Below are 49,829 nucleotides of genomic sequence, written 5' to 3'. Positions count from 1 at the left end.
CGGATATGGTTCGAGACGGCGTTGAGCGTGAGGTACACGATCTTGCGCGGATAGGGTGTGATGTTGCCGGCGGAGCCGTGCACAAGATTGCCGTGGAACATCAGCATGCCACCCGGCTTTCCGGTTGGCGCGACGATGCCGCCTTCCGCGACCAGCCGCGTCACCGTCGCCTCGTCCAAGGTCCACAATGGATAGGACGTGGTCGCGAGATCGTGCGACGCCTCGAGGTCGCCGGCATGCTGGCTGCGTGGCACCAGCATCAAGGGGCCGTTGATCGGCATGACCTCGTCGAGGAAGATCGCGATGTTCATCGCGCGCGGTTCCGGCATGCCGTCGTCGCGCTTCCAGGTGCCGTAGTCCTGGTGCCATTGCCAGACATCGCCGGTGAAGGCCGATTTGGCGTTGATCTTGAACTGATGCATGTAGACCTTCTCGCCGAAGATCTGCTCGATCGGCTCGATCATGCGCGGATGCGCCGCGAGCACGCGGAAGGCGTCGTTGTAGAGATGGGCGGCAAACGCCGTGCGCGGCGCGCCGCTCCTTTCGCGCCAGACCTCGGGCCTGTTGGCGGCGTAGATCGCCTCCGCCTCGTGGGCGAGGAACGCGGTCTCCTCCGGGCTAAACAGCTCGGGCAGGAACAGCCAGCCCTCGCGGTTGAAGAATGCAATCTGCTCCGGGGTCAGCTTCATGTCCTTCTCCCTCGCCTTGGCTTCCTCGGACGGGGCTCCCGCTCTTTGCACCGGGCTGCCTCTGCGTCGTGCTCCCATCCTCTCGCCTGCCGATGGGCGTCACGGTGCTTCCGCTGTCGACATTGACAGAATCCGGGTGGATCGCAACATTCTCCAAGCCTATTTTGACTGGCAGATGATACGGGGCAGATCGACGATGGAGCCCGCCATGTCTGACCACTTCTACGCACTTTTCGAGACCGCGATCGGCACTTGCGCGATCGCCTGGGGACCGCGCGGAATCAACGCGGTGCAACTGCCGATGGGCGGCGTCGCGCAGACCCGGACCCGGATGCAGCAGCGCCACCCGGGCATCGCCGAGGATGAGCCGCCGGCGCATGTGCAGCGCGTCATCACCCGCGTCAAGGCGCTACTGGCCGGAGAGCCGGATGATCTCACCGACGTGGCTCTCGATCTCGACGGCGTCAGCGCATTCCAGCGCGGCGTCTACGACATCGCGCGCCGGATCCCGCCGGGCCGGACCCTGACCTATGGCGACATCGCCAAACAGCTCGGCGGCGTCGAGTTGTCGCGCGAGGTCGGTCAGGCGCTGGGCCGCAACCCGTGTCCCATCGTGGTGCCATGCCATCGCGTGCTCGCGGCCGGCAACAAGCCGGGCGGCTTCTCCGCCAATGGTGGCGTCGACACCAAGCTGAGGATGCTGGCGATCGAGGGCGCCGCGGTGAACCATACGCCCAGCCTGTTCGATTGACGGCAGGACGCTACTGGAAGGCGGGTTTGATCTCCGGCGCGGTTCGCTCTATGCGGTGGCGCGGTCTCGACCCCGCCAACCCATCTCCGAGCAGAGCGCGCCGATGAAAATTCCGACCCTTCCCTTCACCGTGATCGACTGGTCGGCCGTTCCCGTGACCGAGCATCCGGGAGAGCAGGGCACGGCCTATTGGCGGACGCTGATGATCGGCGACATCCGGGTGCGGCAGGTCGAGTACACGCCGGGCTATCTCGCCGATCATTGGTGTGATCGCGGCCACATCCTGCTGGTGACGGAAGGCGAACTCGAGAGCGAGCTCAAGGATGGTCGCAGGTTCACTCTGTCGGCGGGCATGAGCTACCAGGTCTCCGACTTCGGCGACGCTGCCCATCGGTCCTTTACGCCGAAAGGCGCCAAGCTGTTCATCGTCGACTGAGATCTGCGAGCGTTACACGGTCTCGCAGGCGAAGCCGTTGCCCTTGCGCCTGATACGCCCGACCGAGGGCGAGGGAAAATGGGCCGTGCAGCACAGCGTCGCCGTGTCGCAATAGCGATCGAGAAAGGTGCGCCGCGTCGCTGCGGCCTGCGCCGGATCGACGTCGAATTTCGGTGACAGCTCGGGAAGCCCAAGCTGCAGCGGCGAGTGCATCAGGTCGCCGGAGAACACCGCGTCGTCCTTGCCCTTGCCGACGGCGACCGCGACATGGCCGGGCGTGTGCCCCGGCGTCGGCAGCAGGCGGACGTGATCGCCGATCGCGAATCCATCCTTCACGATGTCGGCGCGCTTGGCCTCGACCACCGGCAGCACGCTGTCGGCGAATGGAGGCACCTCGGTCTTGGCGTTCTGCGCCACCCAGTAATCATATTCACGCTGCGCGAATACGTAGCGCGCATTCGGAAAGGTCGGCACCCAGCGGCCGTTGTCGAGCCGCGTGTTCCAGCCGACATGATCGGTGTGCAGATGCGTGCACATCACGACGTCGATGCCGTCGACCGACACGCCCGCAGTCGCAAGCGCCCGCATGTAGGTGTCGTCGGTCTTCATGTTCCAGACCGGCCGCGCGCGCGGCTTGTCGTTGCCGATGCAGCTGTCGATCAGGATGGTGTGGTGAGGCGTCCTCACCACGTAGGACTGAAAGCACAGGATCAGCGTGTCCTGCGCATCGAGGGCACCGGCCGCCTGCAGCGCGCTGCGTTCCGCTGCCAGCATCTCCGACGTCAGCTCCGGAAACATCTCGCGCGCCGGCAGGAACGTGGTTTCCTGCTCGATGATGCGATGAATGGTCGTGTCTGCAACCGAGAATGTCAGCGTCACGTCAGCTCCTGTTCGGCGATCAAGCCGCCGGCGGCACCGAGACCTTCACCGATTCCCGCTCCAGCATCTTGTTGTGGAACGCGTCGAGCGTTGGAAACGCCTTGCGCCAGCCGCAATCCGCAAACCGGAAATCGGCATAGCCGAGCACGCAGACGAGTCCGATCGAGACGATGTCGAACGGGCGCGTCATCAAGTCGGGCTGCGCATTGAAGCGCGCCATGCCCATCCAGGCTCTGTTCCAGTGGTCGTCGGACCACGCCTGCCAGCGCAGGCCCTCCGGGCGCACCATCGCCTCGTAGCGGCACAACAGCATCGAATCGAGCATGCCCTGCAGCATCGAATGCTCGCTCTTCACCTTCCAGCGCGAGGGACCCGATGCCGGAATGAGCTTGTTGCCGCCGGCGAGCTCGTCGAGATATTCGACGATCACGTAGGAATCCAGGATCACGTCGCCGTTGTCGAGGATCAGCACCGGCAGCTTCTTCAGCGGCGTGATCTTCGAATACTCCTCATTGGCCTGGCCCGGCGTCACCGCTGCGGCCATGAATTCGATCTTGTCGATCAGCCCGAGTTCGATGGCGGCGATGCGCACCTTGCGGGCGAACGGCGAGGCGGGCGAGAAGGTGAGTTTCATCGACGTATTCCTGTTGGCTCGCGACAGATGGTTCTCCGTCATTGCGAGGAGCGAAGCGACGAAGCAATCCAGAGTCGCGCGTGGCATTCTGGATTGCTTCGCTTCGCTCGCAATGACGGTGGATGGTGTTACGCCTCGATGATCTCCTGGCGCTGCTCGCCGAGGCGCTCGATGCCGAGCGTGACGACGTCGCCGACGTTGAGGAAGGTCGGCGGCTTCATGCCCATGCCGACACCCGGAGGCGTGCCCGTGGTGACGATGTCGCCGGGCAGCAGCGTCATGAACTGCGAGACGTAGGAGATGCACTTCGCCATCGAGAAGATCATCGTCGCGGTGGTGCCGGTCTGGCGGCGCTGGCCGTTGACGTCGAGCCACATCGACAGGTTCTGCACGTCTGGAATCTCGTCCTTGGTGACGAGCCACGGGCCGACCGGGCCGAACGTGTCGTGCGACTTGCCCTTGGTCCACTGGCCAAGCCGCTCGATCTGGAAGTTGCGCTCGGACACGTCGTTGCAGATCGTGTAGCCGGCGATGTGGTTCAGCGCCTCCGCCTCGGAGACGTATTTGGCGCGGGTGCCGATGATGGCGGCGATCTCGACCTCCCAGTCGAGCTTGGTCGAGCCGCGCGGCTTCTCGACCTGATCATAGGGACCGCACAGCGCGGTGTTGGCCTTGAGGAAGAAGATCGGCTCGGCCGGGATCGGGTTGCCGGTCTCCTTGGCATGGTCGGAGTAGTTGAGGCCGATCGCCACGAATTTCGAGATGCCGGCGACGGGGGCGCCGAGCCGCGGCTTGCCGGCGACGGCGGGCAGGGAGGCCGGATCGAGCGCGGCGAGCTTCTTCAGGGACTCCGGCGCATAGGCGGCGCCGTCGAGGTCCTTCACATGCGCCGACAGGTCGCGCAACTGGCCGGATGCATCGATCAGGCCCGGCTTCTCCGCGCCCTTCTCGCCGTAGCGAACAAGCTTCATTGGTTTCTCTCCCTCAAATCCCTGGTATTCCAGAGCCCTGTCATGGAGCATGGCGGGAGGAAATTCAACCTGGCGGGCTATGCGTCGCCGCTGCCCTGTAATGCCTCGAAGCGGAAGGCGGCGCCGTCCCGCCGGATATGGCCGGCATGGAAATGGCCGCCGATCACCAGCGTCTCAGTGTCGGCAAAACGCGAGAACAGCGCCCGCCGGGTCGCGATCGCCTGCGCCGGATCGGAATCGACCGTCGAGCTCCAATCGAGATGCGCCATCTGGCAGGGATGATGGGCGACGTCCCCGGTGAGCAGGGCCTGCGCGCCATCCGAGCGGATGTGCAGGCTGACATGACCGGGGCTGTGGCCCGGCGTCGGGATCAGTGTGATCTCGTCGGTGATCACAGCCTCGCTTCCGACCAGCTCCGCACGTCCGGCCGCAACGATCGGCTGCACGGAATCGGCGAAGGTCGCGGTCTCGTCGGCGGCCTCGCTGTGATCGCGCCAATGCTCATATTCGCTGCGGCCGAAGACGTAGCGCGCATTGGCAAAGGTCGGGACCCAGCGGCCGTCGACCAGCCGCGTATTCCATCCGACATGGTCGACATGGAGGTGGGTGCAGATCACCATGTCGATGCTCTCAGGCGGGAGGCCAGCAGCGCTCATCGTCTCCAGGAACGGTGTCGCGCGGTTGTTCCACATTGGCACGCTGCGGCCCTGCTTGTCGTTGCCGAGCCCGGTGTCGACCACGATCCGCATCGTCGGTGTTTCCAGCACCAGGGTGTGGATCGACATCTTCAGCCGGCCTTCATCGGTCGCAAAATCGGGCGCGAGCCAGGACAGCTCGCGGATCGCCTCGGGCGTTGCCTGCGGCAGGATGAAGCGGGTGCCGCCGACAGTCTCCAGCTCGACGAATTTGGTGATCCTGACCCGGCCGATCGTCCAAGACATGCGCGCTTCCTCGTCGTATTCTTGATGCCGGTCACGATGCCGCGTGGCTTATTCCGGCGCAATGGATCAACTGCCCGGAACAAGCGTTGCTGCATTCCGTCCATGAGGAGAACGCCATGCCAGAGCTGACGATATCGCCCGAGAAGGTCGCCTTCCTGATCGAAAAGGCGCGCGAGTTCGACGTCAAGGAGCAGGCGACCGATGAGGAATCCGGCTCGAATGCCGTCGATGACGACATGGTCGACGTGCTCCAGGATAGCGGCGATGATCCTGTGGTGCGCGAGATCACCGGTTTCATCAACGCGATGACCGAGGACGAGCAGACCGATCTCGTCGCCTTGATGCGGCTCGGCCGCGGCGACGGCGATATCGACGAGTGGGACGATCTGCGCCGCGAGGCCGCCGGCCAGCGCGACCGCCACACCGCGCGCTATCTGCTGGGCGAGCCGATGCTGGGCGATCTGCTTGCGGAAGGTCTCGACGCCTTCGGCATCGACTGGACGGAAGGCCGCACCACGGCGGATTCGTCGAGCCCGAGCCAGCGCGACGAGGACGAGACCACGAAGCGGTAGGTCGTTCGGAAAGGTAGAGTCGCTGTATTCATAGCGCGGATGGCAAACAGAACTCACAGCTTTATTAGTTGGATTCGAATTCCTATTGCGCCGGCACTGCGCTCCCTCGCCCCGCTTGCGCGGGAGAGGGTTGGGTGAGGAGGACTCTCCACAGACATCCGCGTTCGCGGGAGAGCCCCCCTCACCCGGATTGCATCTTGCCATGCAATCCGACCTCTCCCCGCAAGCGGGGCGAGGTGAAAGCCCGGGATTGGCGTAGCAGGTTTCCGCGCCAGACCGCCCAAGGAAGTCTGTCTTACAGCGTGCCTGGGAAGGCGCCGCCGTCGAGCAGGATGTTCTGGCCGGTGATGTAGCCGGCCTTGGCGCCGCACAGGAAGGCGCAGGCGAGTCCGAATTCCTCGGGATCGCCGAAGCGACCTGCAGGGTTCGTCTTGGCGCGGTCGGCTAGTATCTGCTCCGGCGTGACACCGCGCTTCTCGGCTTCGCCCTTTGCCGTCGAGAGCAGGCGGTCGGTCTCGAACGGCCCCGGCAGCAGCGCGTTGATGGTGACGTTGTTGATCACGGTCTTGCGCGACAGGCCGGCGACGAAGCCGGTGAGGCCGGCGCGGGCGCCGTTGGAGAGGCCGAGGATGTCGATCGGCGCCTTCACCGCGGCCGAGGTGATGTTGACGATGCGGCCGAATTTGCGCGCCATCATGCCGTCGACGGTCGCCTTGATCAGCTCGATCGGCGTCAGCATGTTGGCGTCGAGCGCCTTGATCCAGTCGTCGCGGGTCCAGTTGCGAAAATCGCCGGGCGGCGGGCCGCCGGCATTGTTGATCAGGATGTCCGGATCCGGGCAGGCCTTCAGCACGGCGGCGCGGCCCTCAGGCGTGGTGATGTCGCCCGCCACTTCCGTCACGGTGACGCCAGGATTGGCAGCGCGGATCTCGGCCGCGGTCTTTGCCAGCACCTCGGCGCCGCGCGCCGTGATCGTGACATGCACGCCCTCATTGGCGAGCGCGATGGCGCAGGCGCGGCCCAAACCCTTGCTGGAGGCGCAGACGATGGCGCGGCGGCCCTTGATCCCGAGATCCACGATTGATCACTCCGATATGTCAGTGAGGCTGGAAGGAAGATGCGCGCATTCTAGCCAACCGCATTGCCGCTGATAAGAGCAGCCGGCCTGTGCCGAATTGCATGGCTCGCTATGACGGGAGAGGCGGCGCCGCCGTGTCCGTCAGATGCGCCGTTCCTGCTTCAGCCGGTCGATCAGGCTTGCGACCTCCGGAGGCAGCGAGCGGAAGCCTTTTGCGCCTGCGAGCGAGAGCATCGGCCGCAGGCGTGATCCCTCGAGGAAGCGCGGCTGACGCTCGGGGGGAACGATCCTGTCGAACACCAGCACCAGCGTGGTCGCGACCATGCCGGTGCGGATCGCGCCCAGCAGAGCGCCGCCGAGCCGGTCGCCGAAGCCGGCCTCGGAACCGATCGCTTCGTCGAGCAGGATGCGGCCGATCTTGCCCAGCGCCATGCCGATGACGACGAAAGCGGCGAAGAACTGCAGCCAGTTCTGTGCCAGCGGAGTCCCGTGCATGTCGCGCAGTTGCGGGCTCATCGCCGCGACAGCGCCCATCGCCAGCGGCATCGCGAGCAGGTAGGCCAGAATCGTGATGGCGCTGCGCAACAGCCCGGTCGAGAAGCCGCTGTAGACGGCAACCATCAGTGCTGCACAAGCGGCGAGGTCGAAAGCGTTCATGGTTGCTCCGCCGCGGTTGTAGGCCGGACCGGTAAACGATTCCGGTTTGCGCTGTTTCAAATCGTCTGTATCAATGCGCTGCAACAAATGAGGAAACCGTGGGAGGGACCATGTCCGACCTGTTCAATGTCAGCCGCGAGGTGATCCTGATCACTGGCGCGAGCCAGGGACTCGGCCGGCAGTTCGCGCGGGTTCTATCGGCGCATGGCGCCGCCGTTGCGCTCGCGGCGCGCCAGACCGGCAAGCTCAAGGCGCTGGAGGAGGAGATCAGGGCGAGGGGTGGTCGCGCCGCCGCGGTCGAGATGGACGTGACCAGCACGACGTCGATCGCCAGGGGCATGGATGTCGCCGAAGCCGCGCTCGGGCCCATCACGGTGCTGATCAACAACGCCGGCATCGCCGTGGAGAAGCTCGCGGTCGAGCAGAGCGAGGCGGATTGGGACGCCGTGATCGGCGCCAATCTGAAGGGCGCCTATTTCGCCGCAACCGAAGCGGCGCGGCGCATGACGGCGCGCAAGGCCGGCGGCAACATCATCAACATCGCCTCGGTGCTCGGCTTCAGCGTCGTCAAGTTCATCTCGCCTTATGCGATCTCCAAGGCCGGCGTGGTGCAGGCGACCAAGGCGCTGGCGCTGGAGTTTGCGGCGAGCGGCATCCGCGTCAACGCACTGGCGCCCGGCTATATCGACACCGACATCAATCACGACGTCTGGGAGACGCCTGCGGGCGAGAAGCTGATCAAGCGCATCCCGCAGCGGCGCGTCGGCCATGAGAGTGATCTCGACGGCGCAATCCTGCTGCTGGCGTCCAACGCCTCGCGCTACATGACCGGCAGCGTCGTCACGGTGGACGGCGGCTTCCTGCTGACGTGAGGCCCTGCTGATCCGCAGGTTGATATGCCTCGATGGCAAGCGGACTCAGCCTTTCAGCTCGCTCCTGATCATGTCGGCGGCCTTCTCGCCGATCATGATGGTTGGCGCATTGGTGTTGCCGCCGATCAGGGTCGGCATGATCGAGGCATCGACCACGCGCAGGCCGGAGAGACCGTGCACCTTCAACTTGGGATCGACGACGGCGAGTGGATCGTCGACGCCCATCTTGCAGGTGCCGACAGGATGGTAGACCGTATCGACGCGGGCGCGCAGGATGGCGCGAATGTCGTCGTCGGTCCTGACATCCGACGTGAACAGGTCGCGCTTGCCGAGGCTGCGCATCGCCGGCGTCTGCATCAGCCGCAGCGTGGTCTTGTAGCCGGCCACCATGGTTTCGAGATCGTCGGCCTCGCCCAGGAAGTTGGGATCGATCAGCGGCGCGGCGAGCGGATCGGCATTCTTCAAGCCGACCATGCCGCGGCTCTTCGGCCGGAGCAGACAGAAATGGCAGGAGAAGCCGTTGCCGTGGCGCTTGCGGCCGTGATCGTCGGTGACGGCCATGCCGAAATGCAGCTGGATGTCGGGGATGTCGAGATCGGGCCGCGTCTTCAGGAAGCCGCCGCATTCGGCGAAGTTCGAGGTCAGGACGCCGCGGCGCTCGCGGCGATATTGGCCGATGCCCACCAGCAGCCGACGCAGGCCTTTCGGCGACAGGGAAGAGAAGTTGGGGTTGTCGGAGGTGTGGGCGAAGATGAAATCCGGATGGTCCTGCAGGTTCTGTCCGACACCCGGCAGATGGTGGACGCTGGCGATGCCGAGCCGCGCCAGTGCAGTTGCGTCGCCGACGCCTGAAAGCATCAGCAATTGCGGGGTCTGGAACGCGCCGGAGGCGAGGATCACTTCGCGCCGGCAGCGGATCTCCTTGACCTCCTTGCCCTGGCGATACTTCACGCCGACCGCGCGCTTGCCCTCGAACAGGATCATCGAGGCATGCGCCGAGGTCTCGACTCGCAGGTTGCTGCGGTTGTCGAGATGCGGCTGGATGTAGGCCCGTGCCGCGCTCCAGCGCTCGCCATTGGCTTGCGTGACTTGATAGAGCCCGAGCCCTTCCTGCGTCTCGGCATTGAAGTCGTCGCGGATCGGAAACTGCGCTTCGCGCGCGGCCTGGAGGAAAATCTCGTGCACAGGATTGTCGGTCCGCAGCCGGTTGACGGGCAGCGGTCCCGATCGGCCATGATACTCGCCGTCGAACTCGGCATTGTTCTCGGAGCGCTTGAAGTAGGGCAGTACGTCGTCATACGACCATCCGGCATTGCCGAGTGCAGCCCAATGATCGTAGTCGGCGCGGTGGCCGCGGATGTAGACCATGGCGTTGATCGCCGAGGAGCCGCCGAGCCCGCGGCCGCGCGGCTGATAGCCGATGCGCCCGTCCAGGCCCTTCTGCGGCACCGTGGTGAAGGACCAGTTGTTCACGGGCCCCGCGACCATCAGGAACAGCATGTAGGGCGTGGTCACGATCCAGTTGTCGTTGCGTCCCCCGGCGTCGAGCAGCGCCACGGATGTCGCCGGATCTTCCGACAAGCGGCCAGCAACCGTTGCGCCGCCGCTGCCGCCGCCCACGACGATGAAATCGACCTCGTCCGTCACGCATCTCTCCCTGATGTTGTCTTGCTTGTTGTTTGAATGTCATTCCCAAGGGCGGCGCCGCGCACAGCTGGCGAAACCATTGGATTAGGCTTGCACCCCATCATCTCGGGGTTCCGGGTTCGCACTTTGCGCGCCCCGGAATGACGATTGGTGTGGCTAGGACAGGAATCGCAGCAGCTTTTCGATTCGTGCGATGCTGGCGCCGTAGGGAGGATAGAGATCCTTCATGCGGTTGAAGGGCGAGCGGTAGAATACCGGCTTCAGCTTGCTGAAGCTGTTGAAGCCCCATTCGCCGTGATAGTGGCCGATGCCGGAGGCGCCGACGCCGCCCATCGGCTGGTTCATCTGCGCAAAATGCAGCAGGCAGTCGTTGATGGTGACGCCGCCGGAGACGGTGCGCGCAAGCACCGTATCACGGGCCGCAGCGTCAGTGCCGAACCAGTACAGCGCGAGCGGCCGGTCGTGGGCGTTGATGTGGCGGATCACCTCGTCGGACTGGCGATAGGTCATGATGGGCAGCAGGGGACCGAAGATCTCCTCCTGCATGATCGCCATGTCCGGGGTTGCACCGACCACGACGGTCGGTGGAAATTTCCGCAGCTTCTTCCAGGCCGGATCTTCCGGACTGGTCGTGCTCAGTGTCTTGGCGCCGCGCGCGATCGCGTCGCGCAGCAATCCTTCCAGCCGGGCATAGTGCCGCTCGGAGATGATCGACGTGTAATCGTCATTGGCCGGGTTAGTGCCGAACATCTGCAGCATCTGCCGGTGCAGCTTGCCCGCGAATGCGTCCGCGTGCTGTTCGGGCACGAACACGTAGTCCGGCGCGATGCAGGTCTGGCCGGCGTTGAGCAGCTTGGCATAGGCGATCCGCTCCGCGGCTTCGTCGATGTTGGCGGAGACGTCGACGATGGTCGGTGACTTGCCGCCGAGCTCGAGCGTCACCGGGGTCAAGTTGCGTCCGGCGGCCTCAGCGACGATGCGGCCGACGCGGGTCGAGCCGGTGAAGACGAGATGATCGAAGGGCAGCGCCGCAAAGGTCTCCGCGACGCCGTCGTCGATGCCGGTGACGATGAGCTGGGTCGGGTCGAAATTCGCCGCGATGAGCTCCTTGAGCAGCGCGGAGAAGTGCGGCGTCAGCTCGCTCGGCTTGATCATGACCCGGTTGCCGGCGGCGAGCGCGCCGATTGCCGGCGCCAGCGTCAGCTGCAACGGGTAATTCCACGGCGCGATGATGCCGACCACGCCGAGCGGCTGCGGAATCAGGCGGTTACGCGCCGGCCAGAACTGCAGCGCGGTGGCGATGCGCCGCGGCGCCATCCAGCGCGGCAGCACCTTGAGCGTGTGCCTGATCTCGGCCTGCAGGAACAGCGTTTCGGCAATCGTGGTCTCGACGGCGCAGCGGTGGCCGAAATCGGCCGAGATCGCCTGCTCCAGGCGCTTCTCGTTGTCCGACAGCATCGCTCGCAGCCGCTTCAGGCCGTCCAGCCGCGCCGCGAGGGCGGGTGGAGGCGCATTGCGGGAGGCCTCGACCTGCGCCTGGAACGCGTCGTCGAGCGCCGAGAGGGCTGGGCTCTTCAGGGACTGGTCCATGGACGTCTCCTCGCGTGTACCGCGGCCGCGTGCAGGGCCGTCATTCTGGTTGGCTTAAAGCTGCCGCGTTGCGGAACCCTTGGCAAGTACGGCATCGGTTTTGCGCCGCCTGGCGATAGCGTAGAGCCAAGCCGTTTGGCGGGTGTGCGGTTCGTCGATCCCTGCCGCCGCCCTTCGTGGAACTTTGTCGTTGTTCCCAGCCTGGGCCGTGCGCCTCATGCTGGCGGGCAAACAGGCCGATCTCATAAGAGATTGGATTATCGATGTAATTCGAGCAACGAGGCTCGTAGCGGGCGGTGTCACAATCCGGCAAAAAAACTTGCGGAAAGCCCTTTCCAAACCGGCCTCGCATTGGTACATACCGCCCGCACCCGATGGCCGACCCGGCCGGCGGGCTCAAGCCTTCTCAGGAAGCCTTTGGGATGGATCGGCAGCGCCTCAGGCGTCTGCCAGGACTGCCCGTGCTTCTCTGAAGGTGACGCACAAGTTAACGCGGGGTGGAGCAGCCCGGTAGCTCGTCAGGCTCATAACCTGAAGGTCATAGGTTCAAATCCTATCCCCGCAACCATTGAGACCGAAACTCCCGTAGCCGATGAGGCTGCGGGAGTTTTGGTTTGTGCTGCTTCCTCCCTGTGAGCTGCTGTGCAGCTGAGGACAGTACCGTCTCCCCATGAAGCGTGGCATCGGAAGATCCGGGAATGATCACCAGGACGGCGGGCACACGACCATGTGAGCCGGCAGACAATCTGCGAAGCTCGCGTTGAACTGAAGTATTGAGGCAACGGCGAAATCCACAATCCGTCTGCCTGCGGTACAACGCCATTGCCCTGGCGTGGGGGCAAGCTTGCGCATTGCGACAGCGCAGCCACCGTCACGATGTCAGACGCAACAGATTGCGCACGGCGGGGCGCCATTCTCCGGTCATGGTGTATTCGAGGCCGAGCCGTGCGCCGCAGGTGATCGCCAGCATCGTCAACGGCGCCGAGACCGCCAGCGTCGAGAATGCCGACAGGCCCTGTCCGATCGTGCAGCCCATCGACATGATGCCGCCGGTGCCCATCAGCAGCGCGCCGGTCATGTGACGCTTCAGCTCGCGCGCGTCATCGCAGGCTTCCCAGCGGAAGACGCGCGAAAACATTGCCGCGACGAACGAGCCCAGGATCACGCCGGCGACGGAGCCGATCGCAAAATCGGCCCGGCTGCCCGAAAGCGTGGCGATGTAGAGCACGGTATTGCCGAGCGGGGCAACGAAGGTCAGGGATGCCACGCGCGCCGGATCGAAATCGTCATTGCCGAGCCAGCTGGTGGCGAACCAGCCGAACGCCACCGCACAGCCTACGGCGAGGCCGGAGAGCAGCAGGCGCGGCGATCTCACGAGGCGCCCGTCGGCCAATGCCCAGGCCGCGAGCGCGACCGCTGCGACGGAAACGGTTGCCGGCCGCGCATATGAGCCAAGTGCGGGCGACAGCAGCACATCCATGCCCTGGGTCATCGTTTCGGGCAGGCGTATGGAGAGCGGCTCGATCAGCGAGATGCGCAGGAATCCCGTGAGCCCGCGCATCGCGGCCAGGGCTGACACGCCCAGCACCAGAAACACGACGATGGCGCGCAGATCACCGCCGCCGATACGGACCAGCGTTCCGAAGCCGCAGGTGCCGACCAGGGCCATCCCGATGCCGAACGACAGGCCGCCGAGGATGGCGCCGCCGAGCGGAATGGACGACGTCAAGTAGATCGAGCGCGACAGGTCGATCAGGCCGAAGCTGGCGAGCAACTGGGTTGCGACCAGCGCGACCGCGGCCGCCAGCGCGAAGGATTTGAGTCGTCGGGTATCGGCGCCGAAGAACGCGTCCTCCAGCATCGCGAGCGTACAGAAGCGGCCGGCGCGACCGGCGACGCCGAGAACGGCGCCCGCGAGCAGCCCACACATGAACGTCAGTGCTGATGGGCTGAGCATTCCTCTCCGACATCCTCGTTGGTTACCCGGCATTGTGCGCCAGGAACGGCGGGGACGCCAGACCTCTCGCGCCGCTACAGGGCGCGCCGATGCGAAGCCCGAGACCGCGAGGCCAACCTCTCAGCGGCGGCGCTTGCGGACCGGCTCGCAATAGACGTCGTAGATCGCCGTCAGGATCTTGCGGACATCTTCGCTCGCAAGGCTGTAGTAGATCGTCTTGCCGTCGCGCCGCGTCGTGACCAGCCGGTCGAGCCTGAGACGGGCGAGCTGCTGCGAGACGGTCGACTGCCGCTCGCCCAGGAACTGCTCGAGCTCGGTGACGGATTTTTCGCCTTCGGCGAGGATGCAGAGCAGCAAAAGCCGGGACTCGTGGGACAGCGCCTTCAGCATCTCGCTGGCTTCCCGCGCCTTCTCGATCATCTGCTCGAGCTCGGCAGAGGTTTCGATGTCCTTCAACTTCGGCAGCGGCATGAATTCTGAATCCCTCGGTTGGCGTCAGGAGCGGGCCGGAGCCCCGCTTGTAGCATTCATTATGCGGCCGAGCAGCCCAAAGAAGAACGCACCGCCGGGATAACCGCGGATGCGTCCGATCTCGCGGCCCTGCTCGACCACCACGAAGGTCGGGGTGAACGCTCCCGGATCGATGCCGGAAAGATCCGTCGGCAGCGGCTTGGCAAGGTCGACCCGTCGCAGCGGCAGCGCGCGCCCTTCGTCGGTCTTGGCATAGATCGGACCGATTTCTGCGTTGAAGCGGGCGCACCAGCCGCAGCCCGGACGTTCGAACATCACGAGCTCGGAGGCGAACGCCGGCGACGAGAGGCAAATGCCGGTCACCACCGCTCCTGCGAGCGTTGCGAATCCGCGCGATGCACTTCTGCTGGTCATGCCGAGATCCTCTCTGGACTTGTTGGCCAATCTATCATTAAATTCGAATATGTACTAGTGCGCGATTTCCGAATCCTGCCCGGCAGGCCGGGCACGTAGCGCTGGCCGACCGGGAGGAAAGATGGATCTCGACGTCACGCTGGGGGCCGCGCTGGCCGCGGGTCTGTTGTCGTTTCTGTCACCGTGCATTCTGCCGCTGGTCCCGCCGTTCCTGTGCTACATGGCCGGCGTCTCGGCGGCCGACGCGATCGGCGAAACCAGCATGGCCCAGCGGCGGCGGACGGTGCTGACGGCGCTGTGCTTCGTCGGCGGCTTTTCGCTGGTGTTCGTCGGTCTTGGCGCCACCGCCTCGGTGTTCGGGCGATTCATCGCCGGCCATCTCAGCCAGCTCGGCATCCTCGCCGGCCTCGTCATCATCACGATGGGGCTGCATTTCCTCGGGGTGCTCCGGATTCCGCTGCTGTACCGGAGCGCGACGATCGACGTCGGAAGCAAGCCGGCCGGTCTGCTCGGTGCGTTCGTGATGGGACTTGCCTTCGCCTTCGGCTGGACGCCGTGTGCGGGGCCGGTCCTTGCCGCCGTGCTGATGATGGCCGGCGCGGAGGCGACGGTCGGCAAGGGCGCGCTGCTGCTCGCCGCCTACTCGGTCGGGACCGGCATCCCGTTCCTGATCGCCGCGGCCTTCACGGGGCAGTTCATGACCATGCTCAAGAGCATCAAGCCGCATCTCCCCCTGGTCGAGAAGACGATGGGCGGCTTTCTCGTCCTGACCGGCGCGGCCTTTCTCGCCGGCGTGATCCCGCGGATGTCGGAATGGATCTTCGAGCGCTTTCCGTCGCTCGCCACCATCGGCTGATCAGCCGAAGCGGAAGTCCAATAGATTGACGAAGGACTGCAGTTCGATCTCATAGCGATGCACCAGGCCGGCGTCGCTCTCGCGCGCGGCGCGGCCGATTTCGCCGGCGCTCGTCGTGGCGCCGTCGATCAGGCGGCGGAATTCGGCCTGGCGCGCCACGTCGGGCGCGGCGAGGCCGTTGCAGCGTTGCAGCCGCTCGCGCAGCGCTGTGCCGGCCTGGACGACCTCGTCGGGCTCGGCCTTGCCCGCTGCGAACCGTATCGCGGCGTTGCGCAGCTCGTCCATGACGGGCGACAGCTCGAACACGCAATCGCTGAGCTCGACCACGCCGGCGTCCTGCCTCAGGGCGTGAAGCGACCGGCGCAATGCGGCAATGGCCGCCGCAGCGCGCGCGCCGTCACCTGCGGTCAGCGCTTCGTCCGCCTGCTTCAGGCGATCGTTTCCGGTGGCGATCAGCTCTGCAAAGGATTTGGCCGAATAGGGCGCATTGGAGCGCTCGGCGAGCCGGCTGAGCCTGGCCCAGGCGATCCGGGCGTCGTCGAGCTCGATCTGCGCCAGGCCCACATTGCCGGTGCGGCCATAGCTCGCGGCTGTGCGCAGGCTGGCCATCGCCGAGCGCATGAAGGCAGCAACGTCCGCGTTCTCTTCGGCGTGCCCACGGACGCCATGCGTGAGGCATGACAGCACGAGCGACAGCATGATGACGCGGCGCAGCATCGAATGTCCTTTTCACATTCTGTTATTCGAATATCATGTATCGAAATTCCGTGGACTTGGCAAAGTGGACTTGGCAAAGCGCGCGAGCAGGCTGATGACGACGAACCGGACGATGACACGGCGCGATCTGGTTGCGCTGCTCTCTGCTGCGGCGGCCGTCGGCCTGGCGTCAGCGCCGGCGCAGGCCGACGCGGCGCTCGGCGACGACGGGCTCTATCACCAGTCCTGGTTTCTCAACAGCTTCCTGGACCTGCGCGAGGATCTCGAAAGTGCGGCGTCGGAAGGCAAGCGGCTTGCGATCATGTGGGAGCTGCGCGGCTGCCCGTATTGCCGCGAGACTCATCTGGTGAACTTTGCCGATCAAGGGATCACGGACTACATCCGTGCCAATTTCGAAGTGCTGCAGCTCAACCTGCTCGGCGCGCGCAAGGTGATCGACTTCGATGGCAAGGAGCTTGCCGAGAAGGAGCTCGCCGAGCGTTACGCGATCCGCTTCACGCCGACGTTCCAGTTCTTTCCGCCATCGGCCGAGGGGGTCTCTGCGAAGGAGCCGCTCGCGCGCGAGGTGGCGCGCGCGCCGGGCTATCTCAAGCCGCCGCATTTCCTCGCAATGTTCCGCTTCGTGCGCGAGAGGGCCTATGAGCGCGGCACATTTCGCGACTATCTCGCTTCGACCAAGGGTTGAGTGCACTGCGGCATCGAAATACGCTTGACACCAATCACATTATCAAATCATAATTCTTGAATATGATGGATCGTAAGTCCGTCGTGTCATCGTAAGGCGAGGCGACGCCTCGTCGGTCAGGGTGGAAACATGCGCCGTTTGATTCCGGCCGCCTTGCTCTGCGTGTTGCTGTCGGCAGCCGCGCGAGGTGACGAGCCGATCAGGCTCGATGTCGTCGACTATGCCATTCCGAAATCGCTGACGGGCGCGCCCGGCAATGCCGATGCCGGCAAGAAGGTGTTTTTGACGCGGACGCTGGGCAATTGTCTCGCCTGTCATCAGGTGTCGTCGCTGAAGTCCGAAGAGTTTCACGGCGAGTTCGGTCCGTCGCTCGACGGCGTCGCGACCCGCTACAACACGGCGCAATTGCGCCTGATCGTCGCCGATCCCAAGCGTATCTTTACCGATACGGTGATGCCCGCCTTCTACAAGAACGACGGACTCAATCGCGTCAGGCCGGAGTTCGTCGGCAAACCCGTCCTCACCGCCGCGCAGGTCGAGGACGTCGTCGCCTTTCTCGAAACATTGAAATAACCGCCTCTGGAGGATGATGCATGGGCGCAATCAACAGACGACAGGCGTTCCTTCTCGGCGGCGGTTTCGTCGCCCTGACGGTGCTGCCGATGGCCGCCAACGCCGAGCCGAGCAACGACGCGGCCGAGATGATCAAGAAGTTCACCGGCGGCAAGGAAGCGGCCAAGGGCAAGATTACGCTCGATCTGCCTGAGATCGCCGAGAACGGCAACACCGTGCCGCTCGCGCTCACGGTCGAAAGCCCGATGACACCAGACAACTACGTCAAGGAAGTGCTGTTCGTGGCCGACGGCAATCCGAACGCCGGCGTCGCCACGCTGATGTTCACGCCGATGTCCGGCAAGGCCGAGGCGTCGATCCGTATCCGTCTGGCGCAGACCCAGAACGTGATCGCAATCGCGAAGATGAGCGACGGCTCGCTCTTCACGGAGCGCAAGACCGTCAAGGTCACCATCGGCGGCTGCGGCGGCTGAGACAGGGGAGAGACGAACATGGCAGACAAGCCGCGCATCAAGCTTCCGAAGGAAGCCAGGAAGGGCGAGATCATCCAGATCAAGACGCTGGTCTCGCATCTGATGGAATCGGGTCAGCGCAAGGATGCGCAGGGCAAGCCGATCCCACGCAAGATCATCAACAAGTTCACCTGCGAGTTCAACGGCAAGCCGGTGTTCTCCTGCGCGCTGGAGCCGGCGATCTCGGCCAACCCGTACATCCAGTTCGACGCAAGGATCGACGAGGAAGGCACGTTCAAGTTCGCCTGGACGGATGATGATGGCTCAGTCGTGACGGCCGAAGAGAAGATCGCGTTGAAGGCCTGATCGGCCGCGTGTGATCGCTAGGAGGAGTGACGGATGTCCATTCGCTACGGTTCTCTCGCCGTCCTGGCTTCGGCCGCGCTCGCCCTGTCGGCAGCCGCGACGTTCGGCCAGGAGGCCGAACGGAAGGGCATTCCGGCGCCTCCCGGTCACGTCTTCAAGACCATCATCTCGGGCTATCAGTTCCGCACCAAGGAAACGCGCGCGCTCCAGGATGACGACCTGGAGAATCCCGGCTTCCTCGCGGTGGAGCGGGCCGCCGACGTCTGGAAGACGGTCGACGGCAGCGAAGGCAAGTCGTGCATGAGCTGCCATGGCGAGGCGGAAAAGACCATGAAGGGCGTCGGCGCCGCCATGCCCAAATGGAGCGATAAGCTCAACAAGCCGGTCAATCTCGAGCAGCAGATCAACATCTGCCGCACCGAGCACATGAAGGCGCAGCCCTGGGCCTTCAAGTCGAAGGAACTGACGGACATGACGGCGTTCGTCCGCTACCAGTCGCGCGGTATGCCGGTGGCGGTGAAGACCGACGGTCCGATGTCGCCATGGTTCGAGAAGGGCAAGGAGATCTACTATACGCGGGTCGGGCAGCTCGATCTCGCCTGCGCGTCCTGCCACGAGAAGAACAACGGCAAGTTCATGCGCGCCGATTTTCTGAGCCAAGGCCAGACCAACGGCTTTCCGACCTACCGGCTGCGCGATCAGCGCCTGATCCCGCTGCACGAACGCTTCGAGGGCTGCATGTTCGACGTTCGCGGCGTGCCCTACAAGCCGCTGTCGGACGAGTTCCTCGCCCTCGAAGTCTACGTCGCCTGGCGCGGCATCGGGCTGCCCGTCGAGACACCGTCGGTCCGCAACTAGCCGCGGACACAAGGAAGATACATCATGATATCGCGTCGCGAATTCGTTCAGGTCGCATTGGCGGCGGCTGCCTTGACGGGTGGCTCCGGTCTTGCGGGTGCGACCCGCGCCTTTGCTCAGCAGAAGCTGACCGAGAAGGAGCTGCTGGCGTTCGATCCGGTCGGCAACGTCACCTTGGTGCATGTCACCGACATCCACGGCCAGCTGATGCCGCTGTATTTCCGGGAGCCGTCGACCAATCTCGGCGTCGGTGACGCCAAGGGCCAGCCGCCGCATGTCACCGGCAAGGATTTCCTCACCCGCTTCGGCATCGCGCCGGGCTCGTCGTCGGCCTATGCGCTGACCTCGGAGGATTTCGAGGCGCTCGCCAAGACCTACGGGCGGATCGGCGGGCTCGACCGCGCCGCCACCGTCATCAAGGCCATCCGCGCCGAGCGCGGCGACAAGGTCGTGCTGCTCGATGGCGGTGACACCTGGCAGGGATCATGGTCGTCGCTGAAGACCCGCGGCCAGGACATGATCGACTGCATGGCGCTGCTGAAGCCGGATGCGATGACGGGGCATTGGGAGTTCACCTACGGTACCGAGCGCGTCAAGCAGGCGGTCGATGGTCTCGGCTTTCCGTTCCTCGGCCTCAACATCCGCGACACCGAATGGAACGAGCCGGCGTTCGAAGCCTCGACGATGATCGAGCGCGGCGGCGTCAAGATCGCGGTGCTCGGCCAAGCCTTCCCGTATACGCCGGTCGCCAATCCCCGCTGGATGATTCCGAACTGGTCGTTTGGCGTGCGCGAGGAGGATGTTCAGACCCAGGTCGACAAGGCGCGCAAGGACGGCGCCGGCCTCGTGGTGCTGCTGTCGCACAACGGCTTCGACGTCGACCGCAAGCTGGCCAGCCGCGTCAAGGGTCTCGACGTCATTCTCACGGGTCACACCCATGATGCGCTGCCCGAGGCCGTGAAGGTCGGCAAGACGCTGCTGATCGCGTCGGGCTCCTCCGGCAAGTTCGTCTCGCGGCTCGATCTCGACGTCAAGGACGGCGAGGTGAAGGGCTATCGTTACAAACTGATCCCGCTGTTTTCCGACGTGATCACGCCGGATCCGGCGATGGCGGCCAAGATCGCCGAGGTGCGCAAGCCGTTTGCCGCCGATCTCGCCCGCCCGCTGGGACGGACCGAGACGCTGCTGTATCGCCGCGGCAATTTCAACGGCACGTTCGATGACCTCATCTGCCAAGCGCTGCTGCAGGAGCGCGATGCGGAGATCGCGCTGTCGCCGGGCTTCCGCTGGGGCACCAGCGTGATGCCGGGCCAGGACATCACCTTCGAGGACGTCACCAACGCCACCGCGATCACCTATCCGGCCGTCTATCGCATGGGTATGACCGGCACTCGGCTGAAGGAGATCATCGAGGACGTCGCCGACAACCTGTTCAACGTCGACCCCTACTACCAGCAGGGCGGCGACATGGTCCGCATCGGCGGCATGTCCTACGCCATCGACGTCAACAAGCCGCAGGGGCAGCGCATCTCCGACATGCGCCTGATCAAGACCGGGGCCGCGATCGATCCGACGCGCGAGTATCAGGTCGCGGGCTGGGCCAGCGTCAACGAAGGCACGCAGGGGCCGCCGATCTGGGAGGTCGTGTCGAGCTATCTGCAGCGCCAGAAAACCGTTCGTCTCGAGCCCAACCGGGCCGTCAAAGTCTCCGGAGTGTGACGACGATGTCCAAGGACAAACTACTTCCCTCAGCCCCACGCGCGTCGCGCCGTGGTTTCCTGACGGCAGCCGGCGGTCTTGCCGCCACGGCGCTGGCCTCGCAGGCGCGTGCCGGCGCCGGCAATCCCGCCAACCAGCCGCCGAACGTGCCGGAATGGACGCGCACCCTCGGCGAGGGCGTCGCTGTGCGCCCCTACGGCAAGCCGTCGAAGTTCGAGAAGGACGTCGTCCGCCGCGACGTCGAATGGCTGACGGCTTCGCGCGAATCCTCGGTCAGCTTCACGCCGCTGCATGAGCTCGAAGGCATCATCACGCCGAACGGGCTGTGCTTCGAACGCCATCACGGCGGCGTGGCCGACGTCGATCCGGCCGATCACCGGCTGATGATCCACGGCCTGGTCGAGCGACCGCTGCTGCTGACGCTCGACGAGCTCAAGCGCTACCCGCGCGTCAACCGCATCCACTTCATGGAATGCGCGGCCAACTCCGGCATGGAGTGGCGCGGCGCCCAGCTCAATGGCTGCCAGTTCACGCATGGCATGATCCACTGCGTGCAATATACCGGCGTCTCGCTGCGCACCCTGCTCGAAGAGGCCGGCGTCAAGACCAACGGCAAATGGCTGCTGGTGGAGGGCGCCGACGCCGCGTCGATGGATCGCAGCCTGCCGATCGAGAAGGCGCTCGACGACTGCATCATCGCCTACAAGATGAACGGCGAGGCGCTGTATCCCGAGCAGGGCTATCCGATGCGCCTGGTCGTGCCGGGATGGCAGGGCAATCTCTGGGTCAAATGGCTGCGCCGCATCAAGGTCGGCGACCAGCCCTGGCACACCCGCGAGGAAACCTCGAAATACACGGACCTTTTGCCGAACGGAAAGGCGCGGCGCTTCACCTGGGCGATGGATGCCAAGTCGGTGATCACCAGCCCGAGCCCGCAGGCGCCGATCAAGCATGGCAAGGGCTTCACGATCGTCTCGGGACTGGCGTGGTCGGGCAACGGCAAGGTCAGGCGCGTCGACGTGTCGCTCGATGGTGGCCGCAACTGGTGGCCGGCGCGGATCGACGGCCCGGTGCTCGACAAGGCGCTGACCCGCTTCTACTACGAGTTCGATTGGAACGGCGAGCCGCTGCTGCTGCAGTCGCGGGTGCAGGACGAGACCGGCTACGTCCAGCCGTCCAAGGCCGAGCTGCGCAAGGTCCGCGGCTACAACTCCATCTATCACAACAATGGCATCCAGACCTGGCATGTGCAGGCAAACGGTGAGGTCGAGAATGTCGAGGTCGCCTAAGCTCCTCATTGCCGCCGCAGCGCTGGCAACGCTTGCGGGCTCGGTGGCATTCGCCGGCGGTCCGAGCGAGAAGATCGAGGCCAAAACCGAGGCCAAGCCGCCGCAGCACTTCAACATCGGCCGCGCGCCGAGCGCCGAGGAGATCCGCGGCTGGGACATCGACGTGCGTCCGGACGGGCAGGGGCTGCCAGTCGGCAAGGGCACCGTCGCCCAGGGCGAGAAGCTGTTCATGGACAATTGCGCCAGCTGCCATGGTGAATTCGGCGAGGGTGCCGGCCGCTGGCCGGTGCTCGCCGGCGGCAAGGGATCGCTGACATCAGACAATCCGGTCAAGACGGTCGGCTCCTACTGGCCCTACGCCTCGACGCTGTTCGACTACGTCCGCCACGCGATGCCGTTCGGCAGTCCGCAGTCGCTGAAGGTCGACGAGTACTACGCGCTGGTCGCCTATGTGCTCTATCTGAACGACGTGATCACCGATCAGAACTTCGAGTTGAGCAACAGCAATCTCGCCACGATCAAGATGCCGAACGAGGGCGGGTTCATCATGGATGACCGGAGCACGAGCGAGAAGGCGTTCTGGCAGAAGGATCCGTGCATGAAGAACTGCATCGCGCCGGTCAAGATCACCGGACGCGCGACAGCGGTCGACGTCACGCCGGAAGACAAGGACGGCAAGCCGCGAGGCGTCGAGTGAGGATTGCCGGATGCAGCCGCCGCCAGATGCTGTTGGCGGCCGCATCCGTCGCCGTGGCCGGAAGCGGGGTTGCGTCCATCGCCACTGCAGCCGAGCCACATAGGCTCGCGTTGCAGATCAGCGACGAGGATCCGGCCAAGATGCGCGCAGTGCTCGACGTCGCCGCGAATGTCTCCCGCCACTATTCGGGCGAGGGCGCGGAGGTCGAGATCGTGATCGTCGCCTTCAATGGTGGCCTCGACATGCTGCTGGCCGACCGCTCGCCGGTGAAGGAGCGGGTGCTCGGCTTCGCCAAGTCGATGCCCAATGTGAGCTTCATCGCCTGCGGCAACACCTTGGAGACGCTCGCGAGCAAGGAGGGACGGCAGCCGCCTCTGCTCGACGGTGTTACGGTCGTCAAGACCGGGGTCGCGACCCTGCTGGAGCTGTCCGAGAAAAACTGGACGATCGTTCGTCCCTGAGGAATTTGCGATGCGGTGGTGGCTCGCTCTCGTCGTCTCGTTCATTGCGTCGATCGCCTTCGCGGCCGAGGAGCCGCGCGAGCTCACGATCGGCGGGCGTACGGCGCTCGGCACGCTCCGACTGCCGGCGCAGTCTGGACCGGATGTGCCGCTGGTGCTGATGACGCACGGCACGCTCGCGCACAAGGACATGGAGACCATCCAGGGCCTGTCCAAGGCGTTGGCCGAGCGGGGGATCGCCTCGCTCGCGCACAATCTCGTGCTCGGTCTCGATCGCCGCACTGGCATGTACGATTGTGCCAAACCCCATGACTATGTGACGGACGATGCTGTCGTGGAGATCGCCGCCTGGCTGAGTGAAGCGCGCAAGACGTCGTCGCACGTCTTCGTGCTCGGACATTCGCGCGGCGCCAATCAGCTCGCGCGCTATCTGGCCGCCAATCCCAAAGCGGCGGTCGACGGTGCGATCCTGCTGGCGCCGGCGACGGCGAGCATCGAGGCCGGTTTGAGAGACGCCTATGCGGAGAGCTACGGTCAGCGATTGGCGCCGCTGCTCGACAAGGCTGAGGCTGCGATCGCCGCCGGGCGCGGCGGTGATTGGATGTCGGTGCCGGGCTTCATCTATTGCCGCGATGCCAAGGTGACGGCGCGCGCATTCGCAGCATTCTATCGCGCCGACCGGCGCCAGGATACGGCGGCGCTGATCGCCGACGTGAGCCTGCCGGTTCTGGTGCTTGCGGCAGCGCAAGACAAGACGGTACCGGACGTGGCAGCGTCGTTCGCGCCGCTGGCGTCGCGCGCCGGCAGCCGTGTCCGATTGGAGACGATTGACGACGCAGATCACTTCTTTCGCGATCTCGCCGCCGAGGATGCCGCTGATCGCATCGCAGGATTCATTGCAGCCACGCGTTAGGAGTCACCATGGAACGTCGATCTTTGATGCAAGCCGGTCTTGCCAGTGTGGTTGGAATCTTCGGTGTCAGCCGCGCACGCGCGGCGACGGAGTCTCCGCGCCAGCGCGTCGCCTATCATCTCGCCGATCAGGACCGCGCCCTGTTCGTTCTCGGCAACCTCCAGAATCACGTCGATGGCACCGGAGGACCTGGACGCGCAGACATTCGCTTGGTGATCCACGGTCCGGGGTTGCGGGCCTTTCATGCGATTTCAGCCGACCAGACCATCTCGGCTCTGGCCGAGCGCCTCATGAAGGCCGGCGTCGGCTTCGAGGCCTGTGCCAATACCATGAAGGCGCAGGGTGTGAAGCTCGACGATCTCTTGCCAGGCTTCGCGGTGGCGGAGAAGGGTGGCGTCGTGCGCCTCACCGAGCTGCAGCAGAGTGGATACGCCTATCTGCGACCGTGACGGGCGCATGCGTCCTTACCGATGCCGCCCGGCATGTTGAGCGGCAGGCCTGAACGACGGGAGCGCCCGTGCTCACCGCATTGATCGACCTTCTGGGTGAGGAGCTGGTGTCGCTGCTGTGCGGGCTCGCGGCCGGCGGCGCGTTCGGCTTCTTCGCCCAGCGCAGCCGCTTCTGCCTGCGGGCGGCCACGGTCGAGTTCGCGCGCGGGCAGGGCGGTCCGCGGCTGGCGGTGTGGCTCCTCACCTTCGCCTCGGCGCTGCTGGGCACCCAGGCGCTGGTGGCGATGGGCCTGCTCGACGTCTCTGAAGCGCGCCAACTGGCGCAGCAGGGCAGCATTTCGGGCGCGATGATCGGCGGCACACTGTTCGGCTGCGGCATGATCCTGGCGCGCGGCTGTGCCAGCCGTCTGCTGGTGCTCTCGGCCAACGGCAATTTGCGGGCGCTGCTGTCCGGCCTGATCTTCGCGGTGACGGCGCAGTCCGCCTATCGCGGACTGCTCGCGCCGGCGCGCGAGTGGCTCACCAATCTTTGGCTGGTCGACGGCGGACCGTCGCGCGACATCATGAGCCTGTTCGGCGGCGGCACGCCCGAGAAGCTCGGTTTCGGCATGCTGTGGTTCCTGGCCGGGCTCGCCGCCGTGTCGAAGTTTCAGGTCGGCCCGAAGATCCTGCGCGCGGCGGTCGCCGCGGGCGCGGCGGTCGCCGGGGGCTGGCTCCTCACCTATCAGCTCGGCCAGGCCTCGTTCTCGCCGGTGCCGCTGAAGAGCCTCACATTCAGCGGTCCTTCGGCGGAACTGCTGATGCAGGTGCTCGCCAGCACGCAGCTGAAGCCGGGCTTCGATCTCGGCATCATTCCGGGCGTGTTCATCGGCTCGTTCGTTGCGGCCGCGCTGGCGCGCGAACTCAATCTCGAAGGCTTCTCGGATGGGCGCGGCATGCGCCGTTACATGATCGGCGCCGTCCTGATGGGATTCGGCGCCATGCTGGCGGGCGGCTGCGCCGTCGGCGCCGGCGTGACGGGGGCATCGGTGTTTGCGCTCACAGCGTGGATCGTGCTCGGTGGCATGTGGTTGGGTGCGGCCGTCACCGATTTTGTCGTCGACCGCTGGCTGTTCGCCGCCAAGCCGGCGCAGAGCCCGGTTCAGTCGCCCTCCGTCATGCCTTCATGAGACATCTTGCGGAAGCGAGCCTGCTTCTGCTGAGCGGCATTGAAAATGCAGCGTCAAAGAGCAGCATCCATGAATCTCCGGGACCTGTCTGTCACAGGCTCGTCGACGCCTGGCGTGTCGGCGCACTCCAGGCCTCTGACAAAAACATTGTCTGATCAGATCGGATCGAACCCGAAGACACGTGTCTTTGCGTCGTTCACGCCGGAGCGCGGATCGCGTGGTCCGCGGGTCGACCACAGGAGATGCGCGCCGAACAGGGCGTTCGGACTATCACGCCCGAACATGACGTTGGTAGATCCCAGTCTCGAGATCCCGCTCGTTAACCAATTTGCGAAGGTCGAGTGTTACCGTCGCGAGGGGTACGGCGCAATCATGCGGCGGACCGATACGAATCGCCGGGACTACGAAAGGCACGCGAGATGACGCAACTCTCCATTCGAGCAAAAATGGCGGCCGTCATTGCGCTGCTGCTGCTGGCGATGACCATCGTCGGATTGCTGGCCGTCCGCGGCATGCAGACAATCAACACGCATACCGAACAGATCGCCAAGAACTGGCTGCCGAGCGTGCGCGTGCTCGGCGAGTTGCGTTCGGCGATCAATCTCAATCGGGCGCAGCTCCGAGCCTACATGACGGCTGATACGACTGAGGAGAAGGACAATCTCGACCGCAACATGAAGGCAACGCTCGCCGTCATTGCGACGGCGCGCCGCTCCTATGAGGCGATGATCTCGTCTTCCGAGGAGCGCAGCCTGTTCGAGAGCTGGTCGCGGGGCTGGGAGCAATATGTCAAGGCTGCCGATGGTGTGCTCGAGGTGCTGCGCGTAGGGAACGGCAATGCGACCAAGCAGGCAAGCGATCTGTTCAACAAGACGGTCCGGGGCGTCGCCAATCAGTCGGACGAATATCTTCGAAAGCTGATTGACCTCAACAATCGTGGCGCCGACGCCGAGACGAAGATCGCCGCGGATGGCTATGCCGAGGCATTTGCATTGATGTCGACGGTCATCGTCCTTGCCGTTCTCGCCGGCATCGGCGTCGGAAGCTGGTTCGTTCGCGACATTTCCCGGTGCATCGCTTCCATCATCAGGCCGATGCAGGCGCTCGGTGAGGGCAACCTGGCGACGGAGATCCCCTATCGCGGCCAGAAGACCGAAGTAGGCATGATGGCCGACGCCCTGGAGGTCTTCAAGACCGCCTTGATCGCGAAGAAGCAGGCCGACGATATCGCTTCGAAAGAGGCAGAGGTGAAACTGGAACGCAGCCGGCGGCTTGACGAGATCACTGGCCGCTTCGAGGCCGTGGTCGGCGAGATCGTCGACACCGTGTCCACGGCATCGAGCACATTGGAGGGGCACGCCGGCGGGCTCAGCAACACGGCGAGCCGCGCACAGAATCTGGCCACGTCCGTCACCGCGGCTTCCGAGGAAGCCTGCGCAAATGTGCAGTCGGTGGCATCTGCGACCGAGGAGCTCTCCGCGTCCGTCAACGAGATCAGCAGGCAAGTCCAGGATTCGGCCCAGATGGCCAATGAGGCGGTGGCGCAGGCCCGCAAGACCAATGAACAGGTCAGCGAGCTTTCGAAGTCCGCTGCCCGCATCGGCGACGTCGTCGAGCTGATCAATACGATTGCCGGACAGACCAACCTGCTCGCGCTGAATGCAACGATCGAGGCCGCGCGCGCCGGCGAAGCCGGCCGCGGATTTGCCGTGGTCGCATCCGAGGTCAAGGCGCTTGCCGAGCAGACGGCGAGGGCCACCGGCGAGATCGGCCAGCAGATCTCCGGCATCCAGTCCGCCACCCAGCAATCGGTCGGTGCCATCCGCGACATCAGCATCACCATCGAGAAATTGCAGGAGATTTCGTCGACGATCGCATCGGCCGTGGAGCAGCAGGGCGCCGCCACGCAGGAGATCTCGCGCAACGTCCAGCACGCGGCGGTGGGAACGCAGCAGGTCTCAGCCAACGTTGCGGATGTGCAGCGCGGCGCCGTCGATACCGGAACCGCGGCTTCCCAGGTTCTGTCCGCCGCGAAATCGCTGGCCGACGACAGTGCCAGACTGAGCATGGAAGTGAAGAAGTTCATCGCCGGCGTGAGAGCCGCCTAGGGTTCGTAGCGACTGAGAGCCGCGCAGATCCGATCTCGCCGCCATTTCGGCCGGCCCGCGTCGGGTGTGCTGACAGGTGCGCCGGCCACGCTGCCATCGCTTCTGCGGTGGCTTGCGAGCCTCATCTCGAGGATCTTTCGCGCGGCCGCGGCAAGCTGCGTGACCGAGTCGCGTGGTGACGATGGGCTTGCGAGGCCCGCGCCGACATGAACAGAGCGTGGGGTCGCGGCGGATCATGCTCCGCCGCGGCTTGCCCGGGGCTGCCGTCCCCGAGTTCGTCAGTGCCGCTGTTTCCTCGCAGTCAGGCTGCCGCAGAGCCCCGCCTTTTCACCTCACCCGTCGGCAGCGGCTGAATTATAATTGCAGAAATTCGAATATATGCATATAGTAACGTAAGTCGGTCGCGGCGCTGGGCCGCGTCAGCAGGGAGGACCCGTCGTGGCAATGATGAACGACGTCATGGTCAAGGATCTGGGCAAGTCCAGGCGCATCGACTGGTCGCCCTATCTGGTCGGCGCCGGCATCGGCGTCCTCAGCTGGGTGGCCTTTGCCGGGTTCGGCGACCCCCTCGGCGTCACGACGGCGTTTTCGCGCATCGCATCGCTGTTTGCCGCGCCGGTGATCGGATCCGACGCCGTCGCCGCCAACAGCTATTGGAAGTCCATGCCGTTGAAATGGGACTATGGCGTCTGGTTCCTGGTCGGCATTCCGTTCGGCGCATTCCTGTCGGCGATCATCTCCGGCACGTGGCGCCTCGAACTGGTACCGGAGGTCTGGAAGGAGCGCTTTGGCCCGTCTGTGGTCAAGCGCTTCGTGGCCGCGTTTCTCGGCGGCATCGTCATCATGTATGGCGCGCGTCTGGCCGGCGGTTGCACCAGCGGACACGGCATCTCCGGCGGTCTGCAATTGGCGCTGTCGAGCTGGCTGTTCCTCGCCGTGATGTTCGCGACCGGCCTTCTGGCGTCGCGCGTCATGTTCCGCAAAGCATAGGAGAATGGCCATGACGTCATTGATGAGCATCGCCGGCCCGCTGCTGATGGGCGCCGTGTTCGGCTATCTGCTGCAGCAGGGCAAGGTCACGAGCTGCAACGTGATCGAGAACCAGTTCCGGCTGCGCGACTTCACCGTGCTGAAGGTGATGGGCACGGCGATCTTGGTCGGCGGCATCGGCGTGCTGCTGCTGGTTGATACCGGCAACACCAAATATTACGTCAAGGACGCCAACATGCTCGCGGTCGCGCTCGGCGCGGCGCTGTTCGGCGTCGGCATGGTGGTCTACGGCTACTGCCCGGGCACCGCGCTCGGCGCCATCGCCAGCGGCAGCGTGCATGCCGCAGTCGGCGCTTTCGGCATGATTGTCGGCGCGATCCTCTATGCGCTGAGCTTCGACTGGGTGAAGGCTCACGTCCTGAATGTTTGGGCGCTCGGCAAGGTGCGGCTGCCCGACATCACCGGCGTGCCGGATGGCGCCTGGTTCGCCGCGCTCGCGATCGGCGCAGGTGCGTTCTTCTTCTGGGTCGAAGCATCCGAGGCCAAGGCGAAGCGGACACAGGGGTAGGCGGAGTCGCCTGAGTGCCCCCTATGTCAATCAGTGAGAGGTTCCTCCTATGCTATCAGGACTGTTCAGCAAGCTGACCGGATCGACGAGTGTGCCGGCGATCGAGCATGACGAGCTGGTGCGGGCGCATCAGCAGCGGAGCTGCATCATCGTCGACGTGCGCGAGCCGCATGAGTTCAAGGGCGGACACATTCCCGGCGCCGTCAATCACCCGCTGTCGCGTTTCGACCCGGGCGACCTCGTGCACGACAAGCCGGTGGTTCTGATCTGTCAGGCTGGCGGCCGCTCGGCCACCGCGCTGCGGCGGGCGCTGTCGGCGGGGCGGCAGGATATCCGCCACTATGCCGGCGGCATGAGCCGCTGGCGGGCGCGCGGCGGTCCTGTCGCCTGAACGCGCCCTGTCCGACAGATCCGACCTTCTGCTCTGTCAGGACGTTCCGAACGGATCTGTTCTGGTTGAGATGAAATGACCTGCAACCAGCGTGGGTTGCGGCAGGTTAAGAGTAAAGTGTGCGGCGGAAAGCTTCGATAGCCGTTCTCGCCCGCAGCAGCTAATTTGTTGTTGGTCCACTCCATTGGTTGACTCGTTCAGGAATAATTAGTTGCAACGCTGCAATACTCGAACACCGGTCGACGTTCGAGGATTGCATGTTGAAGCTTGTTGGCTTGAGAACCCGGATCACCCTTTCTCTGGTGATCGGCGCGGCCGCGACGGCCCTCTTCGTGCTGCTGGTCGCCATGTGGATCATCGGCGGCATCATCGACCGCGCCAATGAGCGCGAGCTCCACGCCCAATATGACGCCTTCAATTCGCGCCTGCAGCTGGAGTCGACCCGCGCGGAAGCCATGAGCGCGGTGGTCGCCAAGATCCCCGCCGTCCAGGACGCCATGGCGCAGAACGACCGCGACGCCTTGATGCGGCTGTTCGGCGCGGGCATGGCCAGCATGAAGTCCGATTACGGTGTCGACCAGTTTCAGTTTCACACGCCGCCGGCGATGTCCTTCCTGCGCGTGCACCAGCCGGCCAAGTTCGGCGACGATCTGTCGGGCTTCCGCAAGACGGTGGTGGCCGCCAACACCGACCGCAAGCCGATCGTCGGGCTGGAGGGCGGCGTTGCCGGCCTCGGCCTCCGCGGCGTCGTACCGATCGTTTCCGACGGCAAACATCTGGGCTCGGTCGAGTTCGGCCTGACCTTTGGCCAAAACTTCTTCGACGAGTTCAAGCGCAGCCGGAATGTCGACGTCGCGTTCCGCCTGGCTGGCGACAACGGCTTCAAGCTGTTCGCGACAACGATCGGGGAGACCTCCTTCTTCGCAAGCGGCGAGTATCGGGAGGCATCGGCCGGCAGCTTCCTGTCGCGCCAAGGACAGCTCAAAGGCGTTCCGGTGGTCGCGCTGCTGGGCCCGATCAAGGATTTCTCCGGCAAGCCGATCGGCGCCGTCGAGATCGTCATGGACAACAGCGAGTTCATCCAGGCTCGCAATCGCGCCGGGGCGCTGGCGATCGGGATGACGCTGGCCGGCCTCGTGCTGATCGCGCTCGCCGGGCTGTTGATCGCGCGCAGCATCTCCCGCCCGATCGTCCAGATGACGAGCGCCATGCGCGAGCTCGCCGATGGCAACCTGGACGTCAGCGTCCCGGCCGACTGGCGCAAGGACGAGGTTGGACAGATGGCGCGCGCCGTTTCGGTCTTCAGGGACAACGCCATCCGGATGAGGGATCTGCAGGCGGAGCAGGAGAAGGCCCAGGCTCGTGCCGAGGAGGACCGGCGCCGCATGCTGATGGAGGTGGCCGATGGCTTTGAGGCCAGCGTCCGCGGCGTTGTCGACGCAGTGTCGGCTGCGGCCATTGAAATGGAGGCGACCGCTCGTTCGATGTCGGTGACGATCGATCAATCGAAGCAGCAGGCCCTGACGGTGTCGCAGGCGTGCGGCTCCGCATCGGATAATGTCAACACCGTTGCCTCGGCGGCCGAAGAGCTGTCATCCTCGATGAACGAGATCAGCAAGACGCTCGAGCGTGCATCGTCCGTGGTTCGCAAGGCCGCGGACGAAGGGCAGCAATCCAACGACAAGGTGCAGCGGCTCAACGTTGCCGCCAGCAAGATCAGCGAGGTCGTCGCACTCATCAACCAGATCGCCAGCCAGACCAATCTGCTGGCGCTGAATGCGACGATCGAGGCCGCGCGCGCCGGCGAGTCGGGCAGGGGATTCGCCGTCGTCGCCAGCGAGGTCAAGACACTGGCGACCCAGACGGCCAAGGCGACCGAAGAGATTGGTGCTCAGATCGCCGCGGTTCAGGCCGAAACCGCCGCCGCGGTCCAGAGCATCGGCATGATCTGCACCACGATCCAGGAGGTCGACGAGATCTCGACCATCATCGCCTCATCGATCGCGCAGCAGGACGCCGCGACCCGCGAGATCGCCGGCAATGTGATCGTCGTCGCCGGCAAGACCCAGGACGTCACGCGCAACATCGCGGGCGTCACGTCCGGCGTCGTGCAGACCGGCCACGCCGCCAACGAGGTGCTGTCGGCGGCCGGCGAGCTCGCTCAGCAGTCGACCCGGCTGCGCAGCGAGGTCAACCAGTTCCTGGCCCATATCAGAGCGGCCTGACCGGTCGTTGGGTGGCTGAAGTATCAAGCTCGCCGACACGCCCATCGCTCCGGCCGTAACCGCCACGGGGGTGATTCCCGTGTCCGACCGGCATGAGCTGTGTCCTGGTGCCGTGGTCTCGAGAGCGCGAGGCGGGGCGGCGCCTCCTGTCCCGTGGCTCACGCCTGCTTCGCGGCCGCCTTCTCGAGCCGCTTCGCCATCACGCGCCAATAGGTGCCCGGCATGAACCGCTGCAGGAGATCCATGAAGCGCGCATCGCCGCCGATCAGGATGCGGGGCTCATTGCGCTCGATGCCCTCGATGATCCGCAACGCGGCGTCGCGCGGGCTGGTCCTGGCGAGCCGCTCGAACCGTTCGATGGCCTGCACGCGGCGCGCATTGTCGGTCATGCCGTGGCCGGCGCGGGCGTTGCGCGCAATCGCCGTGGCGATGCCGCCGGGATGCACGACGGACAGCCGCACGGGACTGCCGGCGGCTGTGAGCTCGTGACGCAGGCTCTCGGAAAATCCCCGCACCGCGAACTTTGCCGCGGCGTAGGCCGATTGGCCGGGCGGAGCGATGATGCCGAAGATCGAGGACAGGTTGACGACATGCGCTTCGCGCTGGCGCGAAAGATGCGGCAGGAACGCGCGCGTGCCGTGCACGACGCCCCAGAAATTGATGTTGAACAGCCACTCCATCTCCGCCTGATCGATCTCGGCGAAGCTGCCGAACAGTGCCACGCCGGCATTGTTGACGACGATGTTGAGGTCGGGATGCGCGCGGGTCGCGTCCTCGGCGAACTGGGTGACTGCAGCGACATCGCTGACGTCCAGCCGGTGCGTGGTCACCTTGCGGCCGCTCGCGGCGAGCTCGGCGGCGAGGCTTGCGAGGCCCGCCTCGTCGCGGTCGGCGAGCGCCAGATCGCAACCGCGCGCCGCCAGCTCCTGCGCCAGCGCACGGCCAATGCCGCTGGCTGCGCCTGTCACGGCGGCAGATGCGCCTCGAATGATCGTCATTGTCGCTTCACTCCCCTGATCGACCGGATCTACGTGCCTGTTCCAATTGCAGCTGGGTTTTCTGCCACTTTTTCTGATTGGAACCGAACCATCCGGCCGTTCAGCTTTTAACTCACATTACTTTACGAGCACACATTCGTGGAGGACCTGCATGGGACAGTCGCAACCCTTTCGCGCCACCGCACTGATCGTGGAAGACGATCTGGCGCAGCGCGAGATGATCACGCTGCTGCTCGAAGAGAGCGAGTACGACGTGATCGCGTGTGAGAGCGCGGAGGCCGCCGAACTGGTCCTGAACAAGCCGGGTCATCGCATCGTGCTGCTGATGACCGACGTCAATCTGGCGGGCCGCATGAACGGGGTTGAGCTTGCCCATCTCGCCAAGGCGCGTCACCCCCACATCAATGTGGTCGTCACTTCTGGCCGGCCGTTGTCGCAGCCGCTGCCGGGCGGCACGAAGTTCTGGAGCAAGCCGTGGGCGCCGCTCGATGTGCTGCGCGAGGCTGAGGTGACGCTCGAGCGCGCGCCCGATATCGGGTGAGGCCAAGGTCTTGCTCCGCCAGCGTCGCTCAAAGGGTGATGCGTGGCAAATGCCGACCGGTGGAGACGTGGGATTGGCTAGTGGCCGAGCCGACTGAGAGCCGGGTGGAAGCCGCGCTCCCACCCGGAAGTGCAACTACTTCTTCTTGGCAGCCTTCTTGGTCTTCTTCGCAGCTTTCTTGGTGGCCTTCGCGGCCTTCTTCGCCTTCTTCGCCATGGCATCCTCGTCAGGAGTTGATGGATTGCAACGCGACTTCGAGGCTTCGCTGGCGCACGCCAGCCATGCATCAGCCTCGGGTGTCGATCCCAGCAGATTCGCGAAGCTCTGCCTCACGCTGTCACCAGCGCGGTTGCGCTTATCCACAGCTCGATGCATTCGCCGGCCAGTTGCGCCGCTGGCACGCAGGTCGTGACAAGGTTAGCGGATCGTAAAAGGTGTCTTCATTGATTCAAAACCAAGGCGCAACCTTGGTTGCGACCTTGAGGAACCGTTAACTGCGCCGCGCCCATGTTGCCGCGAGCAACAGGGTAGCTCATGAGCGCGGCGCTATTGAACATCGAGGACAGGACCTGCGGCGTCCTGCTGTCGGGATGCTGAACGTTCCGACGCTGTGGACCGCCTTCGTGGTCAATTTCCTCGCGCTGGGCCTGATCTGGGCCTACGTGATGCGCAGCTATCCCAATCTGGATTCGGCGCGGTACTGGACTGCGTCTGCGTTCATGTGCGCGCCGGCGGCGACGTTCGCGCTGACGCGGTTCTATTTCGGCTCGTTCGTTCCGCTGCTGGCCGGCGGCTCGCTGATGACCTTCGCGATCTGCCTCGCGGCGATGGGCGTCGAGCGCTTCTATGGCTACAGGGCGTCGTGGCGGCTGAGCTTGACCGTCGTTGCGATGACCTGCGCGTCGATCGCATTTTTCCAATACGTATACGACCACGGCCCGCTGAGGATCCTGTGCTACTCGATCGGGCAGGCGGTCCCCATGGCGATCATCGCGCGGCTGGTGCTGGATGCGAGGCGCGGGCCCGTCAATCCGGGAGCGCGGCTGGCCGGCCTGCTGTCCGTTCTGATCATCGCGGTGTTTGCCGCGCGGTCGATCGGGGCGTTCGTCGGCGCCGATTTCAATTTCAGCCACTCCACCAGCGGCCAGGCCGCCGCGGTGCTGCTGCTGATCTTCCTGTCGATGTCGCTCAACTTCGGCTTCCTGCTGATGGCGGTGGACCGGCTGCGCAACGAGGTCGCCGATCTCGCGCTGCTCGACGATCTCACCGGCGTCGCCAACCGCCGTCACCTGATGCAGCGCCTGAGCGAGGAATGCGCGCGCGCCGAGCGCTCGCGGCGGCCGTTCGCGCTGCTGGTGATCGACCTCGACGGCTTCAAGATCATCAACGACACCCATGGCCATGCCGCCGGCGATGCCTGCCTGCAGCACTTCACGCTGATGGCCCAGACCCGGCTGCGCCCCGGCGACATGCTGGCGCGCACCGGCGGCGACGAATTCTGCATCGTGCTGCCGGCGTCCGCCTTGCGCGAAGGCGCGATGATCGCGCGGCGCATCCTGCAGGTCTGCCGCGACGATGCGGAGGCCTGTGCCGGCGCCGAGGTGCCGATCGAGGTCTCGATCGGCATCGCCGAATGGACCGAGGATGTCGGCGCATTCCCCGACCGGCTGATGGCGCGGGCGGACCAGGCGCTCTATGCCGCCAAGAAGGAGGGCAAGAACCGCTATGCCGTCTTCGCCGGTGACCATGAGACGCCGGCATTGGCGCCGGACCAGATCGAGCCGATGATGGCACCGCCGCGCCGGCAGGATGCCACCGCCGGGTAGCCGGTGCTATCGTTGCCGGCCATGAGGCCGGTTCTGTTCTTCCTCCGCGCAGCGCTCGCGCTGCTTCTTCTTCCTGCGCCGGTCTCGGCCGAGGATCTCACGTCGCTCGCCCGCTCGTCCGGCACGCCGGACATCCCCGGTCTGAAGATGGTCTGGCTGGCGCCGTGGGGCGATCCCGCCCAGGCCCATCCCTGGACCAACATCATCGTCCACCAGACCGAAGGGCCGGCGGGATCGGCGCGATCAGGGGCGCTGGCGCAAGCCAAGAACCCGAAACGGCGCGGCGTCACCCTGTGGGTGGAAACCGACGGCACGGTGTATTGGGCGGTGCCGGAAACCCTGGTGACGCTGCATGGCGACGGCGCCAACCGCAACGACAACCGCTATATCGACAACGGCCCGACCTATCGCAAGGTCGTCCGCGATAATTCCATCGGCGTGGAGTTCGCCGGCAACTATCCCGACGTCACCCGGCCCGCCACCGAAGCCCAGGTCGCCGCGTGGCGCATTCTCTCGAAGCTGCTCCGGCTGCGCTATCAGATCCCGCGGGAGCGGATCTATGCGCACAACTGGATCGACTACAAGGATGCCCGCTATTGCGAGGGCTGTGCGCTCGCCGGGCTCGCCCGCGCTGCGCCGGACTGATCACATAACAAGAAGCCGGCGTCTCCGCCGGCTCCGATCGCATCCAAAGACCACCTTCAAGCCGCAAGCCGCGCCGCTAATGCGCGGCCTCGAGGGCCGCCGCCTCCTGCTTGGCGATGGCGCCCTTGACGGCGGACTGCACCTTCTCGAACGCGCGCACCTCGATCTGGCGCACGCGCTCCCGCGACACGCCGAACTCGGCGGCGAGGTCCTCGAGCGTCATCGGCTCGTCGGCCAGGCGCCGCGCCTCGAAGATGCGGCGCTCGCGCGCGTTGAGCACGCCGATCGCGCCGTTCAGCGCCTGCCTGCGGTGGTCATACTCCTCGTGCTCGGCCATGATGGCTTCCTGGTTGGGCGAGGTATCGACCAGCCAGTCCTGCCATTCGCCCGCTTCGCCGTCGTCGCGGATCGGCGCGTTCAGCGAGGCGTCGCCGCCGAGGCGGCGGTTCATGTCGACCACGTCCTGATCGGTCACGCCGAGGCGCTTCGCGATCAGCTTGACCTGATCCGGATGCAGATCGCCTTCATCCAGCGCCGAGATCTTGCTCTTGGCCTTGCGCAGGTTGAAGAACAGCTTCTTCTGGTTCGCGGTCGTGCCCATCTTCACGAGCGACCACGATCTCAGAATGTACTCTTGTATCGACGCCTTGATCCACCACATGGCGTAGGTGGCGAGGCGAAAGCCCTTCTCGGGCTCGAACCTCTTCACCGCCTGCATCAGGCCGACATTGCCTTCCGAAACGACTTCGGATATCGGCAGGCCGTAGCCGCGATAGCCCATGGCGATCTTGGCCACGAGCCTGAGGTGGCTGGTCACGAGTTTATGCGCTGCGTCGCTGTCGTCATGCTCGCGCCAACGCTTGGCGAGCATGTACTCCTCCTGCGGTTCCAGCATCGGGAACTTGCGGATCTCGGCGAGGTAGCGTGAAAGTCCGGATTCTCCATTGAGAACCGGGAGTGTAGCTGTACGGGCCATCGAGCGCCCTCCAGTTGGTTCAGGCCCCCGATAGCGGCGGGCCAGGCAAAGCGGTCGCTTGGTTAAAGCCGGCCGGTTTGCGACGTTCCATGCGTCGACCATTCGACGCAGGCGCAACATACACCATTTTCGCCCCCCGGTGGAAGGATTCCGGGGGTCACGTCCCCGTGTGGCTGCCATAACCTGCTGGCATGCTTGCGTTTTTCTGAAGGCGCTGCGTCATAGCGCCGCTCGCAGGGCGCTCCTCAACAGCATGAGATCCTCCGGCAGCTCCGATTCCCAGTGCATTATTTCTCCCGTCCGCGGGTGCTCGATGACCAGCAGATAGGCGTGCAGCGCCTGCCGTCCGAGCGCCTCGAGCGCGTCCCGCGCGGCCGACGCGAGCTGGTTCGCCTTGGTCTTGAAATGCGGGCCATAGACGGCATCGCCGAGCAGCGGATGGCCGAGGTGAGCCAGATGCACCCGGATCTGGTGGGTGCGCCCGGTCTCGAGATGGCACGCGATCAGCGACGCCACCGGCTTGCCGTCGCGGCCAAGAAAGCTCTCCTGCACCTCGTAATGGGTGATGGCCTCGCGGCCTTTGGGCCGCACCGCCATCTTGTCGCGGGCATGCGGATGCCGGTCGATGGCTGCGTTGATGGTGCCATGCGGCCGGTGCGGCACGCCCCAGGCGAACGCCAGATAGCCGCGCTCCATCGCGCCGGTGCGGCCGTGATCGGCGAACTGCGCGCTGAGCGAGGCGTGCGCCCGATCGTTCTTCGCCACCACCATCAGCCCGGTGGTGTCCTTGTCCAGCCGGTGCACGATGCCGGGCCGCTTGACGCCGCTGATTCCGGAAAGACTGGCGCCGCAATGCGCGATCAGCGCGTTCACCAGCGTTCCCGTCTCGTGCCCGGCCGCGGGGTGCACGACGAGGCCGGCCGGCTTGTCGATGACGACGATGTCGTCGTCCTCGTAGATGATTTTAAGCGGGATCGCCTCGGCCGCGGGCTCGGCCGGCACCGCTTCCGGCACGTCGATTGTGATCGTGTCGCCGGCGGCGACGTGATAAGCGGGGTCCCGCACCGCCTCCGCGCGGAGGCTGACCTGACCGGCCAGGATCAGCGCCTTCAGCCGCGACCGCGACAGCTCCGGCAGCCGGACCGCGAGCACGCGATCGAGCCGCGGCGAGCCTTCGTCGCCGGCGACCGTCACCGTCATCACGCCGCTAGGATTTGAAGTCGAGATGTCCATGAATTCCACCGTTGCGCCCGAGCCGTCCTCGCCCGAGCAGGCCCAGCTGATGGCGCGGCTGCGGCGCATGATGATGATCGCGGGCGTGACCACCTCGATCGCGATCGCAGTGCTTCTGGTCGCCATCGGCTACCGCCTTTTCCGCGGCGATGGAAGCACAGCTTCGGGCCCCGACCTCACCGCCATGCTGCCCAAGGGCGCCCGCATCGTCGCCACCGGCACCGCCGGCGACCGCCTGGCGGTGACACTGGATGTCGGCGGCACCACCGAGATCCGCACCTTCGACGCCAAGTCCCTGAAACCCACCGGCCGCCTCCGCTTCGCCGTGGAGCCGTAAGGGCAGGGCGGTTTCGCCCGGACGCCAGCCATTATTGCGTTGCTGCCCCATCTCTGCCGACTCGGGCGGTCAGCGCCTCCCCCGCCTGCGGGGGAGGTCGCATCGCATCGAAGATGCGATGCGGGTGGGGGAACTCTCTCCATTGGCACCGGCGCCGGCAGCGCCCCCACCCCAACCCTCCCCCGCAAGCGGGAGAGGGAGCCCACCGCCGCCTTGGCCGGCTGTTTCCATCCTATGATGGCCGATCCCTTCGCCACCCGGGCAGCCCACTCCCCTCCCCCTTGCGGGGAGGGGTCGGGGGTGGGGGTCCCCACGGGGAAAGACCCTCGAGGCACTCACCCCACAAAATTCCCATCCCCGTCTTGCGGCGCGGCGATTTCGAGGCTATGCGGTTCACCTCACGCTCCCTTCGTCTAGCGGTTAGGACGCGGCCCTCTCAAGGCTGAAACAGGGGTTCGATTCCCCTAGGGAGCGCCAATAAAATCAATAGCTTAGCTGGGCGCGATCGAAATCATCGAATATCCGTTGAATAAGCGCCCACGGACGGCGGCGGAATGTGCAAGTCGGGGGGGCGCTCCTGACTATGATTCGCACTCATTCGGCTCCCGGATGAGCTGGTGTGCTCCAGCCCTCAAGATTACGAGTCTGAGGGGCGGGCGTTCGAATTGTTCCCGGCGCCCGCGATATCCAATTCAAAGATCATCGGTTTCTGCCTCGGGCGTAAGGGATCCAGACTAGAATTTCAGTTTAGTCTGGGAGGTTCTTAGATCGAGACCAACCTCGCCCGCGGAGCCGAGGTGGATAGCGACCGCCCACCGGCCCGTGTTACCTGCAATGCGCGTCATTTGACCGTCTTCCCTTCACTGAAGCTTCTAAGTCGCCGGCAAGGCCCGCCTCGAGCGTCGCGCGTTCGGTAAACTGCACGGGCGCAGAGCCGCGGGAAGGCGGGAATGCACGGCCAAGAATTGCTGGTCAAAGAGAGATTTCAACAGGCCGCCCTGCTCATTTCTTCGAATTTCGAATCGGTGTTGCAACAGCCTGTCAAAACAGAACCTGGGGGCCCGAATGTCCGGTGCGGACGAGCAGGAACGTACTTCTGTGCAAGGAGAAGCATCGAGGCAGGATGAGCATCTTGTCGAGTTGGCCAACCACACCCTGACGTTTTTCGAGGACGTTTCCAACGCAGCGCGCGAGAGGCTTGGCGCGCAAGGTGGACGCCCGCTTGGCGATGCAGGCGTGTTCGCGGCGGTCAATACATTGACGGCCGATCGTGCTTTGCAAAACCTCACCGGCATCAATAAAGAGCTCCTTCGGGAGCTGAGCCAGCTGGTGACGGAACCTGCGATCGCGCGCATCGTCCTTCGCGACGAAGATGGGGGCGAACGCGTCTACTTCATTGCGCGCGCTGGCACTCTGCCAACCAGCAAGGGACTGATGGCCAGCTACCGATCGCCGATCGGACGGCTTGCTGCTTTGCGAGTGGGGCACGATGAGGACGTGCGCACTCCGCAGGGAATTCGAAACTACGAACTACGCGAACGCGCGACGCTCCGCCCTGCGTTCAAGGCTGACGGATGGGATTCAATCAATACGGTTCTGCATGCCGTTAGGTCCAAGCCGCTCACCCTCAAATCACTTCGGCAATTGCTAATTGAAGCGCACCAGGATGAGATCGACTATCTCGAAAGCTTGCTTGCAGAAGGCCGGGCTGCGGAAAATGTTCTGGAGGGAATTCGCCGGGATGTTCGTAAGAAAATGGGGCTGAGGGATCAGCCGCTTCTGAATGAAATCCAGGACAGTATTTTCCGCATGCCAATTAACTCGCGATTGGCTGTCCTTGGACCTCCAGGTACGGGAAAAACAACAACACTCATTAAGCGCCTTGGCCAGAAGTTGGACACCCAATACCTGGAAGATGAAGAACGAAGGATCATAGCGGGTACGACGGCCGGATCAGATAGGCACAGCCAGAGCTGGATGATGTTTACACCGACCGAGCTTTTGAAGCAGTACGTTAAGGAAGCTTTCGCTCTGGAAGAGATTGCCGCTTCTGATGATCGGATCAAGACATGGTCAGACTATAGCCGCGACGTAGCACGTAACAAGCTTGGCGTGCTGCGCACAGAGGCGAACAACGGTCTCTTTAAACTTCGTCCCGCGTTAGAAAGCCTTCAGCTCACAACTCTCGTTCGTCAGATTGACTGGTTCGAGGATTTTGAGAACTGGCAGGCAAAAGAATTCTGGAGGGAATTGGGGATCCATGCTGACACGCTCGCGACAAACTCTGGTCGGGATATCGCGCGTCTCGGCGCTAGGCTGGGTAACATTGTGAAAGGCGACTCGTCACCTGGTGACAAGTTGCTGACGATCGGTAGCGCTAAGGAGGAGCTGCAGGCTCTCGCAAATGGCCTGCATTCTCTTACTGACGACAAGATCCGTAGAGGGTTAGGTCAACTGTTCAAACAAACCCCGGACATCGTCACGCGGCTTATGCAATTCGTCGCCACCCTCGATGATGGGTCTGAGGATATCGATGATCTCGATGCTGACGAGGATGAGGATCACCGAAGGCCAGCCGATAGAGCCGCAGCGATAGATGCCTGCATCCGCGCTGCCCGAGCCCAGGCACGTGCTGCGCTATCGGGCAGAACGCTCGGGAAGGCCACTCGACACGGAAGGCTCATTGAATTCCTCGGCGGCCGGATTTTGTCGCCTGAAGAGCTGAAGGCGGTCGGCTTGAACCTTCAGGTACAGACTGCTGCTCGACGTTTTATGGCTCCGCTCGGGCGTTTTGTATCGGGTGTGCCACGCCGCTATCGCAGCTTCCGCAAAGAGCGACAGGCCGAAGGTCATTGGTATAAGGCCGATGGATTTGGTGTGACAGACATCTCGCCGCTTGAAGTAGATGTGGTCTTGCTAACTCTATTGCGCGCCTCGCGACACCTCTTAAGGAACGTTGGCATTTCCAACAACATCGAAGACAGCGGATATGCGGTTTTGAGAGCGGTAGAGAATCTTTTCCGCACGCAAATCGTGGTCGACGAAGCCACGGACTTTTCTCCAATACAGCTGGCCTGCATGGCCAGATTGTGCGACCCCGCCGCAGAGTCCTTCTTCGCCTGCGGCGATTTTAATCAGCGCATAACGACATGGGGGACCAGGTCGGCCGAAGAGCTGAAATGGGCCGTTCCGAATATTTCGATACTGCCTATCAACATCAGCTACCGCCATACTCAGCAACTAAATGAGTTGGCACACAAAATAGCCCTGATATCTAATCCCTCTGCAGAGAGAGCTGCGCTTCCCGAGGATGTCATCAACGATGGCGTGAAACCTGTATTGTTGAAGGGGGCGTCGGGACGATCTCAGTTGAGCGAATGGCTTGCTGAGCGTATCGGTGAAATAGAGCGCTTTACGGGATCAATGCCGTCGATCGCGGTTCTGGTGAATACGGAAATGGAAGTCGAGCCGCTTGCGAAAGCGCTCGACGCGGCGCTCGCAGACCGTAGCCTCAGAGCTGTCGCATGCCTACGGGGGCAGACTGTGGGCCAAGATAACGATGTCCGAGTCTTCGACGTTCAGCACATCAAGGGGCTGGAGTTTGAGGCTGTATTCTTCGTCGGGGTGGATGAGCTCGCCGAGCGAATGCCAGACCTTTTCGATAAATACCTCTACGTTGGCACGACCAGGGCGGCGACATTCCTTGGCGTAACGGTCAATGGCCCCGCCCTGCCGGATGCGATCAAATCGCTCGAAGGGCTCTTTCAGGACCGCTGGCTTTCGTGACTGGAAATCGGACAAAAGCGATCGAGCGAGACGAATCATTTTTAACCCAGCTGCGTCCGGACACCGGTACGAAGCGGCGATCGGATGGTTAGCACGAGAAAGACGTTGGCCTCTCCCGAGCATTCCGAACGATCCTTCAGTCCTTGGTCATCGATACAGAAATTGCACCTTAAACTTGCGAACACCGCGCAATGCAGCGTATGAGAACGGTCCAGCTGCGCCGAGGTCGAAGGTCGTCGTGTCGGGGGAGGGGGCATTGCAGTATACTCTTGAAGAATCGTTCTGCGTCAGCATGAAGATTCGTGGCACCGGCGGTCGGGATGACATGTACGGTACGACTTCCGTGCAAAATCAACCGGCGGACGACATGCCCGATAAGAAGTTACTCGTACCTAGATATCGGGCAGATATTACAGCAGGGTCCTTGAAGCTCAGCGAGAGCCGCCGGATCGCCGACCTATTACTGCACAAGGTTGATGCCGCTGGGTGGGCCGACGCCATCGTAAAGCGGAACATTCTTCAGGCGAGGCGGCCAGAAACCGCGCGGCGGCTCGCACAGCTCATAAAATCTCGTCTGGAAACGCTGGGTCCCGACATTTGGGAGCTAATCCGTGACGGCAAAGGCTCGGTCGCAACCCACGCCGTTTTTGCAGCCGCAGTGAAGCACAGTCCGCTGCTGGGAGATTTTTTGGCTTTGGTGGTCGCCGATCAATATCAGCGATTTGGGAAATCCCTCTCTAATAAGATGTTTTCCGATTACTTGGACGGTTGCAGGGAGCGTGATCCGCTGATGCCGGCGTGGACCGAGGAGACCTGCCTCAGGGTGCGTTCGTCAGTATTCCAGATGCTGGCCCAGGCGGGATACATCGAAAACACGCGAAATCTAAAGCTGCAAAGCGTTCATGTTGCAGATCCGGTCGTCCGTTGCCTGAAGGCCAACCGGGAGGACTACGTCCTGCGTTGTCTGCAGGTGACTCCATGAGCGGACTTCTCGACGAGCGAATCAATAAGATTCTGCCGCGGATCACCTCGGACGATTTCCTGAGCGGCTCCGGCATCGGCAACGAGATCGCGTTCTATATCTTCGACTATCCGCCTGAGGACGAGCTTCGCGTTCGCGATTTTCTCGTCACGCTGCTGGACCACATCCCGAAGCAGAAGCACGGGATGCGGGTCAAGCACATCGACTTGTTCGATTTCATGCTCGATCACCTTCGCAGCCGAAACCTGCTCGAAAAGGCGATCGACCTCCAACGCACGAAAGGCGACCAAGCGCTGAAGAAGGCGCTGATGGGGCCGCTGCACGAATCGAAGTTGAGTGCACCGTTCGCCGAGGCCGCCAATCCGGCGGGCCACGATCTCATCATCGTATCCGGCGCCGGACTTGTCTGGCCGCTGCTGCGCACTCATTCGCTCTTGAACAATCTTCAGCCCGTCATGGGCAACACGCCTTTGCTTCTCTTCTACCCCGGCCGCTACGACGGACAGTCGCTGCGGCTATTCGGCAAGCTCAAGAACAACAACTACTACCGCGCTTTCAAGCTGGTCCCGTAGGTCGAGGCTGTAATGCTCATCAAAAACCTCTTTGAACGCGATATCTTCAGGCCGATCAACGGAGTCGTGAAGGCGGACCAGCTTGACGACTCGTCGGTGTGGCAGGAGCTCGACGAGTTCGTCATAACCCAGGAACTTGACCTGCACTTCAGCAAGTTCATCTCCTGGTACTTGGAGTCCATAGACCAGGGGAAGGCGTCGGATCCCAGCGGCAAAATGGGCGTCTGGATCTCGGGTTTCTTCGGATCCGGTAAGTCGCACTTCCTCAAGGTGCTATCCTATCTGCTCCGAAATCGCACACATACGCATGACGGCAAGAGCCGAGAGGCGGTGGATTTCTTTGCGAGCAAGGTCAAGGATGCGGTTCTCTACGCCGACATCAAGCGAGCCGTGGTGGCCGGCAATACCGACGTCATCCTCTTCAACATCGACAGTAAGGCGGCGCACGGGAACGAAACCGGCCGCGACCTGATCCTGCGCGTGTTCCTCAAGGTCCTGAACGAACTCCAGGGCTACAGCGGCGATCACCCCCACATCGCTCACATGGAGCGCTACCTCGACGGCAAGGGCAAATTCGAAGCCTTCCAGGTAACCTACAAGAAGCTCACGGGCAACGACTGGATCTCGGAACGCGACGCGTACGAATTCAATCAGGACGAGGTCGTCAAGGCGCTCAGCGAGACCCTCGGGCAAAGCGAGGCGACGAGCGTCCGCTGGATCGAAGGGGCCGAGAACAACTTCTCGATTTCCGTCGAGAACTTCTGCAAGTGGGTCAAGGAGTATCTGGAATCGAAGGGCCCGCAGCACCGCATCGTCTTCCTGGTGGACGAGGTCGGCCAGTTCATCGGCACCGACTCCCACTTGATGCTCAACCTGCAGACCATAGTCGAAGAGCTTGGTACGGTTTGCCGGCGGCGGGCCTGGGTGGTCGTGACCTCTCAGGAGGACATGGACGCCGTGCTAGGCGACATGAGTCGCACCAAGAAGCAGGATTTCTCCAAGATCCAGGGGCGGTTCTTTCCGCCGCTTTCGCTATCCAGCGCCAACGTTGACGAGGTCATTCAGTCGCGATTGCTGGCGAAGCTGCCGGAAGTGAAGGCCGACCTGGAAGCGGAATTCGTCGCCAAGGGCGACATCCTCAAGAACCAGCTGACTTTCAAGGATTGCGGGATGACGTTCCGTCCGTTCAGGGACGGCGTCGATTTCGTTAAGAACTATCCGTTCGCACCCTACCAGTTCCAACTCATCCAGAAGATCTTCGAGTCCATCCGCAAGGCGGGCGCCACCGGCCTCCATCTGGCGAGGGGCGAGCGCTCGATGCTCGACGCTTTCCAGTCCGCCGCGAAGACGGCCTCTCAAAAGGAAGTCGGCATTCTGGTTCCTCTGTACGACTTCTACCCGTCGATCGAGAGCTTCCTCGACACCATCGTGAAGAAGACGATCGACCAGGCCGCATCCAATCCGAGCCTGCAGCCGTTCGACATCAAGCTGCTCCAGGTCCTGTTTCTCATCCGCTACGTGGACGAGATGAAGGGGAACGTCGAAAATCTGGTGACGCTTTGCCTTGAGCTCATGGACGGGGACCGGCTCGCCTTGCGCCGGCGCATCGAGGAGAGCCTCGGTCGGCTGGAGAAGGAAACGCTGATCAGCAGGAACGGCGATGTCTATACGTTCCTCACCAACGAAGAACGCGACATCAACAAGGAAATCAAGAACGTCGAGCTCTCCAGCGGCGAACAGGCGAAGCTTCTCGGCGAGATCGTCTTCGAGGACGTGCTGAAGGGGCAGCGCAAGCACCGCTTCACGGCCAACAAGATGGATTTCGATTTCAATCGTCGCTGCGATCAGTTCTACGTGGGCAACCCGAAGGACATGGCGCTGTCGGTATCGGTGGTGACACCGCTGTCGGACGGCTACGACGTTTACGACAAGGCCAAGGCTCTCCTCGACAGCACGGCGGACGGCGGATGCGTCATCATTCGGCTAGGCAACGACGAAGGACTTGGAAGGGAGCTTCAGATCTATCAGCAGACCAAGAAGTACCTGATCAAGAAGAACGACGGCACCCTTCCGGAATCCACGAAACGCATCCTACGGGATTGCTCTGAGGAAAATAGTTCGCGCCTGGAACGGCTGGCGCGTCAGCTCGCCGAGATGCTGGCCGCTGGCGAGTATTTCGTCGCCGGGCAACCGCTCAAGATCAAGGCATCGACGGCGTCCGCGGCCTTGAGCGAGGCCATGGAGTACCTCGTCCAAAACACGTTCAACAAGATGGGGTACCTGAAGCATCTTTCGCCCGAGCCGTTGAAGGAACTGCAGGCGGTCCTGCGCAGCAACGACACTGCGAAGGAGACGGCTCTTCTGCTGGCAGGCGAAAACAACCCCGAAGCGCTCGAGGATCTGCGAAACTATCTCCATCTCTGCTCCATGAAGAGCCAGCAGGTCGTCCTGCACGACATGTTGGAGAAGCGTTACTCGTTGCGACCCTATGGCTGGCCCGAGGACGAAGTCCTGCTGCTCTTGGCTCGCCTAGTCGTCTTGGGAGAGGTGACGCTGATGATGGACGGCTCGCTGTTGGCGATCGACAAGGTCTACGAAGCCATCACGACCCCCGCCAAACGCCGAAAGATCGTGCTTCGTAAGCGCGAGACGGCGGACCCCAAGTCCATCCACGACGCTCGCTCTCTCGGAAAGGAGTTGTTCGCAGAGATGGGTCCGGATGGGGAAGATGCCTTGTTCGGCTTTCTGCAGACCCGGCTGAAGGGTTGGCAGGTGGCCCTGAGCGGCTTTCGGCAACTCGCCGATACTGGCAGCTATCCTGGGTCGGCCGAGATCGGAGAATCTCTGGCGCTCCTCGGTCCGCTGATTGCGGATAGCGAGAGCCGGAAGTTCGTAGAGCGGTTCAACGGTCTCAAGGCCGACCTTGTGGACGTCGGCGATAACTTCCATGAGCTCGAGCACTTCTACAATCACCAGAAGCCAAACTGGGAGCGGCTCCGTAAATCGCACGCAACCTTCCAGTTGAATCAATTGGAGCTGGAGCGGAACGAAACGGCCGGGCCCGCGCTCAGGCGGATGCAGGAGATCTTGGTCGCGAAGAGCCCCTATGGCCTCATCAAGGAGGTCGACGGTCTCATTGATGCCGTCGGCAAAGTGAACGCTTCACTCCTTGTGGAGCGTCGCGCTCAGGCGATCGACAAGGTCGACGGTTACATCAAGACGCTGAACTCCGACCTCGCGGCCGCGAATGGCGATGGCGCCCTGCGCGCGGTTTGTCTCAAACCGCTCGAATATCTGAAACAGCAGGTAGAGACGCAGGAAAGTCTCGCCCATATCACCCAGGCCGAGGGCGAGGCCATGAAGGAGTTCGACCTCGCGCAGGCGAGAATTGAGGAATTCGTGCGCCGAATTCCTGGTCCGCCGACGCCGACAGGACTGTCCGAAGATCCGCCGCCGCCTCCGAAGGTAAAGAAGCAGAGGGTCGTGAAGCCGGCGGACCTGGTGAAAGCGACATACCTCGAGACGTCCGGTGAGGTAGATCAGTTCCTCGGCGCGTTGCGCCAGGAGTTGGAGGATGCCTTGGCGAACAACGAGCGCATCCAGATCCGGTGATGGTCGGCATGAACCGCAACAAGCTCAAGACCTACGCTCCCGAGGCCCGCCGAGAGTTCATTCAGGCGGTGACCGACCGCGCCGCCTTCTTCGGATTGACCGCAAACGCCGTTGCGCCGGTCGTGGTTCGGGGCGACGTGGCCGTGATTGTCGGACGAGATCACCCGCGTGCCGTCGCCGATAAGCGCCAAAAGCTCGAAGCTCGAATTGCGAAGGACGGCTTCGAGCAGACCATGGAGGCAATGGCCTACACGTGGTTCAACCGCCTGGTCGCGATCCGCTTCATGGAGCTCCATGGATACCTCGATCACGGATACCGTGTCCTCAGTCATCCGGAGGGCAAGCCGACACCGGAGATCCTCGAACACGCCGAGCATGTCGATCTGCCTGGGCTGAAGAAGGACCGGGTGATCGACCTGAAGCTGGACGGCAACAAGGAGAGCGATCTCTACCGCCTGCTGCTCACTGCGCAGTGCAATGCCCTTCACAAGGCGATGCCGTTCTTGTTCGAGCGCATTGACGACGAAACGGAGCTATTGCTGCCGGCCAATTTGCTTCACTCGGACTCGCTGGTCCGAAAGCTCGTCGATGGGATCGATGAGGACGACTGGAAAGAAGTCGAAATCATTGGCTGGCTCTACCAGTTCTACATCTCGGAGAAAAAGGACGAGGTCATCGGCAAAGTAGTCGCCAGCGCTGACATTCCCGCAGCTACTCAAATTTTTACACCTAATTGGATAGTGAAATACCTCGTCCAGAACACCATCGGCAGGCAGTGGCTCGCGACCTATCCGAACTCGACTCTGCGCTCGCAGATGGACTACTATATCGAACCAGCGCAGCAGACGCCTGATGTGGCGATCCAGATCAAGGCCATCACTCCCGCGAGCTTAGATCCGGAGAAGCTGACGATGCTCGATCCGGCGTGTGGCTCCTGCCACATCTTGGTCGAGGGCTACGATCTCTTCAAGGCAATCTACTTGGAACGCGGCTACCGGCTCAGAGACATTCCGGCTCTGATCCTTCGAAAAAACCTTTTCGGCCTTGAGATCGATGACCGTGCGGCACAGCTTGGCGCGTTCGCGCTGATGATGAAGGCGCGCGCCGACGATCGTCGGATATTCGATAGTGAGACGAAACCGAACGTGGTGGCGCTGCAAGAGAGCGACGATGCCGACTCCGACATGCTAGTCAACGCCATCAATTCTCCGGTCGTTCAGGCAGAACGGCCGAAGCATTCTCTTTTCGTGGAGATTGAGGAAGCCGAAACACCTCTCCTGACGAGGTCCAGCCGGGGTGAAGTCGGGACCGTATCGAAGCATGACGTCGAGTTGCTGCTGGGGCTCTTCAAAGATGCGAAAACCTTCGGGTCGCTGATCCGAATTCCAGAACAATTGGCATCACGATTGTCAGATATCGAAAGCCGTGTCCAAGAGGTCTTGAAACATGGAGACTTGATCCACGCCTCCGCCGCGGTACTCGCCCCGCTTCTCCGCCAGGCGGGTATTTTGGCGCAGCGATTTAGTGCCGTCGTGGCAAACCCTCCCTACATGGGAGGCAAGTATTTTTCGGAGAAGCTCAAAGGTTTTGTCGGTCGAAATTACGAACCCGCGAAGGCCGACTTGTATGCATGTTTCATGCAACGAAACGTAGCATTCGCCGATACAAGCGGCTTCATCGGAATGATCACGATTCCGAACTGGATGTTTCTATCCAGTTTCGAGGAAGTGCGTAAATCTCTGTTCGGCGATCAAGCGATCGACACGTTTGTCCATAATGGTCGCGGAGTGTTCGGTTCCGATTTCGGCAGTTGCAGCTTCGTATTCCGCAACCAATCGATCGCAGATTACGTCGGCAAATTCAGGAGATTGTTCGATCGGCAGGGCAGCGTTAGCAGTAACGAAGAACTCGAAGAACGCTTCTCGACTGCCGTAAACTATCAAGTGTCGACGCGAAGTTTCAGCCGTCTACCTGGCTCAGTCGTCGCTTATTGGATCACGGAACAAGAACGGGAGGCGTTCGCGTCGAGTGCAGCGTTTTCGAGCGCTGCCGAGGTTTGCCAAGGACTCGCTACGGCATTCGATGCAAAATATCTGCGATTGTGGCACGAAGTTCCGATGTCGGACATCGCGTTCGGGTGCGGTAGCGCAGCCGTTGCTAAAGGATCGAAGCGCAGATGGTTCCCGTTCCTGAAGGGCGGTGCCTTTCGCAGGTGGTATGGAAACGAGGACTACGTCGTCGATTGGGAGAACGATGGAGAGCGTCTAAAGGCATTC

The 49,829-nt window shown here is 63.5% G+C and carries 48 protein-coding genes and 2 tRNA genes (2 of these 50 cut by a window edge); 33 read left to right on the top strand and 17 right to left on the bottom strand.

What is annotated here, in order from left to right; translation table 11 throughout:
- Nucleotides 1–689, bottom strand: the 5' portion of a protein-coding gene (locus QW868_RS18490; protein WP_315736255.1) for a phytanoyl-CoA dioxygenase family protein. 112 nt of this gene lie to the left of the window's left edge; only the first 689 of its 801 coding nucleotides appear in the window; the start codon lies at nucleotides 687–689; the stop codon falls past the left edge of the window.
- A 208-nt stretch (nucleotides 690–897) separates the two neighbouring features.
- Between QW868_RS18490 and QW868_RS18485 the strand changes: the two genes are divergently transcribed.
- Together QW868_RS18485 and QW868_RS18480 are read left to right on the top strand one after the other, a co-directional pair.
- Nucleotides 898–1,440 (top strand): methylated-DNA--[protein]-cysteine S-methyltransferase, encoded by a 543-nt coding sequence (locus tag QW868_RS18485; RefSeq protein WP_315755982.1) that lies wholly within the window; start codon nucleotides 898–900, stop codon nucleotides 1,438–1,440.
- Between the two features lie 103 nt (nucleotides 1,441–1,543).
- Nucleotides 1,544–1,876 carry a DHCW motif cupin fold protein gene (locus QW868_RS18480; RefSeq protein WP_316160771.1) on the top strand — a complete coding sequence of 111 codons (333 nt, stop codon included), beginning with the start codon at nucleotides 1,544–1,546 and terminating at the stop codon, nucleotides 1,874–1,876.
- Between the two features lie 12 nt (nucleotides 1,877–1,888).
- Here QW868_RS18480 and QW868_RS18475 read toward each other — a convergent pair whose 3' ends face one another.
- The 4 genes from QW868_RS18475 to QW868_RS18460 form a co-directional block, all read right to left on the bottom strand.
- On the bottom strand, nucleotides 1,889–2,755 hold the full coding sequence (locus QW868_RS18475; protein ID WP_316231154.1) for an MBL fold metallo-hydrolase: 867 nt from the start codon (nucleotides 2,753–2,755) through the stop codon (nucleotides 1,889–1,891).
- A 19-nt stretch (nucleotides 2,756–2,774) separates the two neighbouring features.
- Nucleotides 2,775–3,389, bottom strand: coding sequence for a glutathione S-transferase family protein (locus QW868_RS18470; protein WP_315736259.1), 615 nt, complete (start codon nucleotides 3,387–3,389; stop codon nucleotides 2,775–2,777).
- Between the two features lie 128 nt (nucleotides 3,390–3,517).
- Nucleotides 3,518–4,360, bottom strand: a complete 843-nt coding sequence (locus QW868_RS18465; RefSeq protein WP_316231153.1) for a fumarylacetoacetate hydrolase family protein — start codon at nucleotides 4,358–4,360, stop codon at nucleotides 3,518–3,520.
- 77 nt (nucleotides 4,361–4,437) lie between these two features.
- Nucleotides 4,438–5,301 (bottom strand): MBL fold metallo-hydrolase, encoded by an 864-nt coding sequence (locus QW868_RS18460; RefSeq protein WP_316231152.1) that lies wholly within the window; start codon nucleotides 5,299–5,301, stop codon nucleotides 4,438–4,440.
- A 116-nt stretch (nucleotides 5,302–5,417) separates the two neighbouring features.
- On the opposite strand from QW868_RS18460, the gene QW868_RS18455 reads away from it, so the two are divergent.
- Complete coding sequence (locus tag QW868_RS18455) at nucleotides 5,418–5,873, top strand: DUF3775 domain-containing protein (RefSeq protein WP_315736261.1); 456 nt, start codon at nucleotides 5,418–5,420, stop codon at nucleotides 5,871–5,873.
- Nucleotides 5,874–6,168: 295 nt separating this feature from the next.
- Here the strand turns inward: QW868_RS18455 and QW868_RS18450 are convergent, their stop codons facing one another.
- Both QW868_RS18450 and QW868_RS18445 read right to left on the bottom strand, forming a co-directional pair.
- Nucleotides 6,169–6,951 carry an SDR family oxidoreductase gene (locus QW868_RS18450; RefSeq protein WP_315753786.1) on the bottom strand — a complete coding sequence of 261 codons (783 nt, stop codon included), beginning with the start codon at nucleotides 6,949–6,951 and terminating at the stop codon, nucleotides 6,169–6,171.
- A 141-nt stretch (nucleotides 6,952–7,092) separates the two neighbouring features.
- Nucleotides 7,093–7,608: a CvpA family protein gene (locus QW868_RS18445; protein ID WP_316231151.1), complete on the bottom strand. Its 516-nt coding sequence runs from the start codon at nucleotides 7,606–7,608 to the stop codon at nucleotides 7,093–7,095.
- A gap of 110 nt (nucleotides 7,609–7,718) precedes the next feature.
- Between QW868_RS18445 and QW868_RS18440 the strand changes: the two genes are divergently transcribed.
- Complete coding sequence (locus QW868_RS18440; protein ID WP_316231150.1) at nucleotides 7,719–8,480, top strand: SDR family oxidoreductase; 762 nt, start codon at nucleotides 7,719–7,721, stop codon at nucleotides 8,478–8,480.
- Nucleotides 8,481–8,525: 45 nt separating this feature from the next.
- Here QW868_RS18440 and QW868_RS18435 read toward each other — a convergent pair whose 3' ends face one another.
- Together QW868_RS18435 and QW868_RS18430 are read right to left on the bottom strand one after the other, a co-directional pair.
- A complete protein-coding gene (locus QW868_RS18435; protein ID WP_316231149.1) occupies nucleotides 8,526–10,127 on the bottom strand; it encodes a GMC family oxidoreductase in 1,602 nt (533 codons plus the stop codon).
- Between the two features lie 156 nt (nucleotides 10,128–10,283).
- Nucleotides 10,284–11,717: a coniferyl aldehyde dehydrogenase gene (locus QW868_RS18430; protein WP_316231148.1), complete on the bottom strand. Its 1,434-nt coding sequence runs from the start codon at nucleotides 11,715–11,717 to the stop codon at nucleotides 10,284–10,286.
- Nucleotides 11,718–12,208: 491 nt separating this feature from the next.
- On the opposite strand from QW868_RS18430, the gene QW868_RS18425 reads away from it, so the two are divergent.
- Nucleotides 12,209–12,285: transfer RNA gene (locus QW868_RS18425), tRNA-Met, on the top strand.
- Nucleotides 12,286–12,588: 303 nt separating this feature from the next.
- On the opposite strand, the gene QW868_RS18420 is transcribed toward QW868_RS18425, so the two are convergent.
- The 3 genes from QW868_RS18420 to QW868_RS18410 form a co-directional block, all read right to left on the bottom strand.
- On the bottom strand, nucleotides 12,589–13,674 hold the full coding sequence (locus tag QW868_RS18420; RefSeq protein ID WP_315783122.1) for a YeeE/YedE family protein: 1,086 nt from the start codon (nucleotides 13,672–13,674) through the stop codon (nucleotides 12,589–12,591).
- Nucleotides 13,675–13,794: 120 nt separating this feature from the next.
- Nucleotides 13,795–14,145 (bottom strand): metalloregulator ArsR/SmtB family transcription factor, encoded by a 351-nt coding sequence (locus tag QW868_RS18415; protein WP_315755991.1) that lies wholly within the window; start codon nucleotides 14,143–14,145, stop codon nucleotides 13,795–13,797.
- A 24-nt stretch (nucleotides 14,146–14,169) separates the two neighbouring features.
- Complete coding sequence (locus tag QW868_RS18410) at nucleotides 14,170–14,559, bottom strand: thioredoxin (protein WP_316231147.1); 390 nt, start codon at nucleotides 14,557–14,559, stop codon at nucleotides 14,170–14,172.
- Between the two features lie 121 nt (nucleotides 14,560–14,680).
- Here QW868_RS18410 and QW868_RS18405 point away from each other — a divergent pair, with 121 nt between their 5' ends.
- The gene (locus QW868_RS18405) at nucleotides 14,681–15,415 is read left to right on the top strand and encodes a cytochrome c biogenesis CcdA family protein (protein WP_315736268.1); all 735 of its coding nucleotides are present in this window, start codon (nucleotides 14,681–14,683) and stop codon (nucleotides 15,413–15,415) included.
- On the opposite strand, the gene QW868_RS18400 is transcribed toward QW868_RS18405, so the two are convergent.
- Entirely contained in the window at nucleotides 15,416–16,132 is a 717-nt protein-coding gene (locus tag QW868_RS18400) for a hypothetical protein (protein ID WP_316231146.1), read from the bottom strand.
- 94 nt (nucleotides 16,133–16,226) lie between these two features.
- Between QW868_RS18400 and QW868_RS18395 the strand changes: the two genes are divergently transcribed.
- The 17 genes from QW868_RS18395 to QW868_RS18315 all read left to right on the top strand — a co-directional run bounded on the left by QW868_RS18395 (nucleotide 16,227) and on the right by QW868_RS18315 (nucleotide 32,045).
- The gene (locus QW868_RS18395) at nucleotides 16,227–16,817 is read left to right on the top strand and encodes a thioredoxin family protein (protein WP_316231145.1); all 591 of its coding nucleotides are present in this window, start codon (nucleotides 16,227–16,229) and stop codon (nucleotides 16,815–16,817) included.
- 129 nt (nucleotides 16,818–16,946) lie between these two features.
- Nucleotides 16,947–17,390, top strand: coding sequence for a sulfur oxidation c-type cytochrome SoxX (gene soxX, locus QW868_RS18390; protein WP_315755995.1), 444 nt, complete (start codon nucleotides 16,947–16,949; stop codon nucleotides 17,388–17,390).
- Nucleotides 17,391–17,410: 20 nt separating this feature from the next.
- Complete coding sequence (soxY, locus tag QW868_RS18385) at nucleotides 17,411–17,863, top strand: thiosulfate oxidation carrier protein SoxY (protein WP_315778326.1); 453 nt, start codon at nucleotides 17,411–17,413, stop codon at nucleotides 17,861–17,863.
- A gap of 18 nt (nucleotides 17,864–17,881) precedes the next feature.
- Nucleotides 17,882–18,208 (top strand): thiosulfate oxidation carrier complex protein SoxZ, encoded by a 327-nt coding sequence (gene soxZ, locus QW868_RS18380; RefSeq protein WP_316231144.1) that lies wholly within the window; start codon nucleotides 17,882–17,884, stop codon nucleotides 18,206–18,208.
- A 33-nt stretch (nucleotides 18,209–18,241) separates the two neighbouring features.
- Nucleotides 18,242–19,066, top strand: a complete 825-nt coding sequence (soxA, locus tag QW868_RS18375; RefSeq protein WP_315755997.1) for a sulfur oxidation c-type cytochrome SoxA — start codon at nucleotides 18,242–18,244, stop codon at nucleotides 19,064–19,066.
- A gap of 24 nt (nucleotides 19,067–19,090) precedes the next feature.
- Nucleotides 19,091–20,785, top strand: a complete 1,695-nt coding sequence (gene soxB, locus QW868_RS18370) for a thiosulfohydrolase SoxB (RefSeq protein ID WP_315795665.1) — start codon at nucleotides 19,091–19,093, stop codon at nucleotides 20,783–20,785.
- A 5-nt stretch (nucleotides 20,786–20,790) separates the two neighbouring features.
- Entirely contained in the window at nucleotides 20,791–22,074 is a 1,284-nt protein-coding gene (soxC, locus tag QW868_RS18365; protein WP_316231143.1) for a sulfite dehydrogenase, read from the top strand.
- A complete protein-coding gene (locus tag QW868_RS18360; protein WP_316231142.1) occupies nucleotides 22,013–22,771 on the top strand; it encodes a cytochrome c in 759 nt (252 codons plus the stop codon). The genes soxC and QW868_RS18360 overlap by 62 nt, the downstream gene beginning before the upstream one ends.
- 26 nt (nucleotides 22,772–22,797) lie before the next feature.
- Nucleotides 22,798–23,232 carry a hypothetical protein gene (locus tag QW868_RS18355; protein WP_316231198.1) on the top strand — a complete coding sequence of 145 codons (435 nt, stop codon included), beginning with the start codon at nucleotides 22,798–22,800 and terminating at the stop codon, nucleotides 23,230–23,232.
- Nucleotides 23,233–23,242: 10 nt separating this feature from the next.
- Nucleotides 23,243–24,145, top strand: coding sequence for an alpha/beta hydrolase (locus QW868_RS18350; protein ID WP_316231141.1), 903 nt, complete (start codon nucleotides 23,243–23,245; stop codon nucleotides 24,143–24,145).
- A gap of 8 nt (nucleotides 24,146–24,153) precedes the next feature.
- Nucleotides 24,154–24,594: a DsrE family protein gene (locus QW868_RS18345; protein WP_410051305.1), complete on the top strand. Its 441-nt coding sequence runs from the start codon at nucleotides 24,154–24,156 to the stop codon at nucleotides 24,592–24,594.
- A gap of 68 nt (nucleotides 24,595–24,662) precedes the next feature.
- A complete protein-coding gene (locus QW868_RS18340) occupies nucleotides 24,663–25,763 on the top strand; it encodes a YeeE/YedE family protein (RefSeq protein WP_315795671.1) in 1,101 nt (366 codons plus the stop codon).
- 419 nt (nucleotides 25,764–26,182) lie between these two features.
- Complete coding sequence (locus QW868_RS18335) at nucleotides 26,183–27,871, top strand: methyl-accepting chemotaxis protein (protein WP_316231140.1); 1,689 nt, start codon at nucleotides 26,183–26,185, stop codon at nucleotides 27,869–27,871.
- Between the two features lie 447 nt (nucleotides 27,872–28,318).
- Nucleotides 28,319–28,861: a YeeE/YedE thiosulfate transporter family protein gene (locus QW868_RS18330; protein WP_315778341.1), complete on the top strand. Its 543-nt coding sequence runs from the start codon at nucleotides 28,319–28,321 to the stop codon at nucleotides 28,859–28,861.
- A gap of 10 nt (nucleotides 28,862–28,871) precedes the next feature.
- A complete protein-coding gene (locus tag QW868_RS18325) occupies nucleotides 28,872–29,429 on the top strand; it encodes a YeeE/YedE thiosulfate transporter family protein (RefSeq protein ID WP_315772277.1) in 558 nt (185 codons plus the stop codon).
- A 49-nt stretch (nucleotides 29,430–29,478) separates the two neighbouring features.
- A complete protein-coding gene (locus QW868_RS18320; protein ID WP_316231139.1) occupies nucleotides 29,479–29,820 on the top strand; it encodes a rhodanese-like domain-containing protein in 342 nt (113 codons plus the stop codon).
- A 257-nt stretch (nucleotides 29,821–30,077) separates the two neighbouring features.
- Nucleotides 30,078–32,045: a methyl-accepting chemotaxis protein gene (locus tag QW868_RS18315; protein ID WP_316231138.1), complete on the top strand. Its 1,968-nt coding sequence runs from the start codon at nucleotides 30,078–30,080 to the stop codon at nucleotides 32,043–32,045.
- Between the two features lie 158 nt (nucleotides 32,046–32,203).
- On the opposite strand, the gene QW868_RS18310 is transcribed toward QW868_RS18315, so the two are convergent.
- Entirely contained in the window at nucleotides 32,204–33,043 is an 840-nt protein-coding gene (locus tag QW868_RS18310; RefSeq protein WP_316231137.1) for an SDR family oxidoreductase, read from the bottom strand.
- A gap of 151 nt (nucleotides 33,044–33,194) precedes the next feature.
- On the opposite strand from QW868_RS18310, the gene QW868_RS18305 reads away from it, so the two are divergent.
- A complete protein-coding gene (locus tag QW868_RS18305; RefSeq protein ID WP_315736285.1) occupies nucleotides 33,195–33,584 on the top strand; it encodes a response regulator in 390 nt (129 codons plus the stop codon).
- 135 nt (nucleotides 33,585–33,719) lie between these two features.
- Here the strand turns inward: QW868_RS18305 and QW868_RS18300 are convergent, their stop codons facing one another.
- The gene (locus QW868_RS18300) at nucleotides 33,720–33,917 is read right to left on the bottom strand and encodes a hypothetical protein (protein WP_315736286.1); all 198 of its coding nucleotides are present in this window, start codon (nucleotides 33,915–33,917) and stop codon (nucleotides 33,720–33,722) included.
- A gap of 257 nt (nucleotides 33,918–34,174) precedes the next feature.
- On the opposite strand from QW868_RS18300, the gene QW868_RS18295 reads away from it, so the two are divergent.
- Together QW868_RS18295 and QW868_RS18290 are read left to right on the top strand one after the other, a co-directional pair.
- Nucleotides 34,175–35,410: a GGDEF domain-containing protein gene (locus QW868_RS18295; protein WP_315778336.1), complete on the top strand. Its 1,236-nt coding sequence runs from the start codon at nucleotides 34,175–34,177 to the stop codon at nucleotides 35,408–35,410.
- A 21-nt stretch (nucleotides 35,411–35,431) separates the two neighbouring features.
- Nucleotides 35,432–36,055: a peptidoglycan recognition family protein gene (locus tag QW868_RS18290; protein WP_316160740.1), complete on the top strand. Its 624-nt coding sequence runs from the start codon at nucleotides 35,432–35,434 to the stop codon at nucleotides 36,053–36,055.
- Between the two features lie 76 nt (nucleotides 36,056–36,131).
- Here QW868_RS18290 and rpoH read toward each other — a convergent pair whose 3' ends face one another.
- Complete coding sequence (gene rpoH, locus QW868_RS18285; protein WP_315737032.1) at nucleotides 36,132–37,031, bottom strand: RNA polymerase sigma factor RpoH; 900 nt, start codon at nucleotides 37,029–37,031, stop codon at nucleotides 36,132–36,134.
- Nucleotides 37,032–37,250: 219 nt separating this feature from the next.
- Nucleotides 37,251–38,231: an RluA family pseudouridine synthase gene (locus QW868_RS18280; protein ID WP_316231196.1), complete on the bottom strand. Its 981-nt coding sequence runs from the start codon at nucleotides 38,229–38,231 to the stop codon at nucleotides 37,251–37,253.
- Nucleotides 38,232–38,262: 31 nt separating this feature from the next.
- On the opposite strand from QW868_RS18280, the gene QW868_RS18275 reads away from it, so the two are divergent.
- From QW868_RS18275 to pglX, 7 genes are all read left to right on the top strand, one after another.
- A complete protein-coding gene (locus QW868_RS18275) occupies nucleotides 38,263–38,601 on the top strand; it encodes a hypothetical protein (RefSeq protein ID WP_315795684.1) in 339 nt (112 codons plus the stop codon).
- Between the two features lie 402 nt (nucleotides 38,602–39,003).
- A tRNA-Glu gene (locus tag QW868_RS18270) sits at nucleotides 39,004–39,078 on the top strand.
- A 588-nt stretch (nucleotides 39,079–39,666) separates the two neighbouring features.
- Nucleotides 39,667–42,387, top strand: a complete 2,721-nt coding sequence (locus tag QW868_RS18265; RefSeq protein ID WP_316231136.1) for an ATP-binding domain-containing protein — start codon at nucleotides 39,667–39,669, stop codon at nucleotides 42,385–42,387.
- A 256-nt stretch (nucleotides 42,388–42,643) separates the two neighbouring features.
- The gene (locus tag QW868_RS18260; protein WP_316231135.1) at nucleotides 42,644–43,369 is read left to right on the top strand and encodes a DUF1819 family protein; all 726 of its coding nucleotides are present in this window, start codon (nucleotides 42,644–42,646) and stop codon (nucleotides 43,367–43,369) included.
- Entirely contained in the window at nucleotides 43,366–43,941 is a 576-nt protein-coding gene (locus QW868_RS18255; protein WP_316231134.1) for a DUF1788 domain-containing protein, read from the top strand. Before QW868_RS18260 ends, QW868_RS18255 begins: the two co-directional genes overlap by 4 nt.
- 12 nt (nucleotides 43,942–43,953) lie before the next feature.
- A complete protein-coding gene (brxC, locus tag QW868_RS18250; protein ID WP_316231133.1) occupies nucleotides 43,954–47,553 on the top strand; it encodes a BREX system P-loop protein BrxC in 3,600 nt (1,199 codons plus the stop codon).
- Between the two features lie 8 nt (nucleotides 47,554–47,561).
- Nucleotides 47,562–49,829: the 5' portion of a BREX-1 system adenine-specific DNA-methyltransferase PglX gene (gene pglX / locus QW868_RS18245; RefSeq protein ID WP_316231132.1), read on the top strand. 1,317 nt of this gene lie beyond the right edge of the window; only the first 2,268 of its 3,585 coding nucleotides appear in the window; its start codon is at nucleotides 47,562–47,564; its stop codon lies off the right edge, out of view.

Source organism: Bradyrhizobium sp. SZCCHNR1051 (assembly GCF_032489615.1).
Lineage (GTDB): Bacteria > Pseudomonadota > Alphaproteobacteria > Rhizobiales > Xanthobacteraceae > Bradyrhizobium.
This window is presented reverse-complemented; position numbering and strand designations above follow the sequence as displayed.

Coding starts and splice junctions, on each gene's coding strand:
- QW868_RS18485 (WP_315755982.1), top strand. CDS start 898: ATGTCTGACCACTTCTACGCACTTTTCGAGACCGCGATCGGCACTTGC.
- QW868_RS18480 (WP_316160771.1), top strand. CDS start 1,544: ATGAAAATTCCGACCCTTCCCTTCACCGTGATCGACTGGTCGGCCGTT.
- QW868_RS18470 (WP_315736259.1), bottom strand. CDS start 3,389: ATGAAACTCACCTTCTCGCCCGCCTCGCCGTTCGCCCGCAAGGTGCGC.
- QW868_RS18465 (WP_316231153.1), bottom strand. CDS start 4,360: ATGAAGCTTGTTCGCTACGGCGAGAAGGGCGCGGAGAAGCCGGGCCTG.
- QW868_RS18460 (WP_316231152.1), bottom strand. CDS start 5,301: ATGTCTTGGACGATCGGCCGGGTCAGGATCACCAAATTCGTCGAGCTG.
- QW868_RS18455 (WP_315736261.1), top strand. CDS start 5,418: ATGCCAGAGCTGACGATATCGCCCGAGAAGGTCGCCTTCCTGATCGAA.
- QW868_RS18445 (WP_316231151.1), bottom strand. CDS start 7,608: ATGAACGCTTTCGACCTCGCCGCTTGTGCAGCACTGATGGTTGCCGTC.
- QW868_RS18440 (WP_316231150.1), top strand. CDS start 7,719: ATGTCCGACCTGTTCAATGTCAGCCGCGAGGTGATCCTGATCACTGGC.
- QW868_RS18430 (WP_316231148.1), bottom strand. CDS start 11,717: ATGGACCAGTCCCTGAAGAGCCCAGCCCTCTCGGCGCTCGACGACGCG.
- QW868_RS18420 (WP_315783122.1), bottom strand. CDS start 13,674: ATGCTCAGCCCATCAGCACTGACGTTCATGTGTGGGCTGCTCGCGGGC.
- QW868_RS18415 (WP_315755991.1), bottom strand. CDS start 14,145: ATGCCGCTGCCGAAGTTGAAGGACATCGAAACCTCTGCCGAGCTCGAG.
- QW868_RS18410 (WP_316231147.1), bottom strand. CDS start 14,559: ATGACCAGCAGAAGTGCATCGCGCGGATTCGCAACGCTCGCAGGAGCG.
- QW868_RS18405 (WP_315736268.1), top strand. CDS start 14,681: ATGGATCTCGACGTCACGCTGGGGGCCGCGCTGGCCGCGGGTCTGTTG.
- QW868_RS18400 (WP_316231146.1), bottom strand. CDS start 16,132: ATGCTGCGCCGCGTCATCATGCTGTCGCTCGTGCTGTCATGCCTCACG.
- QW868_RS18395 (WP_316231145.1), top strand. CDS start 16,227: ATGACGACGAACCGGACGATGACACGGCGCGATCTGGTTGCGCTGCTC.
- soxX (WP_315755995.1), top strand. CDS start 16,947: ATGCGCCGTTTGATTCCGGCCGCCTTGCTCTGCGTGTTGCTGTCGGCA.
- soxY (WP_315778326.1), top strand. CDS start 17,411: ATGGGCGCAATCAACAGACGACAGGCGTTCCTTCTCGGCGGCGGTTTC.
- soxZ (WP_316231144.1), top strand. CDS start 17,882: ATGGCAGACAAGCCGCGCATCAAGCTTCCGAAGGAAGCCAGGAAGGGC.
- soxA (WP_315755997.1), top strand. CDS start 18,242: ATGTCCATTCGCTACGGTTCTCTCGCCGTCCTGGCTTCGGCCGCGCTC.
- soxB (WP_315795665.1), top strand. CDS start 19,091: ATGATATCGCGTCGCGAATTCGTTCAGGTCGCATTGGCGGCGGCTGCC.
- soxC (WP_316231143.1), top strand. CDS start 20,791: ATGTCCAAGGACAAACTACTTCCCTCAGCCCCACGCGCGTCGCGCCGT.
- QW868_RS18360 (WP_316231142.1), top strand. CDS start 22,013: ATGGCATCCAGACCTGGCATGTGCAGGCAAACGGTGAGGTCGAGAATG.
- QW868_RS18355 (WP_316231198.1), top strand. CDS start 22,798: ATGCTGTTGGCGGCCGCATCCGTCGCCGTGGCCGGAAGCGGGGTTGCG.
- QW868_RS18350 (WP_316231141.1), top strand. CDS start 23,243: ATGCGGTGGTGGCTCGCTCTCGTCGTCTCGTTCATTGCGTCGATCGCC.
- QW868_RS18345 (WP_410051305.1), top strand. CDS start 24,154: ATGGAACGTCGATCTTTGATGCAAGCCGGTCTTGCCAGTGTGGTTGGA.
- QW868_RS18335 (WP_316231140.1), top strand. CDS start 26,183: ATGACGCAACTCTCCATTCGAGCAAAAATGGCGGCCGTCATTGCGCTG.
- QW868_RS18330 (WP_315778341.1), top strand. CDS start 28,319: ATGAACGACGTCATGGTCAAGGATCTGGGCAAGTCCAGGCGCATCGAC.
- QW868_RS18325 (WP_315772277.1), top strand. CDS start 28,872: ATGACGTCATTGATGAGCATCGCCGGCCCGCTGCTGATGGGCGCCGTG.
- QW868_RS18320 (WP_316231139.1), top strand. CDS start 29,479: ATGCTATCAGGACTGTTCAGCAAGCTGACCGGATCGACGAGTGTGCCG.
- QW868_RS18315 (WP_316231138.1), top strand. CDS start 30,078: ATGTTGAAGCTTGTTGGCTTGAGAACCCGGATCACCCTTTCTCTGGTG.
- QW868_RS18310 (WP_316231137.1), bottom strand. CDS start 33,043: ATGACGATCATTCGAGGCGCATCTGCCGCCGTGACAGGCGCAGCCAGC.
- QW868_RS18305 (WP_315736285.1), top strand. CDS start 33,195: ATGGGACAGTCGCAACCCTTTCGCGCCACCGCACTGATCGTGGAAGAC.
- QW868_RS18295 (WP_315778336.1), top strand. CDS start 34,175: ATGCTGAACGTTCCGACGCTGTGGACCGCCTTCGTGGTCAATTTCCTC.
- QW868_RS18290 (WP_316160740.1), top strand. CDS start 35,432: ATGAGGCCGGTTCTGTTCTTCCTCCGCGCAGCGCTCGCGCTGCTTCTT.
- rpoH (WP_315737032.1), bottom strand. CDS start 37,031: ATGGCCCGTACAGCTACACTCCCGGTTCTCAATGGAGAATCCGGACTT.
- QW868_RS18280 (WP_316231196.1), bottom strand. CDS start 38,231: ATGACGGTGACGGTCGCCGGCGACGAAGGCTCGCCGCGGCTCGATCGC.
- QW868_RS18275 (WP_315795684.1), top strand. CDS start 38,263: ATGAATTCCACCGTTGCGCCCGAGCCGTCCTCGCCCGAGCAGGCCCAG.
- QW868_RS18265 (WP_316231136.1), top strand. CDS start 39,667: ATGTCCGGTGCGGACGAGCAGGAACGTACTTCTGTGCAAGGAGAAGCA.
- QW868_RS18255 (WP_316231134.1), top strand. CDS start 43,366: ATGAGCGGACTTCTCGACGAGCGAATCAATAAGATTCTGCCGCGGATC.
- brxC (WP_316231133.1), top strand. CDS start 43,954: ATGCTCATCAAAAACCTCTTTGAACGCGATATCTTCAGGCCGATCAAC.